Here is a 57464-nt window from a genome sequence, read left to right on the forward strand (position 1 = left end):
TCAGGCACGGTCTCTCCGCGTCCTTTGCTCTGCTTCAACCGGCGCACCGGTTGGGGCGCCTTTTTGTTGCGTCCGTTGAAGCAGAGCAAAGGACGCGCAACTGGCCCCCGACCCCCGGACGAACCGTGGGGTCTGTGCCGTATTTCACCTGTTCAGTGGGCCTGTGTGAAAACCGCGTCAAGAAAAGGTTCGCCGCCGTCATGGTCGCGTTATGACCCCTGCCGTCCGGCGGGTGGTGGGGCTTTGATTGCCCGGCGCGACCGGAAGGCGGTCGCGACGAACCTTTCCGGTAAGAGGAGTCAGCGTGTCTGACGTGGTGTTCGTGGTCCTCACGGTGGCGCTGTTCGCAGTGCTCGCCCTGGTGGTCCGGGCGGTGGAGAAGCTGTGAACGCGGTAAACGCCGTCGGTCTGGTGCTCGCGGTCGTCCTGGGCGCGTTCCTGGTGTTCGCCCTGCTGTTTCCGGAGCGCTTCTGATGACCATGACGACAGCGGGCGTCATCTTCATCGTGACGCTGGTGGCGGCCCTCGTCGCCGTCTACAGGCCGTTCGGCGACTACATGTTCCGGGCGGTCTCCGGAACGAAGCAGTCGCTGGCCGAGCGGGGGGTCTACCGGCTGGTCGGGGTCAATCCGGCCGCCGAGCAGACCTGGGGCGTGTACGCCCGCAGCGTGCTGGCGTTCTCCGCGGTCTCGATCCTGTTCCTGTACCTGTTCCAGCGGGTGCAGAACCACCTGTGGCTGTCGCTGGGCTTCGACCCGGTGGTGCCGCACGGCGCCTGGAACACGGCCGTGTCGTTCGTGACCAACACCAACTGGCAGTCGTACTCGGGTGAGTCGACGATGGGCCACCTGGTGCAGATGGCCGGCCTGGCCGTGCAGAACTTCGTCTCGGCGGCGGTCGGCATCGCGGTGGCGGTGGCGCTGGTCCGCGGGTTCGCCCGCAGCCGCACCGGGCAGCTCGGCAACTTCTGGGTCGACCTGACCCGGATCACGCTGCGGATCCTGCTGCCGATCGCGGTGCTCGGCGCCATCGCGCTGATGATCGGCGGGGTGGTGCAGAACCTCTCCGCCGGCACCGACGTGAGCACCCTTACCGGCGGCGCCCAGACCGTCACCGGCGGCCCGGTCGCCAGCCAGGAAGTGATCAAGGAGCTGGGCACCAACGGTGGCGGCTTCTACAACGTCAACAGCGCCCACCCGTTCGAGAACCCCACCACCTGGACGAACTGGCTGGAGATCTTCCTGATCCTGCTGATCCCGTTCAGCCTGCCCCGGGTCTTCGGCCGGATGGTCGGGCAGAACCGGCAGGGCTACGCCATCGCGGCGGTGATGGGCATCCTCGCGTTCGCGAGCGTCGCCCTCACCAACGTCTTCGAGCTGGCCGGCCACGGCACGGTGCCGCAGGCGGTCGGTGCGGCGATGGAGGGCAAGGAGGTGCGGTTCGACGTGTCGAACTCGGCCACCTTCGCCGCCGCCACCACGCTCACCTCGACCGGCGCGGTGAACTCGTTCCACGACTCGTTCACCTCGCTCGGCGGCATGATGACGATGGTCAACATGATGCTCGGCGAGGTGGCGCCCGGCGGCACCGGTTCCGGCCTCTACGGTCTGCTGATCCTCGCCGTGATCACGGTGTTCATCGCCGGGCTCATGGTCGGCCGCACCCCCGAGTACCTGGGCAAGAAGATTGGGTCACGGGAGATCAAGTTCGCCTCGCTGTACTTCCTGATCACACCGATCCTGGTGCTCGTCGGTACGGCGGCGGCGTTCGCCACCGGCAACAACTCCACAGCGCTAAACGTCGGCCCACACGGCCTCTCCGAGGTCCTGTACGCGTTCACCTCGGCCAGCAACAACAACGGCTCCGCCTTCGCCGGCATCACTGTCAACACCACCTGGTGGGACACCGCGCTCGGGCTGTGCATGCTGCTGGGCCGGTTCCTGCCGCTCATCTTCGTGCTCGCGCTCGCCGGCTCGCTGGCCCGCCAGGCACCCACCCCCGCCTCCGAGGGCACCCTGCCGACCCACCGACCGCTGTTCATCGGCATGGTCGTCGGCGTCACGGTGGTCCTCGTCGCGCTGACCTTCCTGCCCGCGCTCGCGCTCGGCCCGCTGGCAGAGGGGCTCTGACCACCATGAGGAACGAGGACATGTCCGTCACGTCCGCCCCGACAGAGCAGCTCCCCGGCACTCCGGCGACCCAGGGCAACCGGGTCGGCGGGGGCCTGCTCGACCCCCAGCAGCTCATCCGGTCCCTGCCGGACGCCGTACGCAAGCTCAACCCCACCACACTGTGGCGCAACCCGGTGATGCTGATCGTGGAGATCGGCGCCGCCTTCACCACGGTCCTGGCGGTGACCGACCCGTCGGTGTTCGCCTGGGCGATCACCATCTGGCTCTGGCTGACCGTGATCTTCGCCAACCTGGCCGAGGCGGTCGCCGAGGGCCGGGGCAAGGCGCAGGCCGCCGCCCTGCGGCAGGCCAAGCGGGACACCATCGCCACCCGGCTGGTCGACTGGAAGCCGGGCGCGCGGGCCAACACCTACCGCGACGAGGCGGTGCCCGCGCCGGAGCTGCGTCAGGGCGACGTCGTGCTGGTCGAGGCGGGCGGCATCATCCCCGGCGACGGCGACATCGTCGAGGGCATCGCCAGCGTCGACGAGTCGGCCATCACCGGCGAGTCGGCCCCGGTCATCCGCGAGTCCGGTGGGGACCGCAGCGCGGTCACCGGCGGCACGAAGGTGCTCTCCGACCGGATCATCGTGCAGATCACCCAGAAGCCGGGGGAGAGCTTCATCGACCGGATGATCGCCCTGGTCGAGGGCGCCAACCGGCAGAAGACGCCGAACGAGATCGCGCTGAACATCCTGCTCGCCGCGCTCACTGTCATCTTCCTGCTGGCCGTGGTCACCCTCCAGCCGCTGGCGATCTTCTCGAAGGCGTACCAGGCTGCCGCACCGGACAGCGGCGCGATCACCGGTTCCGGTGTCACGGGTGTCGTGCTGGTCTCGCTGCTGGTCTGCCTGATCCCCACCACCATCGGCGCGCTGCTCTCCGCCATCGGCATCGCCGGCATGGACCGGCTCGTGCAGCGCAACGTGCTCGCCATGAGCGGCCGGGCCGTCGAGGCGGCCGGTGACGTCAACACTCTGCTGCTGGACAAGACCGGCACCATCACGCTTGGCAACCGGCAGGCCGCCGAGTTCGTACCGGTCGAGGGGGTCGACACCGCGACGCTTGCCGACGCCGCGCAGCTGTCCAGCCTGGCCGACGAGACCCCGGAGGGGCGGTCGGTCGTCGTCCTGGCGAAGAACGAGTTCGGGCTGCGCGAGCGCGAGCCCGGCGTGATGCCGCACGCCACCTTCGTGCCGTTCACCGCGCAGACCCGCATGAGCGGCGTCGACCTGACCCCGGACGCCAGCGTCGACGGCGGCGCGGTGGGCACGGCCCGCCGGGTCCGCAAGGGCGCCGCCGCCGCGGTGATGAAGTGGGTACGCGAGAACGGCGGCCACCCGACCGAGCAGGTCGGCGAGATCGTGGACGCGATCAGCGGCACCGGCGGCACGCCGCTGGTGGTCGCCGAGCACGTCGACGGTGAGCCCGCCCGTGCCCTGGGCGTCATCCACCTCAAGGACGTCGTCAAGTCCGGCATGCGCGAGCGGTTCGACGAGATGCGCCGGATGGGCATCCGGACCGTGATGATCACCGGTGACAACCCGCGTACCGCGAAGGCGATCGCCGACGAGGCCGGGGTGGACGACTTCCTGGCCGAGGCGACGCCGGAGGACAAGCTCGCGCTGATCAAGCGGGAGCAGGAGGGCGGTCGGCTGGTCGCGATGACAGGTGACGGCACCAACGACGCGCCGGCGCTCGCCCAGGCCGACGTCGGGGTGGCCATGAACACCGGTACGTCGGCCGCCAAGGAGGCCGGCAACATGGTCGACCTCGACTCCGACCCGACCAAGCTGATCGAGATCGTGGAGATCGGCAAGCAGTTGCTGATCACCCGTGGCGCGCTGACCACCTTCAGCATCGCCAACGACATCGCGAAGTACTTCGCGATCATCCCGGCCATGTTCGCCGGCCTCTACCCCAGCCTGGACGCGCTGAACGTCATGCGGCTGGCCAGCCCGGAATCGGCGATCCTGTCCGCCGTCATCTTCAACGCCCTGGTGATCATCGCGCTGATCCCGCTCGCCCTGCGCGGCGTGCGGTACCGGCCGGCCGCCGCGTCGAAGCTGCTCAGCCGCAACCTGCTGGTCTACGGACTGGGCGGCATCATCGTGCCGTTCATCGGGATCAAGCTCATCGACCTGCTCATCCAGTTCATCCCGGGGATTTCGTGATGCGTCTACCCACCTGGATCGCCCAACACCTCGCCGCCCTGCGCGCCCTGCTCGTCTTCACGGTGCTGCTCGGGCTGGTCTACCCGCTGGCCCTGGTCGCAATCGGTCACCTGCCCGGCCTCCACCACCGGGCCGACGGCTCGCTGATCACCTCGGGCGGGACGACAGTCGGCAGCGCGCTCATCGGCCAGTCCTTCACCGACGCGGACGGCAACCCCGTCGCCCGCTACTTCCAGTCCCGACCGTCCGCCGCCGGCGACGGCTACGACCCGACGTCCACCTCGGCCAGCAACCTCGGCCCGGAGAGCGTCGTCGACACCCTGGCCACCGACCCGGAGGAGGCCAGCGAGAGCCTGCTGACCCAGGTCTGCGGGCGCAGCAAGGCCATCGGCGAACTCGACGGCGTCGACGGCCGGCGCCCCTTCTGCACCGACGACGGGGTGGGCGCCGTGCTCGCGGTCTTCCGCGCTGACGGTCTGACCGGCCGGGTCACCCGGGTGGTGAGCGTCAACCAGGTCGCCCCGGCCACCCCGTTCGTGTCCTCGTACCAGGGGGTGCCGGTGGAGCTGGCCCAGCCCGGCGAGGACTACGTGGCCGCCGGCGGGGTGGTCACCCCGATCCGGGGTGACGCGCCCGCCGAGCCGGCCGTGCCCGCCGACGCGGTCACCGCCAGCGGCAGCGGCCTCGACCCGCAGATCAGCCCGGCGTACGCCGAGTTGCAGGTGAACCGGGTCGCGCGCGAGCGCGGCGCGGACCCGGCGGCGGTCCGCAGGCTGGTCGAGGAGCACACCGACGGGCGGGGGCTCGGCTTCCTGGGTGCGCCCGGGGTCAACGTGCTGGAGCTCAATCTCGCGCTCGACAGGCAGTTCGCCGCACGCTGAGCGCACCCCGGGCGGGGCCGTGCCGACCGGGCGCGGCCCCGCCCGACGATCTGACCAGGGAGGATGGTCCCGTGCCACGCGGAGAACTGCGCATCTATCTCGGGGCCGCCCCCGGCGTCGGCAAGACGTACGCCATGTTGGAGGAGGCCCAGCGGCGGGCCGCGCGCGGCACCGACGTGGTGATCGGCTTCGTGGAGACCCACGGCCGCCCGCACACGGCAGCGATGCTCGGCGACCTGGAGCAGGTGCCCCGCCGCGCGATGACCTACCGGGGCGCCGAGTTCACCGAGATGGACGTGGACGCGGTGCTGGCCCGCCGGCCGGAGATCGCCGTGGTCGACGAGCTGGCACACACGAACGTGCCCGGCTCCCGCCACGACAAGCGTTGGCAGGACGTCCAGGAGCTGCTCGACGCGGGGATCGACGTGCTGTCCACGGTAAACGTGCAGCACCTGGAGTCGGTGAACGACGTCGTCGCGCAGATCACCGGCACCACCCAGCGGGAGACCGTGCCCGACGAGATCGTCCGTGCCGCCGAGCAGGTCGAGCTTGTCGACATGACCCCGGAGGCGCTGCGCCGCCGGATGGCGCACGGCAACATCTACCGACCCGACAAGATCGACGCGGCGCTGGGCAACTACTTCCGGGTCGGCAACCTCACCGCGCTGCGCGAACTGGCGCTGCTCTGGCTTGCCGACAAGGTCGACGAGCAGCTCGAGGTGTATCGCAGCCAGCAGGGCATCGCCGCCACCTGGGAGGCCCGGGAACGCGTCGTGGTGGCGTTGACCGGTGGCCCGGAGGGCGAGACGCTGATCCGCCGGGCGGCCCGGGTCGCGGCCCGCAGCAAGGGCGCCGACCTGCTCGCCGTGCACGTGGCCCGCAGCGACGGCCTGGCCGGCGCGGACCCGGCCCAACTGGCCCGCCAGCGGGTGCTCGTGGAGAGCCTGGGCGGCACGTACCACCAGGTGCTCGGCACCGACGTGCCGGCCGCGCTGCTCGACTTCGCGCAGGGCGTGAACGCCACCCAGTTGGTGCTCGGGGCGAGCCGGCGGGGCCGCCTCGCGCAGATCTTCGCCCGGGGCGTCGGGGTGACCACCACCGCGCTCTCCGGCTCGATCGACGTGCACCTCGTCAGCCACCGACAGGCCGGCAAGGGACGCCGGGCGGCGGCCGTGCCGGCGGCGCTGTCCCGACGTCGACGGCTGCTCGGCTTCGGCCTGGCGGTGCTGGGCATGCCGCTGCTCACGCTGCTGCTGAAGGCCCTGCCCGACCTGACGCTCACCAACGACATCCTGCTGTTCCTCGCCGGGGTCGTCGGGGTGGCGCTTGTCGGCGGCGTGTGGCCGGCGTTGCTCGCCGCGCTCGGCGGGTCGCTGCTGCTGAACTGGTTCTTCACCCCGCCGTACCGCACGCTTACCATCGCCGAGGGGGACAACCTGCTCGCCCTGGCCGTCTTCGTCGCGGTGGCGCTGGCGGTGAGCTGGATCGTCGACGTGGCCGCCCGGCGTACTCGGGAGGCCGCGCGGGCCGCCGCCGACGCGCAGACCCTCGCCGCCGTCGCCGGTGGCGTGCTGCGTGGCGAACGCCCGCTGCCCGCCCTGCTGGACCAGCTCCGGGAGACCTTCGGGCTGCGCGCCGTGAGCGTGCTGGAGCTGGCCGAGGAGGCCGGCGGCCGCCCCGAGCGCGCCCGCGAGGAGCACGCCTGGTGCGTCGTGGCAAGCGTCGGCGAGCAGCCGGCCTGCACGCCCGACGGCGGCGAGACGGCGGTACCCGTCGACGACCGGATCACCGTCGTGCTCAGCGGCCGGCGTCTGGAGGCGGCCGACCGGCGGATCGTCGAGGCGTTCGCCGCCCAGGCCGCCGTCGCCCTGCGCCAGGAACGGCTCGCCGAGGAGGCCGCCACCGCCCGGCCCCTCGCCGCCGCCGACCGGATGCGCACGGCGCTGCTCGCCGCGGTCAGCCACGACCTGCGTACGCCGCTGGCCTCGGCGAAGGCGGCGGTGACCAGCCTGCGCAGCCACGACATCGAGTTCGACGAGGCCGACCGGGAGGAGTTGCTGGAGACCGCCGAGGAGTCGCTGGACCGGCTCGCCCGGCTGGTCGGCAACCTGCTGGACATGAGCCGCCTCCAGGCGGGCGTCCTGGGCATCTCGGCGACGGCGATCGGCCTGGAGGACGCCGTACCCCTGGCGTTGGACGAACTTGGCCCGGCGGCCGCGACTGTCGGCACGGACATCCCGGCGGACCTGCCGGCCGCGACCGCCGACCCGGGGCTACTGGAGCGGGTGCTGGTGAACGTCATCGCCAACGCGCTGCGCTACAGCCCGCCCGACCAGCCGCCCACCGTCACCGCGAGCGCGCACGCCGGTCAGGTGGAGCTGCGGATCATCGACCGGGGGCCGGGCATCCCGGAGGACCAGTGGGAGCACGTCTTCCTGCCGTTCCAACGCCTCGGCGACCGGGACAACCAGACCGGCGTCGGTCTCGGGCTCGCCCTGTCCCGGGGGTTGGCCGAGGCGATGGGTGGCAGCATCACCCCCGAGACCACCCCCGGCGGTGGGCTCACCATGGTGCTGCGGTTGCCAGCCGCCGCGCAGACCAGCCCGGAGGAGCCGCAGGAATGACGCGCATCCTGGTCGTCGACGACGAACCGCAGATCCTGCGCGCCCTGCGGATCAACCTGCGCGCCCGCCGGTACGAGGTGGACGTCGCCGCCACCGGGGCCGCTGCGTTGAAGGCCGCCGCCAGCCACCCGCCCGACCTCGTGGTACTGGACCTCGGCCTGCCCGACATCGACGGCGTGGAGGTGATCCGTGGTCTGCGCGGGTGGACCGCCGTGCCGATCATCGTGCTCTCCGGCCGGGCCGGCAGCGAGGACAAGGTCGCGGCGCTCGATGCGGGTGCGGACGACTACGTCACCAAGCCGTTCGGGGTGGAGGAGCTGCTGGCCCGCATCCGCGCGGTGACCCGGCGGCTCGGCACGCCCAGCGAGGCCGTGCCGGCGCTGCGGATCGGCCGGCACACCGTCGACCTGGCCGACCACCGCGTGTGGCGCGACGACGAGACCGAGGTCAAGCTGACCCCCATCCAGTGGAGCGTGCTGGAGAAGCTGCTGCGGCACCCCGGCAAGCTGGTCAGCCAGCGCCAGCTCCTGCAGGACGTGTGGGGACCGGAGTACCAGAACGAGACGAACTACCTGCGGCAGTACCTGGCCCAGCTGCGACGCAAGCTGGAGGACGACCCGGCCCGCCCCCGCCACCTCATCACCGAGCCGGGAATGGGCTACCGCTACCGGCCCTGACCCCGTTGACACCCGCCTGTGTACATTGAAGAATTTCTTTAGCAGCGGCAGCGGCGTGCTTCTGTAACCGTCCCCCTCCGGTTACCACCTCGGGAGCCCCGCCGTGTCCCTGCCCCTGTCCCGTCGTCGGCTGCTGACCGCCGGCGGCGCCGGCCTCGTCCTGGCCGGTCTCACCGACCCGTTCCGCGCCGGTCCCGCCCGAGCCGCGGTCACCACCGCCGACCTGGTCGTCTACGGCGCCACCTCCGGCGGGCTGGCCGCCGCGATCACCATGCGCCGGCTCGGCCGCACCGCAGTCGTGGTCGAGCCCACCGGCCACGTCGGCGGGCTGAGCACCGCCGGGCTGGGCGCCACCGACACCGGCGTCCAGGCGTCCATCGGCGGGCTCGCCGCCGAGTTCTACCGCCGGGTGTACGTGAAGTACCACGGCGGAACCCGCACGCCGACCTCGCCGCTGCGGATGACCTTCGAACCGCACGTCGCCGCCGACGTCTTCGCGGAGATGCTTGCCGAGGCGGGCGTGCCGGTGATCGTCGGTGCCCGGCTGGCCGGTGTCGGCCGCAGTGGTGACCGGATCACCGAGTTGCGCACCGAGGACGGGTCGATCTACCGGGGCGGGGTGTTCGTCGACGCCACGTACGAGGGTGACCTGATGGCCCTGGCCGGGGTGAGTTGCACCGTCGGGCGGGAGTCCAACGACACGTACGGCGAGACGATCAACGGGGTGCAGTCCGGCAACACCCACCAGTTCGTCTACCCCGTCGACCCGTACGTGACGGCGGGCTCGCCCGCGAGCGGCCTGCTGCCGGGCATCTCCGCCACGCCGCTCGCCCCGCGCGGCAGCGCCGACGACCGGATCCAGGCGTACTGCTTCCGGATGTGCCTGACCCAGGCCGCCAACCGGATCCCGTTCGCCAAGCCGTCCGGCTACGACCCGATCCGGTACGAGCTGCTGCTACGGCACATCCAGGCCGGCTACACCGGGCCGTACTTCACCACGAACTCCATTGGCGGCGGCAAGACCGACTCCAACAACAACGGGGCCGTGTCGACCGACGACATCGGCTTCAACTACGCGTACCCGACGGCGAGCTGGGCGACGCGGGAGAGCATCATCGCCGAGCACCGCACCTACCAGCAGGGACTCATGTGGTTCCTGGCCAACGATCCCCGACTGCCGGCGTCGGTACGCGACTCGACCGCACGGTGGGGGCTGCCCGTGGACGAGTTCACAAGCACGGGCGGCTGGCCGCCGCTGCTGTACATCCGCGAGGCCCGTCGGATGGTCTCGGCGTACGTGATGACCGAGGCCGACTGCCGGGGGCGGGTGCGCGTCGCCGACTCGGTGGGTCTGGCCAGCTACACGATGGACTCGCACAACTGTCAGCGGGTGGTCGTCGACGGCCGGGTGCGCAACGAGGGGGACGTGCAGATCGGCGTGCCGCAGCCGTACCCGGTGAGCTACCGCGCGATCGTGCCGCACCAGGCGCAGTGCGCGAACCTGCTGGTGCCGGTCTGCCTGTCGGCGAGTCACATCGCGTACGGCTCGATCCGGATGGAACCGGTGTTCATGATCCTCGGGCAGGCGGCGGCCACCGCGGCGTCCCTGGCGCTCGCCGGCAACCTCGCCGTGCAGGCCGTGTCCGTGCCCACCCTCCAGGCCCGGCTGCGCCAGGACGGCGCCGTGCTGGACTGGGGCACGCCCGGCGAGGTGATCGTGGACAACGCCGCGTCGGCCGGGATCACCCGGGCCGGTACGTGGCTGCGCAGCACCGCCGTCGGCGGCTACGTCGGCCCGGACTACGAGCACGACGGCAACACCGCCAAGGGCGTCAACCGGCTGCGGTTCCGGCCGACGCTGCCCACCTCCGGGTCGTGGACCGTGCACCTGCGCTGGACCGCCGACCCGAACCGGGCGACGAACGTGCCGGTGGACATCACGTACTCCGGTGGGACGACCACCAGGACCGTCGACCAGCGGCAGTCCGGCGGCCAGTGGGTGCCGCTGGGCACGTACCCGTTCACGGCGGGCAGCGACGGGAGTGTGCTCATCCGTACGGAGAACACCGACGGCTACGTGGTCGCCGACGCGGTGCGCTTCGTGCCTGCCTGAGCGCGGGCACGACGCGTCCCCCGGTCAGTTGCCGGGGAACTTGACGCCCACCAGCTGCTCGGAGACGGCCCAGAGGCGGGCCGCGTCGTCCGCGCTGCGGGCCGAGCGGTAGACGGCCAACTCGGTCGGCGCCCCGGTGAACTGCCCCAGGCCGTCCGGGCCGTAGAACCGGCCGCCCTGCGCCTGCGGACTGGTCGCCGCGTAGAGCGCGGGAAGCAGGCCGGCGTCCACCGAGTGCACCAGGAGGCCCCAGCGGTTCAACCGCTCCATCACCGCGTGGTGCAGTGAGGGCTTCCTGCGGCCCAGGTTGGGGCCGGACGCGTAGAGGTTCGTCATTGTCGTCCCCGGGTGGGCGACGTTGCTGACGACGCTCCAGCCGCCGGCTCGACTGCGGCGGTCGAGTTCCAGCCCGAAGTGCAGGGTGGCGAGCTTGGAGGCGTTGTACGAGCGGACCGCGCCGTAGCGCTTGGTGCTCTGGAGGTCGTCCCAGTCCAGGCGACCGGAGCGGGCGGCGCTGCTCGACATGGTGGTGATCCGGGCCCGGCCGGCCCGCAACAGCGGCAGGAGCCGCCCGGTCATCGCGAAGTGGCCGAGATGGTTGGTGCCGAACTGCAGCTCGAAGCCGTCCGCCGTGGTGTGTCGGGTGGGCGGCGCCATGACGCCCGCGTTGTTGATCAAGAGGTGGATCGGCCGCCCCTCGCCGAGCAGCGTGTCGGCCAGCGCCGCCACCGAGTCCAGCGACGCGAGATCCAACTCCCGGGTCGACACGGTGGCGCCCGGTACGGCGGCCCGCACGGTGTCCAGCGCGGCGGCGCCCTTGGCCGGGTTGCGGACCGGCAGCACCACCTCCGCACCGGCTCGGGCCAGCCGGGTGGCCAGGCCGAGGCCCAGCCCGTCACTGCCGCCGGTCACCACGGCGAGCTTTCCGGTCAGGTCCCCAACGGTCAGGTCGAGCACGACGTACCTCCAGGTCGACGGTGTCCTTCATCGGTCACGCACAACCCTGGGCCGGCCGTCGCCCGGTACCCAGGGCGACCTTGTCCAGGGATCGGTGGTCCCTGGCTGGCGGTCCGGCGCCGGGCACGCCGGCGTGCCTGGCGGTCCGGCGCCGGGCACGCCGGCGTGGCGAGTAACGTTCCAGACGGACCAAGATCGGCGTACGAGGAGGCTCGATGCAGACGACGACGGTGGACATTCCGACCGGCGATGGGATCGCGGACGCAAGCCTCACCCGCCCGGACGGAGACGGCCCGTTTCCGGCGGTGCTGCTGTTCATGGACGCCTTCGGGCCTCGGCCCCGCCTCGTGGAGATGGCCGAGCGGATCGCCGAACGCGGCTACCTCGTGCTGACGCCCCACCTGTTCTACCGGGCCGGCCGGGCACCGCTGTTCGACCTGTCGGGTCTCGGCGACGCCGCCCAGCGCGGCGCGATCTTCGAGAAGATCATGCCGCTGATCGGCGCGTTGACCCCCGACGTGATCAGCCGGGACAGCGAGGCGTACCTCGACTTCCTGGCCGCCCGCGACGACGTCCGGCCGGGTCCGGTCGCGATCACCGGCTACTGCATGGGCGGCACCAACGCGCTGCGGGCCATCGAGGCGCACCCGGACCGGATCGCCGCGATGGCGAGCTTCCACGGCGGGCGGATCGTCACCGACGCGCCGGACAGCCCGCACCTGGGCGTCGACTCGATCACCGGCGAGGTGTACTTCGGCCACGCCGACGCCGACCAGTCGATGACGCCCGAGCAGATCGCCACGCTGGAGAAGGCGCTCGACAGCGCCGGTGTGCGCTACCGCTCCGAGGTGTACGCGGGCGCGCACCACGGCTACACGATGGCCGACACCCCGGCGTACGACGAGCAGGCCACCGAACGCCACTGGGCAGCCCTGTTCGACCTGCTCGACCGCGCCCTCCCCACAACCTGACGGTCGGCCGAACCGTCAGCCGAGGCCGCCTCTCGCGTTCCGGTCGTTGCGGGGCCGGCCGGGCGTACGCGTCGTCACGCTGAACCGCCCGTCGGCCTCCATCCGCACCTCGCGGACCTGGTCGAGGTCGACGACGCCCTGCTCACGCAGCAGGGTGTGCAACTCCTCGTTGGTGATCAGCTCGCGGCGCATGTTGCCCCGGACGACCTGCCCGTCCCGCACCAGCACCAGCGACCCGGGCCGGATCAACCGGGCGGCGGCCTGCCAGCGGTACGCGACGGCGTTCAGCAGGTACGACCAACCGATGATCACCCCGACCAGCAGCACCCCGTCGGTGACCGAGTTGTAGCCACCGGACATGCCGTTCTGGGCGGCGTCCGCGAGCAGCACGATGACCAGCAGGTCGGTGACGCCTGTGGTGCCGCTCTCCCGCTTGAGGATGACCCGCAGGAGGGTGAACAGCGCGAGGTACATGACGCTGCCCCGGACCACGATCTCCAACAGCGGGGTGTCCGGGACGAACACCTCATGCCAGTCGGCCACCCGACGGGCTACCCGCCGCCCGACCAGCCATGCCTAGCCGCGACGGAGCAGCACCGGGCCGGCGTCGATGCGGGTGCGGAACAGCGCGTACGGCTTGCGTCGCAGGTCCTGACCCCGCTGGTACTGCGGCTGCCGGTGCAACTGGTTGGCGGTCACGTAGAGATGCCCGTCGGTGGCGACCGACATGGTGTCCGGCCAGAGCAGCCGCGGATCGTGGACGAGCGTCTCGTACTGGCCGTCCGGGTGCCGCCGCAGCACCGCGTTGTGCTCGTACGAGGTGAGGTAGATCCGCCCGGCGTCGTCGGACTCCAACCCGTCCGACCCGGTGGCCTTGTCCCCCTCGTCCACGACCGTGGCCGCCACCGCCTCCTGGGTGACCGACGGGTCGGCCAGCGCCTCGGCGGACACGCTGTACAGGCGTCGGGAGATCAGCGGCGCGTAGTACAGCCGGCTGCCGTCGGCCGAGATGGCGATGCTGTCCGAGCCCATGCTCATCGGCGTCGGCGGCCCGTCCTTCGGGCGCGACATGAGTGGCCGGCCCTCGACGAAGGGGCGGTAGTTCTTCAGCGGCTCCGCCTTCGTGGACGGGTGGTCGTGCAGCCGCCGCCAGGAGGCGCCACTGGCCAGGTCGACCACGATGATCCCGTTCGGCCCGGAGTCCGCCGAGTCGGTGATGTACGCGACCCCCGCCTCGCCCCGGCGCAGGTCGAAGCGGACGTCGTTGAGGTACGTCGTCGGCAGCGCCACGTCCTGCGGAAAGGTGATCACCTGGGCCACCGTGTCGGTGTCCAGGTCGATCCGCACCAGCTTCGGCCCACCCGGCTTGGTGGGCTGGAACATCGGGCTCCCGGTGTCCACCACCCAGAGCCGGTCCGCCGGGTCCACCACGATGCTCTGCACCGACACGAACGCGCCCGCGTCGTCGTCGCCGGACGGGGTGTTCCACGCCTGGTCGGGGTAGGGCACCTCCCGACCGTCGCGCAGCTCGACGACTGTGGCCGGCACCTCGTCGCCCCACTTCGGGAAGTTGACGAAGATCCGGCCCCGGTGCGAGACGCTCACCCCGGTCGGCATCGGGCCGGTGAAGGTGTGCACCAGCTCCAGCTCGCCTACCGGTTCGTCGCCGACCGGCCCGTTCATGACGTCCACCCCGTGCTGCTCATCGGCTCGCTCCCCACCGGTCGGCTGTTACGGCGCTTCGGTGCGGTTGTTCCCGCCCTGGCGTCCGATATGCCTCCGGTCAGCTGCCCGGTGCGCCGGCCCCTGCGGCGGGCAGACCGGGCACCGGGACGTCCACCGCGAGCAGCGCGCCGTCCTGCGGGCCCGGCGCGTCCAGGCCCACGCGGGCGGTGCCGATGAAGAGTCGGCGCCTGTCGGGGCCGCCCAGGCAGATGCCGGCCGGCTGCGTGGCCGGCAGTCGGATCTCCCGGTCGAGGGTGCCGTCGGGCCGGTAGCGGCGGACCGCGGAGCCGCCCCACAGGGCGATCCAGAGGTGGCCGGCCGCGTCGAGCGTCATGCCGTCCGGGCCGCCGTCGGCGGGCGACAGCCGCACGAACGGCTCCCGCCCGTGCAGGGCGCCGGTGGCGGGGTCGACGGTGAACCGGTCGATCTCGCCGCGTGGCGTGTCGGCCAGGTACATCGTGGTGCCGGCCGCGTCGAACGCCGGCCCGTTCGGGATGGTCAGCCCGGTCACCGCGGCGACCGGCTCGGCACCCGGGGTGAGGCGGAACAACGTGCCCCCGCCGGGCACCGCGGCGTACGTCATGCTGCCGGCCCAGAAGCGGCCGTGCGGGTCGGCGACCGCGTCGTTCATCCGGGTCGGCTCGGGCGCGTCGCCGACCAGGTCGGCGACCGGTCGGGGATCGCCGGTCGCGGGCAGCACTGTGACGCCGGTTCCGGCGGCGGCCAGCCACTCGCCCGGACGGCCGGTCACCGGGGCGACCGCGCCGAGCGGCACGTCGAGGCGGCGCAGCTCGCGTAGCGGGGTCGGGGCGTCGCCCTCGGTCTCCAACAGCCGCCCGGCCAGCAGGTCGACCAGGACCAGCCGGTCGTCGACCCAGCGCAGGCCCTCACCCAGGTCCAGCCGGTCGGTGCTCCAGACGGTCGGCTCGGTCAGCTCCATGGTGCTCCTCCAATGATCACCGGTGGCGGTGGCCACCGCGCCGTGCGAGGCCGGCCGGCGACCATGCGGTCAGTGTCGGCCGGGCGGCCTCGCCGGTCAGTGTCGGCCGGGCGGCCCCGCCGGTCAGTGTCGGCCGGGCGGCCTTGCCGGTCAGTGTCGGCCGCGCGACCTCGCCGGTCAGTGTCGGCCGGGCCGCCTCGCCGCGCCCGTCAGCGGACCGTACCGCCGGGGCCGTGGTCGAGCAGCGTCAGCTCCGCCCGGTCGGGCAGGCCCTCCCAGTCGCCGGTGGTGGCGACGGCGAACGCGCCGGTGGTGACCGCCCGGTCCAGCCGGGCCGAGACGTCGGCGCCGTCCAGCCAGCCGGAGAGCAGGCCGGCCACGAAGGCGTCGCCCGCGCCGACGGTGTCCACCACCGGTACCGTCCGGGCCGGCCGGTGCACGGCGCCTGTCGCGCGGTGACTGGTGGCCCCGTCGCCGCCGTGCTTCACGACGACCTCGGTCACGCCGGCCGCGAGCAGCGCCGCGACCGGGTCGGAGGCGTCGGTCAGCACCGCCAACTCGTCGTCGGAGGCGACCACCAGGTCGATCGACGGCAGCAGCGGTCGCAGGGCCGCCGCGGCGTCGGTGACCGACCAGAGCCGACTGCGGTGGTTGACGTCGAGGCAGACGGTGCTGCCCGCGCCGTGAGCCCGGCGTACGGCCTCCACCACCGCCTGGTACGGCCCGGCGCCCAGCGCGCAGGTGATGCCTGTGACGTGCAGCAGTCGGGGCGGCGGCCCGGGCGCGTCGAAGGCGCCTGTGACGTCGGCCGGGCCCAGCCGGGAGCCGGCCGAGCCGGCGCGGTGGTAGGTGACCCGGTTGATGTCGGCGACCCGGTTCTCGAAGAGGATCAGCCCGGTGGGCGCGCCCGGGTCGACCCGGGACCAGGTCAGGTCGACGCCCTCGGCGCGCAGCGTACGGCGGACCAGCTCGCCGGGCTCGTCCGCGCCGGTGACACCTACCCAGGCGGCGTGGTGACCGAGCCGGGCCAGCCCGATGGCCACCGTCGACTCGGACCCGGCGACGGAGATCCCGGCGGTGCCGCCCAGCCGCAGCGGGCCGGCGGTGCGGAAGGCGGCCATCGTCTCGCCGAGCGTGAGCAGGTCGGTCACTGCCGTACCGCCGCGAGGAAGGCGGCCGCGCGCTCGCGCAAGGCGACCGGGTCGCCGCCGCGGACGGCGTCGCCGAGCAGCGGCGAGCCGACGCCTACCGCCACCGCTCCCCGGTCGAGGTAGCGTCGTGCGCCGTCCGCGTCGACCCCGCCGACCGGCACGAACGCGGTGCCGGGGAACGGGTCGCGCAGCGCGCCCAGGTAGTCGGGCCCACCGAACGAGGCGGGGAAGAGCTTGACGGCCGCGGCGCCGGCGCTGCTGGCCAGCACCACTTCGGTGGGGGTGAGCGCACCGGCGAGCACCGGCAGATCGAGCCGGGCGGCCTCGGTGACGCTCGGCGCCAGCGCCGGGGTGACGAGGAAGCCGGCGCCGGCCTCGGCGGCCGCCCGGGCGTCCTCGACGCTGAGCACGGTGCCCGCGCCCAGGGCGTACCCGGGTCCGAGGGCGGCACGCGCGCGGCGGATGATGCCGAGCGCGTCGGTGCTGGTCAGCGAGACCTCGACCAGGGCGACGCCGCTGTCGGCCAGGGTGAGCACCGCGGCCAGCGCCGCGGCCGGGTCCGGGCCGCGCACGATGGCCAGCAACCGGTGGGTACGCAACTCGTCGAGCAGCTTCATCGCGGATGTCCTCAGTGGATGCGGTGGGCGGAGATGGTGAGTCGCCAAGTGACCTCACCGGTGGCCGGGACGACCGCCGCGTCGGCCGGACCGGCGTCGGCCAGGTCAAAGGCGCTACCGAGCATCGGTTCGACGCCGATGCTGCGGTAGGGGCAGTCCTCCGGCCAGCCGCCCAGGTTGCGCCAGAGCGCGGTGCTGCGGGGCTGGCCGGCACACTCCAGCTCCAGGGTCAGCCGGTCGTCGCCGTCGTACACCTGGACGCGGGGGCAGTCGAGAAGCACCGCGCCGAGGGCGGTGCCGTCGTCGGGGCCGAGAGTGTCAAGCGTGAGCCCGGCCGGGGTGGGCCACGACCCGGTGAGCCACGGGTCGCCGTCGCGCCAGGCACCCGGCGGGAGGAGCGCGGCGGCCTCCGGGTGCAGCCGGGTCGGGGTGCCGGCGGGCGCGTCGAGGCGGGCGGTGGGGGAGAGGTCGAGCAGGGCGTGCGCCGCCCAGACGAACCGGTGGCCGGGGTCGGCGGCCAGGCGGTAGTCGGCCACCACCACGCCACAGTCGTCGGTGATCCGGCGGCTCAGCGTGAACGTCGGCCGCTCGATCACCACGGTGCCGGGGCCGGCGCTCCGCCACGGCCGCGACCACACCTCGCCGTGGTCGGGTAACCCGCGCACGGTGGGCAGGCACTCCTCCAGGCCGCCGGCGTCGACGAACGCGCCGTCGGGGCGTACGTCGCGTCGGCCGGAGGCCGGGCCCCGCCACAGCCACTCCCGGCCGCCGCCGCGCAGGCTGGTCCACCGGCCGCCGTGCGCGGCGTCGTACGCCACCCGCAGCGGCACCGGCGTGGTCACCATTCGGCGAACGACCCGTCGGCGTGCTGCCAGACCGGGTTGCGCCAGGTGTGCGGGGTCTGCGCGGCCTTGCGGACCGCCGCCTCGTCCACGGTGATGCCCAGGCCGGGCCGGTCGAAGCGGGCGATGTGCCCGTCCACGAACCGGAACGGCTCCGGGTCGAGCACGTAGTCCAGCAGCTCCGAGCCGACGTTGTAGTGGATGCCGATGCTCTGCTCCTGGATCAGGAAGTTCGGCGTCGCGAAGGCCACCTGGAGGCTGGCCGCCAGGGAGATCGGGCCGAGCGGGCAGTGCGGGGCGAGCAGCGCGCCGTACGTCTCGGCCAGCGCGGCGATCCGGCGGACCTCGGAGATGCCACCGGCGTGCGACAGGTCCGGCTGGACGACGGCGACCCCGGCCTGCAACGGGGTGAGGAACTCGGAGCGGGCGTAGAGGCGTTCACCGGTGGCCACCGGGATCGGGGTGCCGGCGACGATGTCGCGCAGGTGGTGGGCCTGGTCGGGCAGGACCGGCTCCTCCACGAAGAACGGGCGCAGCGGCGTCAGCTCGGGCAGGATGCGGCGTACGGCGGCCAGCCCGGCGCGGCCGTGGAAGTCCAGCGCGATGTCCCGGTCCGGGCCGAGCACCTCCCGGGCGGCGGCGACCCGGTTGACGATGGCGTCCACCTCGGCGGAGGTGGGGATGGCGGAGAGCCGGCCGCAGGCGTTCATCTTGACCCCGGTGAGGCCGGCGGCGACCTGCGCGGCCGCGGCGTCGGCGACCTCGTCGGGCTCGTCCCCGCCGATCCAGGAGTAGATCCGCACCTTCTCGCGGACGGGCCCGCCGAGCAGGGCGTGCACCGGAGCGCCGTACGCCTGCCCGGCGATGTCCCACAGTGCCTGGTCGAGGCCCGCGACGGCGCTGGAGAGGATCGGGCCGCCCCGGTAGAAGCCGCCCTTGGTGAGCACCTGCCAGTGCTGCTCGATGCGCAGGGGATCCTGACCGATCAGGTATTCGGAGAGCACCTCGACCGCGCTGCGCACCACCTCGGCGCGGCCCTCGACGACCGGTTCACCCCACCCGACGAGCCCGTCGTCGGTCTCCACCCGGCAGAACAACCACCGTGGCGCGACCAGGAACGTCTCGATCCGCTCGATCTTCACTGACTGCCCCTTCGTCCCCGTGCCTTCTCGACGTCGCGGACGGCCTTGTCCAGCAACTCACGCATGGCGGTCTCGGCCGCCGACTCGTCCCGCTCGCGCAGCGCGTCGACCACCGCGCGGTGGCTCGGCACCGGGTCGTCGTGCGCGGCGCCGCCGTGCACGAGGCGGTCGCGTTCGGCGAGCCCGGTCTCCATCACCACCTCCATCCGTTCGATCAGCTCGTTGTGGGTGGCGGCGAGCAGCGCGCGGTGGAAGGCGAGGTCGGCGGCGACGGCGGCGGCGGGGTCACCGTCGGCCTCGGCCATCTCGGTGAGTGCCTGGTCGAGGGCCGCCAGGTCGTCCTCGGTCGCCCGGGTGGCGGCCAGCCGCGCGGCGGCCGGCTCGATGATGGCGCGCACCTCGTGCAGCTTTTCGAGCAGGCGCTCGTCGGGGCCCTCGGCGAACTGCCAGCGGATCACGTCGCCGTCGAGCAGGTTCCAGTCGGCGCGGGGCCGGACGAAGGTGCCGCGCTTCTGCCGGGCGTCGACGATGCCCTTGGCGGAGAGGACCTTCAGCGCCTCGCGCAGGGCCGTCAGGCTGACGTCGAACTCCTCCTGGAGCGCGACGATGTTCAGGGTCGCGCCGGCGGCGATCTCGCCGGTGAGGATGCGACGGGCGATTGCTTCGACGGTCTGCCCGTGGATGCCGCGGCGTGCGTACTGTGCCAATGCTCCTGGCCTTTTCGCTTGTCGGATCGATCTCTCTCAGGCCGAGGCTTTCACCGCTGTCCAGCCACCGTCCACCACGAGGCTCGCGCCGGTGACGTACGCGGCGTCCGGCGACGCGAGGAAGGCGACTGTCGCGGCCACCTCGTCCGGGGTGCCGAAGCGTTTCGCCACGGTCTCGGCGACGCTGCGTCGACGGTCCTCTTCGGACACGTCGGCCCAGGCGGCGGTGAGGATGGGACCGGGCAGCACGGTGTTGACCCGCACCTGCGGCCCGTACTCGACGGCGAGTTGCCGGCCGAGTGCGACCAGGCCGCCCTTGGCCGCCGCGTACGCGGGCCGGCCGGGCAGCCCGACAAGCGCGTGCACCGAGGAGATCAGCACGACCGCGCCCGCGCGTGCCCGCAGGTCGTCCAGGCAGGCGCGGACGCCGAGGAACGAGCCGGTGAGGCTGACGCCGAGCTGGTGGTCCCAGGACTGCCGGCTGGTCTCGTGGGCCGGGGCGACCCGCACGGCGTACGCGGTGCTGACGAGGATGTCGATCGGACCGAGATCCGCCCGTACGGCTGTCACGGCGGCCGTCCAGTCGGCCTCCTCGCTGACATCGCCCACTACGGACAGTGCGTGGTCGCCGCGAGCGGCCAGTTCTTCGGCCAGCGGCGTCGTGTCGGCCACGTCGAGCAGTGCGACAGCCGCGCCCTCGGCGGCGAGTCGCCGGGCGATGGCCGCGCCGATCCCACCCATCGCGCCGGTGACCAGCGCGTTCTTGCCTTCAAGCCGGCGCATAGGCTGATCCACCTGACCTCGCCTTGGTCTCATCTAATCATTAATTACGAAGATATCTTGACAGTCGGCGACGGCCGATGCAACCTTCTGGTCACACACATTCACCTGGCCGACACATCGCGTCGTGACGCTGCGTGTCGTAGAGGAAGGACACCACCGTGAGCGACTTCGACCCCGGTCGCCGGCGATTCCTTGGCCACCTCGGGCTCGCCGGCCTGGGTGCGCTCGGCGCGAGCTCGTTCCTCAGCGCATGCGCCAGCTCCGCCAGCGGGCCGGCCACGGGCAGCGGCTCGGGCGCGGTCACCATCCAGTCCAACCTCTCCTCGCCGCAGGCCAAGGCGGCGATGGAGAAGCTGATCGAGACGTTCAACAAGCAGGGCAAGGGCACGGCGAGCCTCAACACGATCGCCTCGGAGACCTTCCGGACCCAGCTCCCGACGTACCTCACCTCGGCGAACCCGCCGGACCTCTACACCTGGTACGCGGGTTCGGTAGCCAACGACTACGCGAGCCGCGATCTGCTGCTGGACGTCTCCGACGTCTGGAAGTCGCTTGGCGACTACCCCCAGTCGCTGCGCACCCTCTCCACCGACGCCAGCGGCAAGCAGATCTTCGTGCCGATGAACAACTACTGGTGGGGCTTCTTCTACCGCAAGTCCAACTTCGCCAAGTGGGGCGTGCAGGAGCCGAAGACCTGGACCGAGTTCCTGGCGGTCTGCGAGACGCTGAAGAGCAAGGGCGTCCCGCCGATCGGCATCGGCCTCGGCGACACCCCGTGGGTCGCCTCGGCGTGGTTCGACTACCTCAACATCCGCATCAACGGCGCGCAGTTCCACCGCGAGCTGCTCGCCGGCAAGCAGCGCTTCGACGACCCGAAGGTCAAGGCGGTGTTCACCCGCTGGCGGGAGGCCCTGCCCTACTTCGACCCCAAGGGCAAGGCGTACCCGTTCCAGGAGGCGACCACCGCGCTGCTGGCCGGCAAGACGGGGATGTTCCTGATCGGCACGTTCTTCGCCGACGCCGCGCCCAAGGACGCCCTCGGCGACCTGGACTTCTTCCGCTTCCCGATCATCGACCCGGCGGTGCCGCTGGCCGAGGAGGCGCCGACGGACGGCTTCTTCGCCAGCGCGAAGACCGCCAACCCGACCGGCACCCGGGCCCTGCTCACCTACCTGGCCTCGACCGAGGCGCAGGAGGCGTACGTCAAGGCCAGCTCCGGCATCGTCCTGCCGGCCAACCCGAAGGCCAAGGCGTCCGACTCGCCGCTCGTGGCCAAGGGCAAGGCGATGCTCGACGAGGCCAAGGAGCTGACCCAGTTCTTCAACCGCGACTCCAGCGACGCACTCCAGCCGACCGCCGACACCGCGCTCACCAAGTTCATCGACAAGCCGGACCAGATCGACGCGATCCTGCGGGAGTGGCAGGCCGGCGCCGAGAAGGTCTTCAAGGGCTGACGTGACAGCAACGATCTCCACGACTTCGGTCACCCCCGTCCGGCGGCGGCGACGGTCGGCGCGACTGTCGCCGCTGCTGGTGGCGTTCGTCCTGGTGCCGTTCGCGGTCGAGAGCGTCTGGGTGTTCTGGCCGGCGCTCCAGGGCTTCTGGTTCTCGCTCACCCGCTGGGACGGGATGTCGTCGCCGGCCTTCGTCGGTACCGACAACTACGTCGAGCTGGCCGGCGACGCCACCTTCCGGGGCGCGCTTGTCAACACGGTCATCTGGCTGGTGCTCTTCGGCGGGCTCTCCGTGCTGGGCGGCTTCGGCATGGCGCTGGTCCTGCAGAAGGAGCGGCGCGGGGTCGGCTTCTACCGGGCCGCACTGTTCACCCCCGTGGTGTTCTCGCTCGTGGTGACCGCGCTGGTCTGGCGGGTGTTCTACCAACCCGACGGCATCGCCGACACGCTGCTGCGGGCCGTCGGGCTGGAGAGCCTGATCCGGCCCTGGCTCGCCGACCCGCAGACCGCCCTGTACGCGGTGATCCTGCCCGCCCTGTGGCGGCAGATCGGGTACGTCATGGTGCTGTTCCTGGCCGGCCTGAAGGCCATCGACCCGGCGCTGCACGAGGCGGCCCGGATGGACGGCGCCAACTCCTGGCAGCGGCTGCGGCACGTGACAATTCCCCAGCTCAAGGGGGTCAACGCGGTGGTGCTCTCGGTCATCGTGATCGACTCGCTGCGCTCCTTCGACATCGTCTGGTCGCTCACCAAGGGCGGCCCGTACCACTCGTCGGAGCTGCTGAGCACCTACATGTACTCGACCGCGTTCCAGAGCCTGCGGCTGGGCTACGCCTCCGCCATCGCCGTCGTGATCTTCGTGCTCGCGCTGGCGGTCATCCTCGGCTACCTGGTCCGCGCGTTCCGGGAGGAAGCGTGATGAACAAGCTCCGTACCGGGGCCTTCCACACCGGCATGATCCTGCTGTCGCTGCTCTGGCTGGGCCCGGTGCTCTGGGTCGTGGTGATGTCCACCCGGTCGTTCGACGACATCGCCGCGCACGGGGTGGGCAGCCTGCCCCGGTCGTTCACCCTGGACACGTACCGGCAGGCGTGGACCGACGGCGGCGAGCTGCGGGCGCTGATCAACAGCATGGTGGTGACAGTCCCGTCGGTGGTGCTGAGTCTCGGGCTCGCGGCGATGGCCGCGTTCGCGCTGAGTCGGTTCCGGATCCCCGGCCGGCGGACGATCCTGCTCTTGATGCTCGCCGGCAACCTGCTGCCACCGCAGATCCTGCTGATCCCGGTGGCCAAGTTCAGCGAGTTGACCGGCCTGTACGACACGCTCTGGGCGCTGATCGCGGTGCAGGTCGGCTTCGGGCTCGGCTTCTACACGTTCGTCCTGCACGGGTTCATGCGGGACCTGCCGGGTGAGATCCAGGAGGCGGCCACCATCGACGGGGCCGGCACGGCGCAGATCTTCACGCGAGTGATGCTGCCGCTGACCCGCCCCGCGCTGGCCGCCCTCGGCGCGCTCTCCTTCACCTGGATCTTCAACGACCTGCTGTGGGCGATCACCGTGCTGCGTACCGACGACAACATGCCTGTCACCCCGGCGCTGCTCGGCCTCCAGGGGCAGTTCGTCTCGTCCTGGAACGTCATCGCCGCCGGCACTGTCATCGCGGCCGTTCCCACAGTCGCGGTGTTCCTGCGCTTCCAGCGGCACTTCGTCTCCGGCCTGGCGCTCGGAGCGGTCAAGTGACCGCCGAGGCCGGGCAGCGCTGGACGCTGCGCGGCGCGCACACCGAGTACACGGTCACCGTGCCCGCGCACGGGCGCTGGCTGGAACTTGTCGCGTGGGGGCCGCACGGCGTCTCCGACGGGCCGTCGCCGGTCGCCTACGACGGCCCGGTGCCGTTCCTCACCGCCGGGGACGCCGCCCCCATCGAGTACGCCACCGACGCCGACCGCCCGTTCACGGGCGCCGACCTGGTGATCGAGACCGTGGACGGGAAGCGCCGGGTGGGCTTCGTGCACACCGACGCGCGGATCGACGCCGGCCAGCGGGAGCTGGCCGTCGACTTCGCCGACCCGGTGACGGGACTGCGCGCCACGGTGCACTACCTGGTGCCCGACGGCACCGACGTGGTGCAGCGCTGGGTCGAGCTGACCAACGACGGCACCGCCCCGCTGCGGGTGGTCCGGGCCGGATCGGGCGGGTTCTGCGTACCGACGCCGCACGGCGCGCTGCTCAGCCACCAGTGGGGGCAGTGGTCGCAGGAGTTCCAGCTCTCGCATGTCGAGCTGGGCCACGGCACGTTCGGCATCGGCAGCTCCCAGGGCGTACCCGGGCACCTGCACGTGCCCTGGCTGGCCGTCCGCGACACCGCCGACCCGGCCGGCCCGGCCTGGGGGATGGCGCTGGCCTGGACCGGCTCGTGGGAGATCAGCGCCGAGCGGGACACCGGCGGCCTGACCCGGGTGCGGGCCGGCCGCCAACTGGTCGACGGCCCACTGGAGCTGGCCGTCGGCGAGCGGCTGAGCCTGCCGGTGGTCACCGGCGCGTACAGCCCGGACGGCCTGGACGGGCTGGCCCAGGTCTGGCACACCCACCAGCGGCTGCTGGCCGGAGACCGGCTCACCCCGCGCCCGGTGCTCTACAACTCCTGGGAGGCCACCTACTTCGCCGTCGAGGCGGAGAGTCAGTTGGCGCTCGCCCGGATCGCCGCCGAGCTGGGTGTGGAGACGTTCGTGGTGGACGACGGCTGGTTCGTCGGCCGGAACGACGACACGGCCGGTCTGGGCGACTGGACTCCCGACCCGGCCAAGTTCCCCGCCGGTTTCGACACGTTCATCGCCGAGGTCCGCGCGCTCGGGCTGAACTTCGGGCTCTGGGTGGAGCCGGAGTGCGTCAACCCGAAGTCGACCCTGTACGCCGAGCACCCCGACTGGGTGTACGTCGTCGACGGCCGGCCGCTCACCCCGGTCCGCAACCAGTACCTGCTCGACCTGGGCCGGCCCGAGGTAGCCGAGTTCGTTCATTCCACAGTGGATGGTCTGCTGCGTCGGTACGACATCGACTACCTGAAGTGGGACTTCAACCGGCCGCGTACCGAGCCCGGTCGCCCCGGCGGGGTCGGCCCGCTCGACCTGGACGGCGCGCACGTCGCCAACCTGCACCGGATCTACGAGCGGCTGCGCCGGGACCACCCTGACGTGCTGATCGAGGCGTGTGCCGGCGGCGGCGGGCGGACCGACCTGGCGATGGCCGCCCGCGCCGACGTCTTCTGGCCCAGCGACAACACCGGCCCGCTGGACCGGCTGGCCATCCAGTACGGCTTCCTGCACGCCAACGCGCCGCACCTGCTCAGCTCCTGGGTCACCGACGCGCCCGGCCTGTTCGACCCGCGACCGCGAACGCTTGCGTTCCGGTTCGTGCTGGCGATGGCCGGTGTGCTCGGCATCGGCGCGGACATCCGTGCGTGGACTCCCGCCGAGCGGGCCGAGGCGGCCGACTGGATCGCCCGCTACAAGGAGATCCGGGACGTCGTCACCCGCGGCGAGGTGCACCTGATCGGTGGCCCCGACCAGGCCCGCTGCGCCGTGCAGTACACCGCGCCGGACGAGCGTCGGGTGGTCGTACTGGCCTGGCACACCGGCCGGCTCGACGGCGCCGGCCTGCTTCCGTCGCGCCCGGTCCGGCTGCCGCTGCGCGGCCTCGACCCGGCCGCCCGCTACTCCGACGGCGACCGGCACTACTCGGGCAGCCACCTCGCCGCGGTAGGCCTGCCCGTGCGGTGGAGCGCGACCCACGACGCCGACCTCATCGTGCTGACCCGCGACTGAGGCCGGAGCACCACCACCCCCACCCCCGAGGGACAGGAGTACCTCCATGCGCCTGAACCGACCGCTGACCGCCGCCCTGGCCGTGCTCGGCCTGGGCCTGGTCAGCCCCACGCCGGCCATGGCCGGCCCTCCGCAGGCCGGCCTCCCGCAGGCCGGCCCTCCGCAGGCCGGCCCTCCGCAGGCTGGTCACGGGTTCGGCCGTCCCGGCCACACGCCGGCTGGCGCCGGAGCCGAGGACCAGGGCGCGCCCACGTTCTTCGACAGTGGACTCGCCCCGACGCCCTACCAGGGCTGGAACACCTACTTCGGCCTCGGTGGCGATCCCACCGAGGCCGAAGTCAGGTCGGTCGCCGACCACATGGTCCGCAGTGGCCTGCGCGATGCCGGCTACACGTACGTCTGGATCGACGGCAACTGGGCCGCGCCCACCCCGCGCAACGTGGCCGGTCAGCTCGTCGCCGACCCCGCCCGCTTCCCGGGTGGGATGGCCGCGCTGGCCGCGTACATCCACAGCCTGGGGATGAAGGCCGGCATCTACACCGACGCCGGCCCGTACCTGCCGGGGCAGTGTGGGCTCGGCAGCAACGGCCACTACCAGGCCGACATCGCGCAGTTCGCCGGCTGGGGCTTCGACGCCCTCAAGGCCGACTGGCTGTGCGGCCGGGCCGCCGGCCTCGACCCGGAGGCCACGTTCCGCGAGCTGGCGCAGGCGGTACGCCAGTCGCCACGGCCGATGCTGCTCAACATCTGCAACCCGGTCAGCTCGGACTGGGGTGGCGGCCCGTACACCCCGGAGCAGCTCTCCACCTGGAGCTACACGTACGCGCCGACAATCGCCGACTCCTGGCGGACGTACACCGACGTGGGGCTCACCGACCCGAGCCCGCAGTGGGCGTACCCGTGGGTGCTGCGCAACATGGACGTCAACGCGTACCACCCGGCGGCCACCGGGCCGGGGCACTACAACGACCCGGACTACCTGCTGCCGATGCGCCCGCTGCCCGACGGCGGGTACGAGCTGAGCCTGGAGGAGTCCAAGACGCAGCTCGGCATGTGGGCCATCATGGCCGCGCCGCTGGTGATCGGCTCCGACCCGCGCGGCCTGCCGAGCGAGATGATCTCGGCGCTGACCAACCCGGAGATCGTCGCAGTGGACCAGGACCCGCTGGTCCGACAGGGCGTCAAGGTCGCCGACACCGGCACCGACGCGCAGGTGTGGAGCAAGGTGCTCACCGGGCCCGGCAAGCGGGCTGTCGCGCTGCTCAACAGGTACGACAGCGCCCAGCAGATCACCGTGACCTTCGCGGACGTCGCGCTCGGCGGGTCGGTCCGTGTTCGTGACCTGTGGGCCCGCGCCGACGTGGACGCCCAGCCGGGCACGCCGGGTGTGCAGCCGTTCAGCGGCTCGTACACCGTCGAGGTCCCGGCGCACGGCGTGGCCATGCTCGGCCTCACCGGCACCGACCAGGTCGCCGGCGCCAGCCTCGGCGGCACCGCCAGCGCCAGCCCCGCGCTGGTCCGGGTGGACGACACGCACGCCACGGCCTTCGTCCGCGACGCGCAGGGCGCGCTGGCGGTCAACACCCGCTCCGGTACGACGTGGGGGACCGGGTGGACCTCGCTCGGCGGCCCGGTCGGCGGTCGGATCCTCGGCCAGCCGGCCGCGTACGCCTCGGCGAACGGGCGGATCGACGTGTTCGTCCGTGGCACCGACAACGCCGCCTGGCAGCGCAGTTACGTCGCCGGCACGTGGGGTCCGTGGCAGAGCCTCGGCGGCACGCTCACCGACGGCCCGACTGTGGCGTGGACCGGCCCCACACAGTGGACGCTCATCGTCCGTGGCGCCGACGGCAAGCTCTGGTCGCGTACCCCGACCAGCGGTTGGAGCGGCATCGGCGCTCCCGACGACCGGCCGGTCTACGGCCGGCCGAGCGCTGTCGTCGACGACGCCGGCGTGTTGCAGGTGGCCGTGCGCAGCCGCACCGACGAGGTGTGGTGGCGCAGCCGGACCGGCACCACCTGGTCGGCCTGGACCAACCTGGGCGGCACCACAAGCGGCAGCCCGACGCTGCTCGCCACGGCCGGACGGGTCTACCTGTTCGCGCTTGCCGCCGACAACCGGCTGTGGCAGCGCAACCTGACCGACGGGGCGTGGGGCGGCTGGTTCCGTCGCGGCGAGTTCGCCACCGACGCGTTCCGGGGCGCCCCGGGGGCCGCCGCGGGCGCCAACGGCAGCGCCTGGCTGGCCGTGCGCGGCGCGGACGACCGCGTACACCAGATCGTCTTGTGATCCGAGGGTGGCGGGCCGCCGGTCGGCGGCCCGCCACCCGCACCCACCCACGGCCCGGCCTGCGCCGGCTCGGTTCTCCTGGTCGCCGCGATCCCGCAACCCCGCCGGTGTACGTCGCCAACGACTCCTCGGCGAGCTGAACCAGGTACCGGGCGGTCGGGCCGCTGCTGGTCGGGGCGGCGGCGCTGCTGGGCAGGCTGGTCAGGCCGGACGTCCGCGTGCCGGCTGAACAGCCAAGGCACAGATCCTCGGCGTAGGGCCGGCCGCGGTCAGTGCCACGGCGGCCAGCATGCTGACCCCGCGCCCCGCCCCTGTGGCCCGACCACGGCCCCGCCCGACGCTCGGCCAGTGGCCACAGCCACGGATTAGAGTTCCGCCATGGACGACACCACCCGCGGCATACGGATCAGACGCGGTGGCCCGGCTGACGCACCCGCCGTACTGAACATGCTCGACTCGGCGGTGATCTGGATGAACGCTCGTGGCAACACCGAGCAGTGGGGCACGACGCCGTTCTCGGAGAAGCCCGGCGGGGTCGAGATGGTCGATCGGTACCTGACCGAGAACCTCCCGTACATCGCGGAGCTGGACGGCACGCCGGCCGCCGCTCTGGTGTTGGACTCCGGGCCTGCTCCGCAGGCGCCGATTGCGGCCGCGGGAGAGCCGGAGCGGTACGTCCGTCTGCTGGTCTCCGACCGACGGTTCGCCGGTCGACATCTCGGGTCGGCCCTGCTGGCACACGCCGTGGAGGAGACCCGGCGAGCGGGCGTGCAGTTGCTGCGGGTCGACTGCTGGGCGGGCGGCGACGGCGAGTTGGTGGCCTTCTACGAGCGCCACGGGTTCACGGCCACCGAAACCTTCCTGTCGGGCACCTGGCCGGGGCAGGTGCTGGCCCAGCGGATCGGCTGACCGGCACGCCCCCGACGCACCCTCGGGCCTCCCCGACGATCAACTGCACGGCGTGCACCCGGCACACGGGCTGCGGTCGTGCTGGATCCGGACCTGCCGGCGGCCGGCGCCCTGGCCCGGCACACCGTGGGTGGGTCTGGGTCTGGGTCTGGGTCTGGGTCTGGGTCGGTGGTCCGGTCGTGCTCGGTGGGACTGGGCCTGCGCTCGGTGGTCCGGTCGCGTTCGGTGGGTCTGGGCCTGGGCTTGGTGCTCCGGTCGCGTTCGGTGGGTCTGGGCCTGGGCTTGGTGCTCCGGTCGTGCTCGGTGGGTCTGGGCCTGGGCTTGGTGGTCCGGTCGCGCTTGACGGGGTTCCGGGGGTCTGGGCGCGACGGGTCAGCGGTCTGCGCTTGGTGGCGCTTTCGGGGTCTGGGCGTGGTGGTTCTGCGGTCTGCGCTCGGTGGTCCCGGTCGTGTCTCTGCCGATACCTCGTGAGCGCGCACCGGGAACGCCGCGAGCAGCAGGAAGGTGGCGGGCCGGTGGGCCTACGTGCGTCGGTGGTACTGGTTGCGGCGGGGGAGTTGGTCCGGGTCGAGCCAGGCGGGTGGGGTGAACTCGGGGCGGCCGTCGCCGGCCAACCGTACGGTCCAGTCGCCGTGGTGGATGTGCCGGTGGTGATGGCCGCAGAGCAGGACGGCGTTCGCGAGGCTGGTGTCGCCGCCGTCGGCCCAGTGGTGGATGTGGTGGGCGTCGCACCAGCGTGGCGGGCGGTCGCAGCCGGGGAAGGCGCAGCCACGGTCACGGAGGACGAGTGCCCGGCGGAGTGCGCCGGTGATGAGCCGACGTTGGCGGCCGACGTCGAGGACCTGGCCGCCGCCGCCGAGGACGGCGGGCAGGATGGCGGCGTCGCAGGCGAGCCGACGGACCGTTTCCGGGGTCAACCCGAGGCCGGTGTCCAGTGTGCCCGCGTCGAGCTGGCCCACGAGGCCGTCGAAGCTGGTGGTGACGACGAGCTGAGCGACCTCGCCGCCGTGTTCGGGCAGTTCGCCGGTGCGCAGAGTGAGCCGGCACAGGTCGGCGAGCGCATCGTGTCGGCGTTGCCCGGGAGAGCGTTGATCGTCGGGACCTGACGGCGCGGTCAGGGGATCGATGGCTGCGCGCAGCAGACCGGCGGTTTCGGTGTCGAGGGTGCCGGTGAGTCGGAGACGGCCGTCGGTGAGCGTCGACAGAGTGACGTGGCGGTCGCGGACGGCTCGACGCGCCTCAGCCTCCAGCGCGGTCTTCGCGGCGGCATCGGCGAGCTCCGGTGCGACGTGGTCGAGGATCCGCATGCTCAGCTTGCGGAGCAGGGTCGGGTCGAACTGCCCGGCCCATTCCACGAGCACACCCACCGCCTTGTCGGCGACCGCCGCGCCGGCGGTGCTCCCCACGGTGTCGACGGTGTCGGCGATGACTCGAGCCTGATCGAGCGTGATGTTGGCATCGGCCAGCGCCTGTCGTACTCCCGGGTTGCCGCTGTCGAGCGCGGCGGCGAGGTCGACGAGGCGACGGGCGGTGGGAACGGTGAGGTGCAGTCGTTCGCGGAGCCACACCGCCGTGGAGGACGCGCCCTGCGCGACGGGCGTGCCCCGGCCGTCCAGCTCGCGGATCAGCGAGAGCTTGACGGCGGCGAGGCGTTGCTCGATGCGGTGCGTCGCGTCGAGCGCGGCGACGAGATCGTCCGCGGGGAGGGCCCACGCGGCGGTGTCGGCGCAGGCCACCACCGCACTCTCGGCCTGCGTCAACTCCTCCACCATGACCCGAGACTAGAACAGGTGTACGACAATTCCAGTCGCCAAGATCGATCGATTTTCAGCCGCTGGCCCGCTCGCAGTGCCCGGCCCGCCAGCAGTGCCCGGCCCTGTCGTAGCGTCCGATCCGCTCGTAGCGTCCGGCCTGCTCGCAGCGTCCGATCCGGTCGTAGCGTCCGGCCCGCTCGCAGTGCCCGGCTCGCCAGCAGTGCCCGGCCCGGTCGTAGCGTCCGATCCGGTCGTAGCGTCTGGCCTGCCCGCAGTGCGGCCCGCCAGCCACGCCCGGCCCGCCAGCCGCCCGGCCTGCATCAGTGGCGCCCGGCCTGCTCGCTGGCCGCCCGCCTGCCCGCGGCACTGGGCCGCTAGGCCTACTGAGGCCGCTGGGCCTACTGAGGCCGCTGGACCGCTGGACCGCTGGACCGCAGGGCCGCTGGGCCGCTGGGAGTCGCTGGCCCGCGTGCGTCCGCTGGACCGCCCGGAGCCGCCGGCCCGCCCGCAACCGTCAGACCATCATGAGCTGCGGACCGCCAGGGCGTGGCAGCACCGTTGGTGGTCGGTCGGGCCTGGGTGTCAGTTGCGGCGGATCAGGCCCGGCCCGGCGGTGATGTCGATGTCGCCGCTCTCGATGTCGTGTCCGGCTGCGCAGCGGAGCACCGCGCGCACCGGTTCGCCGCAGTGGTGGTGGGTGGCGAGGATGCCGGGGCCGGCTTCGTCGGCGCTCCAGGTGTCGCCCCAGTTGCGCAGTGCGGTGATGACCGGCAGCAGTTCGTGGCCCTTGCGGGTGAGTTGGTACTCGTGGCGGGTGCGCTGTCCCGGTTCCCGGTACGGGATTCGTTCGAGCAGGCCGGCGGCGACCATGTCCTTGAGGCGGGCCGCCATGGCCGGCTCGCCGACGCCTACCCGGTGGACGAAGTCGTCGAAACGACGCGTGCCGAGCAGTGCCTCGCGCAGGATCAGGATCGTCGAACGGCTGCCCACGATGTCCATCGCCCGTGCGACGGAGCAGTTCTCCATCGACCAGGAGTCGCGGTCGTCCCGTAGGTCCTCCATGTGTCCCAGCCTACCTGACTTGCGCCGAAGCTAGCCAGGTGATTCACTGGGGAACTGCTGACTTTTGCATAGGCAAGCCAGCAGGACTCCAACCCGAGGACGCCTTGTGACCACCAGCAGCGCGGCCCCGACCGGGCCGGCCAATGCCGCCCCGACCGGGCCGGCGAGCGCGGCCCCGACCGGGCCGGCCAATGCCGCCCCGACCGGGCCGGCCGTCACCACCCGTACGTCCGTTCGCGGCTCCCGGCCGGTGACCCTGATCGCCATGTGTCTGGGCGCGATGATCACCTTCCTGCAGATCACCGCGACGGTCTCCGCCCTGACCACGATCCAGGCCGACCTTCGGGTCGACCCGACCACCGTGATCTGGATCCCCAGTGCCTACACCCTGGTCGTGGCGAGCCTGGTGCTGTCCGCCGCCACCCTGGGCAACCGTTACGGGCGCAGGCGCATGTTCGGCGCCGGCGTCGTCGCGATGATCGTCGGCGGCGCCGTCGTGGCCAGCGCCCCCACGGTGGCCTGGGTGATCGTCGGTCAGCTGGTCGCGGGCCTCGGCGGCGCCCTGATCCTGCCGAACAGTTTGGCGATCCTCGGTGCCACGTTCACCGACCCGCACCGCCGTACCGAGGTCATCACCGCCTGGTCGGCCGCCTCCGGCATCGGGCTGGCGATCGGCCCGCTCATCGCCGGAACGCTGCTGCGTCACCATTCGTGGCACAGCGTCTACCTGTCGGTGATCGTGCTGGGCGTCGTCACCCTCGTCGTCGCCGCGATCGGGGTGGCCGAGTCACGGCCCAGCGCCGGACGACTCGACCTGCCCGGTCTGCTGCTCGGCACCGTCGCCATCGCCGCTGCCGTCTACGCCATGATCCAGGGCGGACGCGACGGCTACGCCAGCCCCGTGGTGGGGACCGCCTGGGTCGTCTCGGCCGTCGCGCTGGTCACGTTCGTGCTGGTCGAGCTGCGGAGCAGCACACCGATGCTGGACGTACGGCTGTTCCGCTCGGCGTCGTTCAGCGCCGTCATGGTCGTCGCCGCGGTGTCGCTGTTCGGCTTCACCGGCGTGGCGATCCTGCTCGTCCTCTTCCACGAGCGTGCCCAGGGGCTCAGCCCGCTGGACACCGGCTGGCGGATGCTGGTGCTCTTCGGTGCGTACGTGCTCGTGGCCTTCGCCGCCGGTCGGACCATCCGGCGCACCGGGTTCAAGGCGCCACTCACTCTGGGTCTGGTGCTTGGCGCGGTGGCCAGCTTCGGGCTGGCGGCGCAGGGGCCGACCACGACGTTCGACCACCGCTGGGCGTTGTTCGTGCTGTTCGGCGCCGCCAGCGGGCTGGTGGTGGCCCCGGCCACGGCGGCGGCGCTGGCCAGCGTGGCGCCCGCACAGGCCGGCATGGCCTCCGGCGCGGTAAACGCCTCCCGTCAGGTCGGCTCGGTGCTGGGCTCGTCCCTGCTGGGCACGCTGCTCACCACCACGATGGTGGCGGACCTGCCCGACCGTCTTGCCGCCCACCAGGTAGGCGAGCCGACCCGTACCGCCGTGGAGGCGGCGGTGGCCGCCGGCGCGACAGGCGACCAGCCGCTGCCCGATCCGGTCCGGGCGGCGCTCGCCGAGGCCATGACCTCCGGAGTCCAGGCCGGTCTGCGGATCAGCGGCATCGTCTTCCTGGTCACCGCCGTGCTCGCGCTCACCCTCATCCGCAACCGCCCACACCAGCACTAGGTCCGGCCCCGGCAACGGCCCCAGGACCCGGGCCACGCCAGCACCGGGCCCAGGGCCGAGCCGCCGACGGCCCCAGGACCCGGGCCACGCCAGCACCGGGCCCAGGGCCGAGCCGCCGACGGCCCCAGGACCCGGGCCACGCCAGCACCGGGATCCGGCCCGCGCCTGCGCGAGGTGACATCGGCGTCCGGCCCGGCCCGGCCCCAGCGGGCTGCGGTCAGCCGCCGATGGTGTCCAAGTCCGCGATCGCGTCGGCCGGCAGCGTCAGGTCGGCCGCGGCGAGGTTCTCCCGCAGGTGTGCCAGCGTCGACGTGCCCGGGATCAGCGCGGTGGTGGGGGAGCGCTGCAGCAACCAGGCCAGGGCTACCTGCTGTGGCGAGGCGCCCACCCGGGTGGCCACGTCATTGAGGATGTCGGACTGCAACGGCGTGAATCCGCCGAGCGGGAAGAACGCCGCGAACGCGATGTTCTCCGCCGCGCACCTGTCCACCAGGGCGTCGTCCTGTCGGTTCGCGAGGTTGTAGAGGTTCTGCACAGTGACCACGGGGGCGATTGCCTGGGCCTCGGTGAGCTGGTCGAGCGTGACGTTGCTGAGCCCGAGGTGCCGGATCAGCCCCTCCTGCCGCAACTCGGCGAGGGCGCCGAACTGCTCGGACAGGGGGTCGTCGCCGGTGCCCTCCGCCACGCCGACCCGCAGGTTGACCACGTCGAGGACGTCCAGGCCGAGGTGTTGCAGGTTGTCCCGGACCTGGGCCTTCAGCTCGTGCGGCTCCAGCGCGGGGATCCAGGAACGGTCGGCGCCGCGTCGCGCGCCGACCTTGGTGACCAGGTGCAGATCCTCGGGGTACGGGTGCAGGGCCTCGCGGATCAGCTCGTTCACCACCACCGGGCCGTAGAAGTCGCTCGTGTCGATGTGTCGGACGCCCCGATCGACGGCCTCGCGCAGCACGGCGAGGGCCTGCGCACGGTCGCGCGGCGGGCCGTAGACACCGGGGCCGGCCAGCTGCATCGCCCCGTAGCCCATCCGGCTCAGGGTGAGGCCGTCGGCGGGGGTCAGGGAGCCGCCGGGAAGGTTGTCGCTCATGTCGTACCTCTAACCGTTGTCGTCGTGGATATGCGGACGGTCCGAAGATCGGCCTACGACGACTGTCCGTCGGCATCCGGCCGGGCGGCAGGGCGGGGTGTTCCTGGTAGTGACACGGCCAGTCACCGGGCCGTGGGGCGATCTACCGTCAAGGGCATGGACGTCACCAACCAGCTCGGCGACTTTCTGCGTGCCCGGCGGGAACAGGTCCGGCCCGAGGACGTCGGTCTCGGCCCGGGCGTCGGCCTGCGCCGGGTGCCTGGCCTGCGCCGCGAGGAGGTGGCGATGCTGGCCGGCATCAGCGCCGACTACTACCTGCGGTTGGAGCAGGGCCGTGAGCGGCACCCCTCGGTGCAGGTCCTCGACGCGCTCGCCGGGGTGCTGCGACTGGACCCGGAGGCCACCGCGTACATGATCGGGTTGACGCGTCCGCGGTCGCGTCGGGCGGTCCGGCCGGCCGTCGAACGGGTGCCGGCCAGTGTCCTGCACCTGGTGCGGGAGCTTCCCATGCCGGCCTTCGTGCAGAACCGCTATCTCGACATCCTGGCGTCTAACCGGATGGCGAGGGCGCTGTCGCCGAATCTCGCGCCGGGCGCCAACCGGCTGCGCGCGGTGTTTCTGGACGCGGCGGAGCGGGAGTTGTTCCGGGACTGGCGGCAGGCGATGCAGAGCGTCGTGGGGCAGATGCGCGCCGACTCGGCCGGGGACGCCGACGACCCGCGACTGACGGCGCTGGTGGGGGAGTTGTCGCTCAAGAGCGACTGCTTCCGCCAGTTGTGGGCCCGGCACGAGGTGCGGCGGCGCGAGGGTGTGGTGAGCCGGCTGCACCACCCCGAGGTGGGTGATCTCGACCTGTACTGCGACAAGCTCGCGGTCGCCGGCGCCGAGGGACAGCTCCTGGTGATCTACCACGCCGAGCCCGGTACGGAGTCGGCACGTTCGTTGGCGCTGCTCGGCTCGATCGCGGCCAGCACGCCGGACGGCGACGCGGACAGCCTCCGGGCCGGCGATCCGGCACGCCTGTATCCCCTGGAGTGAGAGCCGCGCCTGCGGGCTTGACGGCAGATGTTTGTGAGTGCACACTTACAAACATGCGATCCACCGCCGAGGCCCGCCGGGCCACCGTTCTGAACGCCGCCGTCTCGGCGTTCGCGCGCACCGGCTTCCACGCCACCCCGGTCACCGCCGTGGCGGCCGCCGCCGGCATCTCCGAGGCGTACGTCTTCCGGCTCTTCGCCGGAAAGCTCGGGCTGTTCGTGGCGGCGGCCGGGGCGTGCTTCGAGCGGATCGTCGTGGTGCTCGAAGCCGGGGCGGAGCGGGCCGGCGACGCGGGGCCGGAGGAGGTCCTGGAGGCGATGGGCGACGCGTACGCCGAGCTGATCGCCGACCGGGATCTCCTGCTGTTCCAGGTGCAGGCGCAGGCCGTCACGGACGTCCCCGAGGTCGCCGAGGCGGTGCGGGCCGGTTACAAGCGGGTCGCCACCTTCGTGCGGAGTCGGTCGGGCGCCAGCGACGCGCAGGTGCAGCAGTTCTTCGCGTACGGCCAGCTCTGCCACCTGATCGTGACCGCCGGCCTGGAGCAGGTGCCCGAGCCGTGGGCTCGTGCGCTGACCGCAGGCATCCGCCACCCCTGATCCCGACGTCCGCACCAACGGGCCGCTCCCGGGCGGCCCACTTTTTCCGGCCAAGATGTGTGTGAGTGCACACTTACAAACAGAAGGAGAACGACGATGACGACCGACAGGATGATCACCGAAGTGGTGCTGCCCGGCGTGGTCGAGCCGGACGGACTCCAGGTCAACCGACGTGCCATGCCCGTTCCCGCCGCAGGGCAGGCGCTCGTCGAGGTCGAGGCCACCGGCATCTCGTTCGCCGAGCAGCAGATGCGCCACGCTCTCTACCCCGGCCAGCCGAAGTTTCCGTTCGTGCCCGGCTACGACCTCGTCGGCACGGTGCGGGCGGTGGGCCCGGGCGGCGACGACGCGCTGATCGGCACCCGGGTCGCGGCGGTCACCAAGACTGGTGCCTGGGCCACCTACGCGCTTGTCGACATTGACGCCCTGGCCCCCGTACCCGCGGATCTGGACCCCGCCGCGGCCGAGACCGTCGTCGTCAACGGGGTGACCGCCTGGCAGATGCTGCGGGACGCCGACCTGAAGGCCGGCCAGACCATCCTCGTGCACGGCGCCAACGGCGGCGTCGGGACCGTGCTCGTCCAACTCGGCCGACACCTCGGCCTGCGAGTCATCGGCACCGCCGCCGCACGGCACCACGCCGGGTTGCGCGAACTCGGCGTCGAACCGCTCGACTACCGTGACCCCGAAATGGCCGACCGCATCCGCGAGCTGTCGCCGGGTGGCGTCGACGCCGTCTTCGACCCGGTCGCCGGCCCGGGCGTACGCACCTCGTACCGGCTGCTCGCCCCCGGCGGAAAGCTGGTCGTCTACGGCAACGCCGCCGCCGTGGGCACCGGGCAGTCGGTCGTCTGGGTCTTCGTGAAGCTGCTCGCTCGCCTCTACACCTGGAACGCCCTGCCCAACGGTCACCGGGTCGGCTTCTACAAATTCTGGTCCGGCCGCCGCACCCGCCCCACGGCGTTCTGGCGTCGGCTGCGTACCGACCTCGGCATCGTGCTCGATCTGCTCCGCCAGGGAGTGATCGTGCCGCAGATCGCCGCCCGTTACCCGCTCACCGAGGTCTCCGCCGCGCTGGTCTTCGCCGAGGCGCGCAGCCGGCCGGGCAAGGTCGTGCTGGAGCCCTGACCCCGGCGCGTCGGGGGCGCGGATGCCGTGCGCGTGCAGCCGCACCGGACGGGGCGTACGCTGGGCATGTCGCCCGGGGCCCCCGGTGGCCGCCGGATGTCGCCGCCACCAGCCCGTCTGGGCATTACCGATCGTCCTTTCCCGTCGCGCGGCGTGCCTGCCATGGTGGTCTGTCACCGGCCACGTCCCGCCGGTCGGGTTTCACCCAGGACGGCACGTTCGGGTTCGCGGCACTGCCCGGAGACGGCATCCCACCCGCGCTTTCACACCGCCGTCCAGGCGCATCACCGGTCCGGACGGCTCAACAAGGGAGCACCAGATGAGGATCGCCAGGCACAGGATCGTCAGCGCGCTACGCGATCGAGGCCAGCAGGCCCGCGCCGACTGGGTCGAGCGTGAGCTGCCGGAGCGCGTGGACCCGGCCAAGCACTCCGGGCTGCTCGCCACCCTGCACCTCGACCCGGCCGACCTCGCCGACGCGCCGTCGGTGTGAGGGTTGCGCTACTGGGCCCGGTCGCCTGGCGTACGCCCCCGCACCACTACGGCCCCTGGGAGCAGGTGACCGGCCTGCTCGCCGAGGGGCTGGTCAGCCGAGGCGTGGACGTGACGCTCTTCGCGACGCTGGACTCCGTCACCTCCGCCCGGCTCGACGGCGTCATCCCGAAGGGGTACGCGGACGACCCGGCCCTGGACGGCCGGGTGTGGGAGGCGATGCACGTCTCCCACGCGTTCGCCCGCTCGGCGGAGTTCGACCTGGTGCACAGCCACCTCGACTGGCTGCCGCTGGCGTTCGCGGAGCACTGCCACGCTCCCCTGCTCACCACCGTGCACGGGTTCTCCGGTGCCGGGATCCTGCCCGCCTACGCCCGAGCCCGCTCGTCGTACGTGTCGATCTCCGACGCCGACCGGGCGCCGGAACTCGACTACGTCGCCACGGTCCACCACGGCGTCGACATCGGCGGGCTGCCGTTCACCCGCGACGCCGGGCCGGGACTGGCCGCGTTCGGCCGCATCCACCCCGACAAGGGCACCCACACCGCGATCGAGATCGCCCGTCGCGCCGGCCGACCCCTGATCATCTGCGGCATCGTGCAGGACGAGCGGTACTTCGCCGAGCAGGTGGCCCCGCACATCGACGGGGACCGGGTCGTCTTCCTCGGGTCGGTAGGCCCGCGCCGGCGCGCCGAGGTGCTGGGCGCCAGCGCCGCCCTGCTGCACCCGATCGCGTTCGACGAACCGTTCGGCCTGTCGGTGGTGGAGTCGATGGTCTGCGGCACGCCTGTCGTCGCGTACGCGCGGGGGTCCATGCCGGAAGTCGTCGACGACGGTGTCACCGGATGCCTCGTCCACACCGTCGAGCAGGCCGTCGACGCGGTGACAGTGGTCGCCGGCCTCGACCGGGCCGCCTGCCGGGGACGGGCCCTGCAACGCTTCGGCGCGGACCGGATGGTCACCGACTACCTCGCCGTCTACGAGCGCCTCGTCGGTCGCGTCGCCGCGCCCGTCGACCGGCAGGTCGTCCCCGACCAGGCGACAGCGGTCTGACACCCACCCGTAGCTGATCACCCCCGAACACGTTCCGCCGGTCACACACGCTGACCGGCGTACGCCGTCACCGCGTGAGGCGTGCCCCCGTACCACGGTGGCGGCCGACAACCGGAAGGCCCGACGTTCATGCCCAGCTACGGATTTCTCAGCACCCACCCGCCGACGCGGTGTGGACTGGCCACCTTCAACTCCGCCCTCGCCGCCCAGCTCACCGCCGACGGCACGCGCGGTGGAATCGTGCGGGTCACCGACCACGGCGACGACCAGCGGCCCTCCCCCGGGGTGGTGCACACCTGGTCGGCGCGGACGCCGGCCGGGTGGCGGGACGCCGCCGCCGCCCTGAACACCTTCGACGTGGCAATCGTCCAGCACGAGTACGGCATCTACCCGGGCGCCGACGGCGAGGACGTCCTGCCGTTGCTGCGCCGGCTCACCGTGCCGAGCATCGTGGTCCTGCACACCGTGCTGCGCGAGCCCTCCGCCCGGCAGAAGTCCCTGCTGGAGCGGATCGTCGCCGCCGCCGGGGCGGTCGTCACGATGACCGACACCGCCCGGGACCGACTGCTCATCGGCTACGACGTGCCGGTGGAGAAGGTGACTGTCATCCCGCACGGCGCCGCCGAGCTCGCCGGTGTGCCGGTCGACAGGCGTACCCGCCCGCACCTGCTCACCTGGGGACTGATCGGCCCCGGGAAGGGCATCGAGTGGTCGCTGCGCGCCCTCGCCCGGTTGCAGGACCTCGAACCGACGCCCACCTACACCGTCGCGGGACGGACCCACCCGAAGGTGGTCGAGCACCACGGCGAGACGTACCGGTCGGGTCTGCACCGGCTCGGCGCCCAGCTCGGGATCGCGCACGCCGTGGACTACCAGGACGTCTACCACGACCAGGATGCCCTGGGCCGCCTGATCCGCTCGGCCGACGTGGTCGTGCTGCCGTACGACTCCCATGAACAGGTCACCTCAGGCGTGCTCATCGAGGCGGTGGCCGCCGGAGTGCCAGTCGTGGCCACGGCGTTCCCACACGCCGTCGAGCTGCTCACCGGCGGGCCCGGTCTGGTCGTACCCCATCAGAACCCGGCGGCGCTGGCCCTGGCGGTCCGGCGGATCCTGACCGAGCCGGGCCTCGCGACCCGGCTGGCCGGCCGGGTCCGGCCGCTGGCCGCGGATCTGCGCTGGCCGGCGGTGGCGGCCCGCTACGGCATGCTCGCCGAGCGGCTCACCGACGTACGCCCGGCCGTGGTCAGTGTGGTGTCGGCGTGACCGCGACCGTCGGCCGCTCCCGGACGACCTCCAGCAGGCGGTGGGCGACAGCACCCGCGCCGAGTTTCGCGCACCTGGCCCGGCTGAGCGACGACACAGGCCTGTTCGAGCACGCCCGCCACGCCATCGTCCGGCGCGAGCACGGCTACTGCACCGACGACGTGGCCCGTGGCCTGGTCGTTCTCTGCCGCGAGCCCGAGCCGACCGCAGAACTCCTGCGGCTCGCGGAGCGCTACCTCGCGTTCCTGACCCACGCGCAGGACGCCGCCGGCGCCTTCCACAACCGGCTCGGGCACGACCGGCGCTGGACCGACGAGCCGGGCCTCGGCGACTGGTGGGGTCGAGCGCTGTGGGGGCTGGGCACGGCCGTCGCCCGCAGTCCCGCCGCCTGGGTACGGGAGGAGGGGCTTGTCGCCTTCAGTCGCGGGGCGACGCGACGATCCCCCGCACCGCACGCGATGGCCTTCGCCGGGCTCGGCGCGGCCGAGGTGCTGCGTCGCCATCCGGGCCACGTGGCCGCGGCGGCGTTACTTGCGGACGCGGCCAGCGCCGTCGGCGCACCGGACACCGACGCGCGGTGGCCGTGGCCGCAACAACGGTTGACCTACGCCAACGCGGCCCTCGCCGAGGTCGTCATCGTCGCCAGCCAGCTACGCCACGGTGGTCCGCCCCTCGACGAGGGTCTGCGGATGCTGGCCTGGTTGCGGGACGTTCAACTGCGCGACGGACGGCTGTCAGTCGTACCCGCCGCCGGGTGGCGACGCGGCGCCGTGCGCTTCCACCACGACCAGCAGCCGATCGAGGTCGCGGCCCTGGCGGACGCCTGCGCCACGGCCGCCACGGTCAGCGGCGACCCGGCCTGGGACGACGGGGTGCGGCAGGCGATCGGCTGGTTCCTCGGTGACAACGACCTCGGCACGCCGATGTGGGATCCGGGCACCGGCGGCGGTTACGACGGGCTGACCGCGCACGGCCCCAACCTCAACCAGGGCGCCGAATCCACCCTCGCGCTCATCGCCACGCTCCAGCACGCCCGGCGGTGGTCGTGACCGACGTCCTGGCCGTCCGCCAGGACGTCACCCTCACCCCCGACCCCCGCCGGGTCGTCGTCAAGCTCTTCGTCCCGGGCGAGGACGCGGCGGTGGTACGCACCCGCGCGCGGGCGCTGATCGAGCGTGTCGCGGGCCTCGACGACGAGGAGACCGACCGGCTGCTGCGGGACACGCTCGACCGCTTCGGCACCCGGCACCGCGACCTCGCCGCGACGTTCCAGCACCACTACGACCTCGTGCGGCACCGCGCCGCCCGGGCCCCGGACCTCTCGCCCGCCAGTCGGCTCCTGGTCGGCGCCTACTTCAGCCACGAGTACGCGGTCGAGGCCGCCGCCCTGTGCAACCCGTCGATGGTCGCCCACCCGGACCAGAGCCGGTTGAGCGCCGGGCAGTTGCGCGTCGCGGTCAGCCTCCGCCAGATCGGCGAGGGTCACCTGTCGTCCATCGGGTTCGCCAGCGCGGTTCTCGGGCCGGGGCACCAGCTCACCGTCACCGACCGGTCCGGCCCCCTGGTCGTCGGACAGCGGACGGGAGTGCGGCACCGCCGGGATCTGCTCGTGGCCGGTCTGGCCGAGAAGGACTGCGACAACGAGGTCACGGCCACGGTGCTGGACGCGCTGCCCGACAGGTACGACGAGGCGGCCTTCGAGCGGGTGCTCGGTGGTCTGCCGCCGGATCTGCTCTCCCGCAGCACCGGGCTGGACACGCTGGAGCACCTGCGCCGTACCAATGCCGGCAGCTACGCCACCGCCTTTCCCGCGGAGACGGTCCTGCACGAACGCGTGCTCTGGCCGGCCACCCCGGCGGAGAGCAACGGCATGGAGGACGCCCGGTTCGTCCTCTTCACCGACGGGTCGGATCCGGTGTACCGGGCCACCTACACGGCCTACGACGGCCGCAGCATCGCCACCCGGGCACTTGTCAGCCCCGATCTGCGCCACTTCGAGATGACCCCGATGCGCGGGCCGGGAGTCCGCAACAAGGGGGTCGCGCTGTTTCCGCGTACCGTCGGCGGCCGGCATCTGGCGCTCTGCCGCGCCGACGGCGAGACCATCGGTCTGACCGAGCTGAACGCGGACAACCGCTGGCAGCCACCGGTTCCGCTGCACGCTCCCCGGGACAGCTGGGAGCTGATCCAGGTCGGCAACTGCGGATCTCCCATCGAGACCGAGGCGGGCTGGCTCGTGCTCACCCACGGCGTCGGCCCGATGCGTCGGTACGCGATCGGTGCGCTGCTGCTCGACCTGCGTCGACCGGATCGGGTGGTCGCGCGCCTCCCCGGCGTGCTCCTGGCCCCCGAGCGGTCCGACCGGGACGGCTACGTGCCGAACGTCGTCTACTCCTGCGGCGGGCTCGTCCACGACGGTGAGCTGTGGATGCCGTACGGCGCCAGCGACGCCCGGGTCGGCTTCGCCACCGTGCCGATGGCCGCGCTGCTCGCCGCGATGGTGGACGACCGGCGAGACTGAGCACCGACGGGCCGACGGCCGAGGCGGCGGTCGGCCTTTGCACCGGCCGGGCTGCGGGGCCGCGGCGGTCGGGTGGATCAGGCGAAGTCCGCGGAGAGGTGTCCGCGCAGCGTGGCCAGCGCCCGGGTGATCAGCCGGGAGACGTGCATCTGGGAGACGCCGATCTGCTCGGCGATCTGGGCCTGGGTCAGGTTGCCGTGGAACCGCAGACTGAGGATCCGTCGTTCGCGCTCCGGCAGCGTGGCGAGCGCCGGGCCGAGGGCGACGCGGAGGTCGACGAGGTCGAACTCGTGGTCGTGCTCTCCGAGGGTGTCGCCCAGCTCCATGCCACCGTCGATGCCCATCGGGGTGGACAGCGAGGTCGCCCGGTACGCGCGGGCCCCCTCCAGCCCCTCCAGCACGGTCTCCTCGGAGACGTCGAGGTAGGCCGCGATGTCGGCCACCGTGGGCGAGCGGCCCAGGGTGTGCGTCAGTGTGCTGTTGGCGGCGGTGATCGAGAGCCGGAGTTCCTGGAGGCGGCGCGGCACCCGCACCGCCCAGGTGCGGTCCCGGAAGTACCGCTTGATCTCGCCGACGATGGTCGGGATGGCGTACCCGCTGAAGTCGACACCCCGCGTGGCGTCGAAGTGGTCGACGGCCTTGATGAGGCCGACCATGGCGGTCTGCGTCAGATCCTCGTCGGGGGCGCCGCGCCCCGAGTAGCGGCGGGCAAGGTGGCGGGCGAGCGGCAACCACGCCTCGATGGCGCGCTCGCGCAGTGCCGGTCGGCGCGGGTCGTCGGCGGGGGTGGTGGCCAGCTCGACTATCAGTTCGTCGGTGGTGGCGGTGGTGCTCCGTCGGCCGAAGGCGGTGCCGGTGGTGGTTTCGACAGTCGTGACCATGGGCTGGTCCTCTCCGCGCATGCCCGTCGACCAGGGCGACCGGAGGAATCCGATGCGCTGTCGGCAGGACCACAACCACGGGCCTTGCCGCCGCGTCATGTCGTTCAGGTGTTGGCGTGCACGTTACCCGAAAGTGTGAAGTATTACTAGCCGAAAGTATGAGATTGGGCAGCTCGGTGCGCTGCGCGGTGGGTTTGGGAGTGCCCCGGCGGCCGGTCACCCGGCCGCCGGGACGCTTCGTCAGGACTCGAGCTGTCGACGTCGGCGCACAAGCAGCAGCAGGGCTGCGCCGCTGGCGACGGCGATGCTGCCGACCGCGCTCAGGGCGGGCAGCAGGCCGCCGCCACCCCTACCGCCGGTGACGGGCAGCTCGGTGCGGGTGGGGGCCACCGTGGGCTGCCCGGTCGGCGTCCCGGTGGGCTGGCCCGTCGGTGTCCCGGTGGGCTGGCCCGTCGGTGTCCCGGTGGGCTGCCCGGTCGGGGTGCCCGTCGGGGTTCCGGTCGGAGTGCTGGTGGGCGTGCCCGTCGGCGTACCGGTCGGCGTCGACGTGGGGGTTCCCGTCGGCTGGAGGCAGGCGGGCGCGTTGATGGTGTTGGTGTCGAGAGTGACCTCGCCGGTCCGTGCGAGGGCGCGGCCCTGGAGGGTGGCGCCGGTGTTCATGGCGATCGAGGTCTGGGCCAGGATGTTGCCCATGAAGCGGCTGCCGGTGCCAATCGTGGCCGAGCTGCCCACCTGCCAGTAGACGTTGCAGGGTGAGGCGCCGTTGATGAACACCACGCTGCTGCCGGAGGCGGTGACGAGGGTGGATGCGATCTGGAAGATGAACACCGCCGCCGGATCGTTCTGGCTGTCGAGCGTCAGCGTCCCGGTCAGCTGTGCGGCGCCGATCCGGTAGACCCCCGGAGTCAGCGTGGTGCCGCCCAGTTCGGCGGGCAGGTTGGTGAACGGCGTCCGACCGGCGGCGTCGTTGTACGCGGTGGTCAGGTCGTTCTTGGCCTGCAGCGCCACGGCGTCGGCCAGGTGGATCTCCCCGGCGACGACGCCTGGTGGGAAGCCGGTTGCGGCGCTGCCCGGGCTGACGCCCAGGCTCTGCGCCAGGAAGCTCGGCCCCGTGTTGGTGACCCTCTCGCCGGCCAGCACGGAGAAGTTCGCGGCCGTCCCGAGGTTTACCGGCGCCTCGGCTGCGCTCGCGCCGGTGCCGCTGAAGACGAGTACGGCGACGGCCGCGCCAGCGGCGGCGACGGCCGTCAACGCGGACATGACCGCGCGAGGTCGGCGCAATAATGTGCTTGTCACGATGTGCCCTTTCACGAATGCGTCGCACCGGACACCGGTCGGGTCGGCAGTGGGGCGGCCGGACCAGACCGCAGATGGACGTAATCGGACTTTTGCATAACAATGCCGCAAAGTTTCTATAACGCCCAAGATCCCTTCAAATAGCCCACCTTTACCGTTCGGCGGCGGCTCAGCCTGAGCGACGGCAGGGAGTCCCTCGTCTCGCCGGGCCTCCGCGTATTGGTCAGTTGGCCGCCGGGCTTCTACGGTGGTCAGGACACGGGAGGTGGAGCTTGGTCGACGCCGGCGACGCGGTGCGTTGGTTGCAGCTCAACGCACCCCGGGGCGGGCCGGACGAATTGGCGCTCCTGGTCAGCCGGGCCGCGGGGGCAGTCGGTGCCACCGAGATCGTGATCTATCTGGCCGACTACAACCAGTCCTGTCTCGTGCCCCTGCTGGGCGCCGGTCTCGACCGGGACGAGCTGACGATCGAGACGACCCTGGCCGGTCGGGCGTTCACCACCCTCGATGTGCAGCGTGCCGCCGACAACCCGGACCGGCTCTGGGTGCCCCTGCTGCTCGGCTGCGAGCGGCTGGGCGTGCTGGAGGTCGTGTCGCCGGCCGCCGCCGACACGGCGTTGGACGGGCCGGCCTGGGAATTGGCGGTCAACGTCGCCCAGGTCCTGGTGAACCGCAGGCTCTACGGCGATGTCGTCGAGCGGATGCGGCGGCGGCTGCCGATGCAGGTCGCCGCCGAGATCGTGTGGGGGCTGTTGCCGCCGCTGACCTTTGCGACCGACGATCTGGTGATCACCGCGATCCTCGAACCGTGCTACGACGTCGGCGGCGACATCTTCGACTACGCGCTGAACGGCGACGTGCTCAGTCTCGGGCTCTTCGACACCTGCGGGCACGGCATCAAGGCGAGCACCCTGGCCTCCCTGGTGGTCAGCGCGTACCGCAACGCCCGCCGGTCCGGCCTCGACCTCGTCGACACGGCCATCAGCATCGACAGGTGGGTGCGCTCGGAGCACCCGAGCTACTTCGCGACCGCGCTGCTCGCCGAGCTGGACCGGCGCACCGGTCGGCTCCGGATCATCAACGCGGGGCACCCCGGCGCCATGCTGCTGCGCGACGGCAAGGCCATCCGGGAGCTGCCGGGGCCGACCGCGCTGCCGCTCGGCCTGGGCCACCTGTCAAAGGCGCGACCCCAGGTGCACGAGGAGGAGCTGCACCCCGGCGACCGCATCCTCGCCTACACCGACGGCATCACCGATGCGAAGAGCATCGACGGGGACCGGTTCGGGGTGGACCGGCTCGTCGACTTCGTCAACCGTGCCCTCAACGACGGGCTGCCCAGCCCGGAGACGATGCGCCGCCTGGTGCGTGCCGTCCTCGCGTACCAGGACGAGCAGCTCGACGACGACGCCACGGCCCTGTTCCTGGAGTGGCAGCCCCCGCACCTGCCGTTGGGCCACCTGCGGCACGTCACCGCGCCCCAGCCCTGACCGTCGAGTGGGATTTTGCACTCCCAGTGCACTTGTCTCTCAATTCGAGGCTGTCTAGCGTCAGGCCATGGCTGACTCGTGGACCTTCGCCGTGGCCCGTGAAGACCTGCACCACACCACGCTCGCCGACGCCGAGGCGCCCGCGCTGCCCGCCGGCGCGGCGCTGCTGCGCGTCGACCGCGTCGGCCTCACCGCCAACAACGTGACCTACGCGGTGCTCGGCGACGCCATGCGCTACTGGGAGTTCTTTCCGCCCGGTCCGCGCGGGCTCGGGCCGCAGTGGGGGCTTCCGCCGCTGTGGGGCTTCGCCGACGTGGTCGCCTCGACGGTTGCCGGGGTCGAGGCCGGTCAACGGGTCTACGGTTACCTGCCTCCCGCCGGCCACCTGGTGGTCCGGCCGGACCGGGTGGACGCGTCCGGGTTCCGCGACGTGAGCCCGCACCGGGCCGAGCTGCCCTCGCCGTACAACGCGTACCGTTCGACCGCTTCAGACCCGGCGTACCAGGCCGGTCAGGAGGATCTGCTGATCCTGTTCCGGCCGCTGTTCTTCACCTCGTTCATGCTCGCCGACCAGGTCGTCGACAACGACTTCTACGGCGCGCGCTCGATCGTGCTGTCGTCGGCGTCGAGCAAGACGGCGTACGCCGCCGCGTCCGAACTGCACGGTCGCGGCCCGCGCCTGGTCGGGCTCACCTCGCCCGGCAACGTCGCGTTCACGCGGTCCCTCGGCTGCTACGACGACGTCGTCACGTACGACGACATCGACGCCCTCGACGCGGTCCCGACCGTGTACCTCGACCTGTCCGGCGCCCCCGCGACCCGGGCCGCGCTGCGCGGTCACCTCGGCGACCGGCTCGTCCGGGACATCGCGGTCGGGCTCACCAACCAGACGCCCAACGCGGACGCCGCCGGGGAGGTCTTCTTCGCGCCGGTGCAGATGCGCAAGCGCAGCCGGGACTGGGGCCGCGACGGGCTCGACAGGCGGTTCACCGACGCCTGGCAGCGGTTCGTCCCGGCGGCGAGCGCATGGATCGACGTGCGGGTCGGCAACGGTCCCGAGGCCCTGCGGCACGCGTGGCTCGACGTCCTCGCCGGTCGTACGCCGCCGCGCGTGGGCCACGTCGTCCAGTTCTGAGCCGACCGTCACGGGACGATCGCGTCCACGTAGCCGCCGTCGACCCGGACCGCCGCGCCAGTCGTCGCGGAGGCGAGCGGCGAGGCGAGGTACGTGACCATGTTGGCGATCTCCTCGGGCTCGATGAGGCGCTGGAGCAGCGACTGCGGACGGTGCTGCCGCATGAACTCCCGCTGCGCCTCCTCCCACGGCAGACTGTCGCCGACGAGCTCGGCCACGAAGTCCTCCACGCCCCCGGTGTGGGTCGGTCCGGCCAGCACCGAGTTGACTGTCACGCCGGTGCCGGCGGCGGCCTTCGCGAACCCGCGCGAGACGCCGAGCAGGGCCGTCTTCGAGACGCCATAGTGGATCATCTCGGCGGGGATGGCGACCGCCGAGTCACTGGCGATGTACTGCACCCGACCCCAGCCGCGTTCCATCATCCCGGGCAGGTAGGCGCGGGTCAGCCGGACGCCGGCCAGCACGTTCACCTCGAAGTAGCGACGCCACTCGTCGTCCGTGATCTCCAGAGCCGGAGTGGGGCCGAAGACGCCGAGGTTGTTGACCAGGATGTCGACGCTGGGCAGGAGGTCGAGCACGCGAGCCGTACCGTCGTCGGTCGACACGTCGGCGTCCACCTCGACGACCTCGGCGCCGGGGACCTCGCCGCGCAGCGCCGTGGCCGCGCGCTCGACCGAGGCGGCGGTACGGCCGTTCACGGCGACCCGAGCCCCGGCGCGGGCGAGCGCGGCCGTGATGGCGGCGCCGATTCCCTGGGTCGAGCCGGTCACCAGGGCGGTCCTGCCAGCAAGATCGATCTGAACCGTCATGTCTGTCCTGTCCGTTCGCACCACACCGAACCCGGGTCGGGGGCCGGCTTCCGCAGTCTCGACCGTAGCCGTGCCGACTCGACCCGGCAGGGTGAGTCGGACAGATCACGCCCCGACCTGGGCCGGCGCGAGAACGCCCGCGATCGGCTGGTGGCGTCGGTCCCGTACCCGCCGGTTGCCCCCGGCCGCTAGGCTGTGGGTGCGGGCACCGATGGCCCATCGCCGGGCCCGCCCCTCCGCCTCTCCACGGCTTCGAAGCTGCCGACGACTGAGTCGAGCGCTGCCGTGCACATCTCCTGGAGCACCTCGTGCCCGATATGACGTCCGCCCGGAACCCCTTCACCATCGAGGGGGGCAGGGTCGTCGACGACGAGCGCAGTCCGGCCGCGGACGTCAGTGCCGCGTCCATGACCCGACTGCGTACCCCCTTCGCGGCCGAGGCCGAGGCCGAAGCCGGCGCCCCGGCCGACCGGCCCGACCGCCCGGAGGAGAAAACCGTAATCTGACCCGCTGCCGCTCGTCTCCGATCACGAGGCGGACAGCGCGCACGCGCGCTGTCCGGACCGAGCGCAGGAGGAGTGGGATCCATGTCGTCAGCCGGTCGGGCAGCACCCGATCCCGGGCTGGTCGTCGCGGCTCGACAGGGCGACCGGCGCGCTCTCGACGACGTCGTGGCGGCCTCGCTTCCGCTGGTCTACAACATCGTCGGGCGCGCGCTCCGCGGCCACGCCGACGTCGACGACGTCGTCCAGGAGACCCTGGTACGGGTGATCCGGCACCTGCCCGCGCTCAACGACCCGGCGGCCTACCGGTCCTGGCTCGTGGCGATCACCATCCGTCAGGTGCGCGACTGGGACCAGCGTCGCCGTGTCGCGCTCAACCGGGACGCCGGGCTCGACGCGATCCACAACGTGCCCGATCCGGCCTCCGACTTCGCCGGGATGACGATCCTCCGGCTCGGCCTCACCGACCAGCGACGTGAGGTCGCCGAGGCGACCCGCTGGCTCGATCCGGACGACCAGGAACTGCTCTCGCTCTGGTGGCTGGAGGAGACCGGCGAGCTGACGCGTGCCGAGATCGCCGAGGCCGCGAGTCTGTCGCCGGGGCACCTCGCGGTGCGCATCCACCGGATGAAGGAGCAGATCCAGAGTGCCCGGGGCGTCGTCCGCGCCCTGCATGCCCGTCCCGGCTGCCCGGACCTGGGCGCGGTGGCGGCCGAGTGGGACGGCACTCCCAGCCCGCTGTGGCGCAAGCGGCTGGCCCGACACGTCCGTGACTGCGCGTTCTGCGGGCGCCTGGGCGCCGCGTTCCTGCCGATCGACCGGCTGCTCGCCGGCATGTCGCTGCTGCCGCTGCCGGCCGGCCTCAGCGCCCACGTCCCGAGCGCGACCGTGCCCCCGGCCGCCGCGCCGGCCGTCGTACCGCATCCCCCGGGTGTCGCCGAGCTTGCGGTGCACGCGCCCCGCGGCCTGATTCCCTACCTGGCCGGGGGAGTGGTTGCGGCGGTCCTCACGATCACCACGTTGGTGGTGGCGCTGCCGGACGATCCGGCCGCCGCGCCCTCCTGGGCCGCCCCGACACCATCCGCGGCGCCCGTCGCCGTCGCCTCCGCCTCCGCCTCCCCGAGCAGCGCGCCGTCACCGAGCCCGCGCCCCTCGTCGAAGGCCGCGGTCGCACCGGCGGTCAGCTCCGCGCGCAAGGGCGTCGGGGTGTGGAACTTCGCCGGAGCGAGCCAGGCGTTGGCCAGCTCGAAGGCCGGCTGGTACTACACCTGGGGCACCCAGCACCCGGGGATCAGCACTCCGCGCGGCGCGACGTTCGTACCCATGATCCGCAGCGCCGAGAACGTCACCGCCGCGGAGCTGACCCGGGCCAAGGCCGCAGGGCCCCACCTGCTCACCTTCAACGAGCCGGACCTGCCCGAGCAGGCGAACATGACAGTCGCGCAGGCCCTGGACCTGTGGCCGCAACTGATGGCGACGGGCAGCCGGCTGGGCAGCCCAGCGGTCGCCTTCGGCGGCGCCGACCCGCAGGGTTGGCTGGACCGGTTCATGACCGGCGCCGAGGCCCGGGGTCACCGGGTGGACTTCATCACCCTGCACTGGTACGGCGCCGACTTCACCACCGCGGCGGCGGTGAACCAGCTTCGGCAGTACCTGCAGGCCGTCTACCAGCGGTACCACAAGCCCATCTGGCTGACCGAGTTCGCGCTGATCCGCTACGACGGCGGGCGTCAGCAGTTTCCCGGCCAGGAGCAGCAGGCGGCCTTCCTCACCGCGGCCACCGGCATGCTCGGCCAACTCTCCTACGTGCAGCGCTACGCCTGGTTCGGCCTGCCCGCCACCGACAAGGACCGGTCCGGGTTGTTCAGCGACGGCACCCGGGCGACAGTGATCGGCCGCGCGTTCCAGGCGGCACGTTGACCAGCCGGGCCGAGTGGGCAGGGCGGGCCGGCCGGGTCGGGCGGATCGTCGGCGTCGTCGTCACCCTTGCCGCGACGGCGCTTGCCGTCGGTCTGACCCGGGACGCCGGCCGGGTCGACCGGACCGCCGCGCCGGCGTCGGTGGCTCCCGCCCCGACCTCGCCGGTGCTGCTCAACGGCACCGATGACGCCTTCATCCAACTGCTGCTCCCGATGAACGACGGCGCGCTCGCGTTGATCGACGACCTGGACGCCCGTCCGTCGGCCGGTGATCCCGCGCTGCGCGCCGTCCTCGGTGACATCCGGGCGGCGCACCGGGCCGAGTCGGTGGAACTGCGAAGGCTGCTGGCCGCCGGCAACAGGCCGGAACAGAACATCCATGCGGGGCACCAGATGCCCGGCATGGTCACCGACGTCGCTCTCGCCGAGCTGCGCGCGGCTCCTGCTGCCGAGGTGCCCACCCGGGCGGTCGGTCTGCTCCGGGCGCACCTCGCGCAGACCGTCGTGCTGTGCCGGGGCGAGCAGACCGCCGGGGGCAGCCCGGAGGTGCGGACCCTCGCCGGCCGGATCCAGGAGGCGCGGGCCGCCGAGCTGAACGCCCTGGCACGTCAGCCCGGCGGGACCGGGGCCCCGCCGGCCGACTGAGCCGGCGCGGGGCCGGTCAGCCAGGCGTCGGGTGGTCCGACTCGAACCGGGAGCGGGTGAGGAACGCCAGTTGCGCGCGCTTGTCCGGCATGTCGATCTCGGCGTCGAAGGTGAAGCCCTCGATCTCCAGTCGGCGCAGCGCGAGATGGTTGCGGACGTCCGGCTCGACGACGATCCGCTGGGCGGCCGGATCGAGGAACAGGAAACGGGCCAGGGCGGGGCCGACGGCGTTGGTCAGGCCGCGGGCGAGGTGGCGTGCGGGGCAGAGCAGCAGGTGCATCCCGATGTCCCCGGGCCGTACGGCGTACCGCTCGCCGACCGGGTCCGCCTCGGGCTGGTAGCTCTGGAACAGGCCGACCGGCTCGCCGTCGATCCTGATCAGGTACGCGTGGTGGGTGGGCAGACCGTCGACGAAGGTGTAGATCTCGTGGACCTGGTCGACGGTGTGTGACCCCATGCCCCAGAACGAGTTGCGGGGCAGGGTGACCCAGCCGTGCAGGAGCGCGGCGTCCCGGTCGGGTACGACGGGCGTCAACGTCAGCTCGCCGAGTTCGGTGATCTTCTCCTGGTATGTCATGTCGCGGGGTCCTCTGCTGGTCGGGGTGATCGCGCCCGGGATGACGTGAGGGGGACACGCGTTCCACGCGCGGCGGAGTTAGGTTACCCTCCCCTAACAAAGGCTCGCCTTACCTGGAGGGGTGCGTGAAACGGAACTGGGAAGCCCTGGTCCTCAAGGCCATGGGAGGCCGGGACTTTCAGTTGACGGTGCGGGCGAGCGAGTCGGTGGACGGGCACTACCAGCGGCTGCTCCTGGACGACGGCGGCCTGTTGGAGACGTGCGGGGTCCACCCGACGATGTGGGTCCGGCTGTGGTTCGACAACGACGGCCGGGCACACCAGCGGGCGTACACGATCGTCGACCCCGACCCGGCCAACGGCAGGTTCAGCCTCGAATTCGCCATCCACGACGGCTGCGCGGCCCGCTGGGCCACCACGGCGCAGGTCGGCGACACCATCGTCGCCACCGTCCAGGGCAGCGCTTTCCAACTGCCCGATCCGGCACCCGAGCACCTCTACCTCGTCGGGGACGCGGCGTCCCTGCCGGCGGTCAACAGCCTGCTCGACGCGGGCGCCGACATCCCGGCGACGGTCTGGCTGGAGTACGCCCACGAGGGCGAGAAGGCCCTCACGCCGCGTGCCCGGGCACACCACGCCATCACCTGGGTCCCCCGGGACACGGACGGTCGACACCTCGTCGAACGGGTCCGCTCCGACCTGCCCGCCAACGACGCCGCCCACTACTGGGTGGCCTGCGAGGCGGCCACCACCCGGGGCATCACCCGACACATCCGCCGGACGCTCGGCGTCGACAAGGACCGGTTGACCTCGCTCGGCTACTGGAGAGCCCCGTGAGAGGCCGACTCGGCACCCTGACCGCGCTGTACGTCACCCAGTACCTCGGCATCGGCTTCATCACCGTCGGGCTGACCGCCATCCTGCGCGACGGCGGCACCTCACTGGACACCCTCGCGCTGTTGCAGGTCGTCGGCCTGATCTGGCCCGTCAAGTTCCTCTGGGCGCCGATCCTCGACCGGTACGGCTCCCAGCGCCGCGGCCACTACCGGTCCTGGCTCCTCGTCCTGCAGAGCGCCCTGGTGCTGGCACTGCTGGCGCTGCTGCCGTTCTCCCGCCCGGCCGACGCGCTCGGCCCGGTCATCGCCATCTGCGCCGCGTACGTCTTCTTCTCCGCCACCCAGGACATCGCGGTGGACGCCGTCGCCGTGCGGATGCTCGGCGAGGCGGACCGGGGGACGGGCAACGGCATCCAGGTGGCGGCGAGCTACCTCGGCAACCTGCTCGGCGGCGGCGCCTGCGTGCTGGTCTACGACCGGTTCGGCTGGGCGTGGGCGGTCGGCCTGCTGGCCGCGTTGACCGCGCTCGGACTGCTTGTGGTGTGGCGGTTCTCCGAGCCCGCCCGGACCGATCGGGTGGACCACGTCGGCACGGCCTACCGGGCGCTGCTGTCGGTGTTCGGCCAGCCCGGCTGCCGGTGGTGGACGTTCGGCGTCGTGCCGCTGGTCTACGTCGGCGCGGGCATGGCGTACGCCCTGGTGACGCCCGCCCTGGTGGACGCCGGGTGGTCGCTGGGCCGGATCGGCGTGGTGACCGGTGTGGTGACAAGCGCGCCGGCCATCGTGGCCGGTCTGGTCGCCGGGGTGGGCATCGGGCGGTTCGGGCGGGGCAGGATGCTCGTGGCCGGCGGCGTGACCCTCGCGGTGTCGACGGCGATGCTGCTGCCGCTGTTGAACGGCCGCGCGCCGCTGGGCGGGACGATCGCCGCGCTCTGCTTCTTCATGGTGGCCTACACGATCGCCAACGTCGTGCTCTACACGGTCAACATGGACTACTCACGACCGGGCACCGGCGGCACGGACTTCACGGTCCTGTCGTCGTTCGGCCTGGTCTGCTCGTTCGTGGCCGCCTCGGTGGGCCTGGCGGCGGCCGACCGGATCGGCTACCCGCCGGTCGCGATCGCCGCCGTCGTGCTGGTGGCCGCCGGGGTCGCGCTCGGCCTGGCGCACCAGCGGCGTTTCCCCCGCCCGTCCGGCGCCGCGCCCGAGCCGGCCCCCGAGCCCGCCACCGAGCGCGCCCCCGAGCCGGCCCCCGAGCCGGCCTCCGAGCCGGCCACCGAGCCCGCCCCCGAGCGCCCGTCGGCCGACAGCGCGCGGGCAGCGGTGTGACACTCGTCCAGCCGGTCGCCGTTCCCACGGCGGGGGCCCGAACGCCGCACCGCTGGCTCATCCTGGCCGTCCTCTGTGTCGCGCAGCTCGTCGTGGTGCTGGACAACACGGTGCTGACCGTGGCGGTGCCGGTGCTCACCACCGAGTTGGACGCCAGCACCGCCGACGTGCAGTGGATGATCAACGCGTACGCCCTGGTGCTGTCCGGGTTGCTGCTCACGGCGGGCGCCGCCGCCGACCGGTACGGCCGGCGGCGGATGCTGCTCGCCGGGCTCGTCCTGTTCGGACTGGGCTCGCTGGTGGCCGGTCTCGCGAGCACCAGCGGTCAACTGATCGCCGCCCGGGCGGGTATGGGCGTCGGCGGGGCTCTGCTGGTCACCTCGACGCTCGCGGTGGCGATGCAGGTCTTCGACGGCCCCGAACGGTCGCGGGCGATCGGCATCTGGGCGGCCACCAGCGCGTTGGGCTTCGCGGTCGGGCCGCCGATCGGCGGCACCATCCTGGCCCACCTGCCGTGGGGCGCCATCTTCCTGCTGAACGTCCCCATCGTGCTGGCCTGCCTGCTCGTCGGGCGGGCGCTGGTGCCGGAGTCCCGTGGTCCGGCCGGTGGCCGACTCGACGTCTGGGGCGCCACGCTCTCCACCGCCGGGCTCACCGCCGTCGTCTTCTCGATCATCGCCGGACCGGAGCGGGGCTGGGCGTCGGCCGAGGTGGTCGGCGCGGCTGTCGTCGGAGTGGTCCTGCTCGGGTTGTTCGTCAGTTGGGAGCGGCGGATCACCCACCCCATGCTGGACATGCACTTCTTCCGGGACCGCCGGTTCGTCGGCGCGGTCTCCGGCGTCGTCCTGATCACGTTCGGGGCCACCGGAGCGCTGTTCCTGCTGACCCAGCACCTCCAGTTCGTCAGCGGTTACCCGGCCTGGGAGGCGGGCCTGCGCATGGCGCCGTTCGCCCTGTCCATCGTGCTGCTCAACGTCAGCGGCGTCGCCGCCGCCGTCATCCGCCGTCTCGGCCTGGCCGCCGCCATCGCCGTCGGCATGGCGTTGCTCGCGGCCGGCCTCGCGACGGTGACCCTCGTGTCCTCCGACGGGTACGCGGTGCTGCTCGGCGGCCTGCTCGTCATGGGCGTCGGCTGCTCCCTGGCGAACCCCGCGATCGTGGAGGCGGTGATGAGCGCGATCCCGGCCGAGAAGGCCGGCGCCGGCGCCGGGGTGGACGGGACCATGACCGAGGTCGGCAGCAGTCTCGGCATCGCCGTCCTCGGCGCGGTGTTGAACGCCCGGTTCGCGGCGCTGCTGCCCGCCGGGCTGGCCGGAGCGCAGTCGTTTCCGGCAGCGCTCGCCGCCGCCGACGAGGGGCCGCAGCGGCAGGCCGTGACCAGCGCCTTCGCCTCCGCGCTGGAGACCGGGCAGTTGGTGGGCGCCGCGGCGGTCCTGGCCGGCGGTCTGCTCGCCGCCGCGCTGCTGCGTCGCGCCTCCGGCCCACGGCCCTAGGCCGGCGGCTCGATCGCCTCGACGAGCACCTCGAGCACGTGTCGGTACGAGTGCCCGGTGGCCCGGCTCATGCCCATCTCGCAGGTGCGGTTGCAGGAGGCGTACGCGTCGTGGTCGCGCTTGTTGACCTCGGCGGCCTGCGCGGCGGTGGCGCCGGCGGTGACCTCGGGGTGCAGCAGCCCCCGGTCCCCGGCGAACGCGCAGCACCCCCAGCTGTCCGGCACGGTCACGGTGTCGGCGACCGCCCGGGCCACGGTGTGCAGGTCGTCGATGCCGCCCAGGTGCACTGTGGAGCAGGTGGGGTGCAGGGCAAGAGAGCCCAGGCGTCGGGGTTCGGGCAGCGCCGGAAGGAGGTGCTCGGCGGTGAAGGTCACGCTGTCGACGAAGCGCAGAGCGGCGTACCGGCCCCGGTCCTCCTCGGCCAGCGCGGCGGTCAACTGGGACAGCCCGTGGGTGCACGACGACGCGTCGCAGACGATGGGCAGGCGACCCTTGTCGCTTGCCGTCCACAACGCGGCAAGGGTCCGCTCGGCCATCTCGCGGTGGCCGGCCGGGTAGCCCTTGGACTGCCAGGGCGTTCCGCAGCACAGGCCCGCCGTCTCGGCCGGCACGACGACCGGCACGCGCGCCAGCTCGCACAGGCGCAGGAACGCCGCCGCCGAGCCGCCGGACGCGCCGTCCTCGGCCGCGAAGACGCTGCCGATGCACGCCGCGAAGAACACCGCCCGGGCGTCCGGCGCGCTGCGCGGCTCGGGGCGGGGCCCACCGGCGCGCGGCATGTCGGCGCTCCACTGTGGTACGAGTTCGGTCGCGCCGAGGGAACGGATCACCCCGGTGGCGGCGCGGGTCAGCGGTGTCGGCACGGCGTGCGCGGCGTTCAGCCCGACCCGGACGCCTGCCACGGCGCCCTTCCAGTGCCGGGCGACGCCACGGGCGGTGCGCTGGGCCCGTGGGCTGTGCCGCTCGGCGCGCAGCCGCTTCATCGCCGCGCCGGTGTCGATGCCGACCGGGCAGGCGGTGACGCAGAGGCTGTCGGCGGCGCAACTGTCCACCGCCGCGTACTCGTAGTCGGTGGTCAGCTCCCGGCGGCGCTCCTCGTCCCCGGCGGCGGTGGCGAGGGCGATCTGCCGTTGCAGGACGATGCGCTGCCGGGGCGTGGTGGTGACGTCGGCGGTGGGGCAGACCGGCTCGCAGTAGCCGCACTCCACGCAGGCGTCCAGCTCCGGATCGACTGTCGGGACGGCCTTGAGCTGCCGCAGGTGCACCGTCGGGTCTTCGTTGAGCAGCACACCGGGGTTGAGCAGGCCGCTCGGGTCGCACAACCGCTTCAGCTCGCGCATCACGTCGTACAGCTCGTCGCCGTACTGCCGGCGGACGAAGGGTGCCATGGCCCGGCCGGTGCCGTGCTCGGCCTTGAGGGTGCCCCCCTCGGCGAGCACGAGGTCGACCATGTCGTCGGTGAACCGGGCGTACCGGTCGATCTCGGCCGGTGTGTCGAAGGACTGGGTCAGCATGAAGTGCAGGTTGCCGTCGCGGGCGTGCCCGAAGATCACCGCGTCGGGATAGCCGTGCCTCTCGAACAGGCGGATCAGCCCGTCGCAGGTGCCGGTCAGACGCGGCATCGGCACCGCGACGTCCTCCAGCAGGGCCGTGGTGCCGGGCGGGCGAGCGCCGGCGACCGCCGTGTAGAGGCCCTTGCGCAGGTGCCAGAGCTTGGCCCGTTCGCGCGGGTCGCGGGTCAGCTCGGTGCCGGTGACGGCGGGCAGCCGGTCGAGCACCGGCTGGGCGTCGGCAAGCGTCGCGGCCAGCCGCTCCGCGCTGTCCTCGGCGAACTCCACGAGCAGCGCGGCGTGCCCGGCGACCGCCAGGCCGCGCAGGGCCGGGCTCGC

Annotated in this window: 50 protein-coding genes (1 of these 50 only partly in view); 31 read left to right on the forward strand and 19 right to left on the reverse strand. The window is 72.5% G+C overall.

All coding sequences use genetic code 11. The annotated features are described in order from the left end of the window. Nucleotides 1-384: 384 nt before the first annotated feature. The 7 genes from kdpF (at nt 385) to MILUP08_RS04115 (ending at nt 10640) form a co-directional block, all read left to right on the forward strand. On the forward strand, nt 385-474 hold the full coding sequence (gene kdpF, locus MILUP08_RS04085) for a K(+)-transporting ATPase subunit F (RefSeq protein WP_036410889.1): 90 nt from the start codon (nt 385-387) through the stop codon (nt 472-474). Beyond that, complete coding sequence (gene kdpA / locus MILUP08_RS04090) at nt 474-2129, forward strand: potassium-transporting ATPase subunit KdpA (protein ID WP_007454983.1); 1656 nt, start codon at nt 474-476, stop codon at nt 2127-2129. The genes kdpF and kdpA overlap by 1 nt, the downstream gene beginning before the upstream one ends. Before the next feature lie 20 nt (nt 2130-2149). Next, complete coding sequence (gene kdpB / locus MILUP08_RS04095; protein WP_007454984.1) at nt 2150-4345, forward strand: potassium-transporting ATPase subunit KdpB; 2196 nt, start codon at nt 2150-2152, stop codon at nt 4343-4345. Beyond that, on the forward strand, nt 4345-5226 hold the full coding sequence (locus tag MILUP08_RS04100; RefSeq protein ID WP_007454985.1) for a potassium-transporting ATPase subunit C: 882 nt from the start codon (nt 4345-4347) through the stop codon (nt 5224-5226). The genes kdpB and MILUP08_RS04100 overlap by 1 nt, the downstream gene beginning before the upstream one ends. 71 nt (nt 5227-5297) lie before the next feature. Then, nucleotides 5298-7850, forward strand: coding sequence for a sensor histidine kinase (locus MILUP08_RS04105; RefSeq protein WP_007454986.1), 2553 nt, complete (start codon nt 5298-5300; stop codon nt 7848-7850). Next, complete coding sequence (locus tag MILUP08_RS04110; protein WP_007454987.1) at nt 7847-8527, forward strand: response regulator; 681 nt, start codon at nt 7847-7849, stop codon at nt 8525-8527. The genes MILUP08_RS04105 and MILUP08_RS04110 overlap by 4 nt, the downstream gene beginning before the upstream one ends. A gap of 103 nt (nt 8528-8630) precedes the next feature. Continuing rightward, nucleotides 8631-10640: an FAD-dependent oxidoreductase gene (locus MILUP08_RS04115; protein ID WP_007454989.1), complete on the forward strand. Its 2010-nt coding sequence runs from the start codon at nt 8631-8633 to the stop codon at nt 10638-10640. Nucleotides 10641-10664: 24 nt separating this feature from the next. Here the strand turns inward: MILUP08_RS04115 and MILUP08_RS04120 are convergent, their stop codons facing one another. Next, entirely contained in the window at nt 10665-11597 is a 933-nt protein-coding gene (locus MILUP08_RS04120; protein ID WP_007454991.1) for an SDR family oxidoreductase, read from the reverse strand. Between the two features lie 215 nt (nt 11598-11812). On the opposite strand from MILUP08_RS04120, the gene MILUP08_RS04125 reads away from it, so the two are divergent. Further along, the gene (locus tag MILUP08_RS04125; RefSeq protein WP_007454993.1) at nt 11813-12568 is read left to right on the forward strand and encodes a dienelactone hydrolase family protein; all 756 of its coding nucleotides are present in this window, start codon (nt 11813-11815) and stop codon (nt 12566-12568) included. 15 nt (nt 12569-12583) lie between these two features. Here MILUP08_RS04125 and MILUP08_RS04130 read toward each other — a convergent pair whose 3' ends face one another. The 9 genes from MILUP08_RS04130 to MILUP08_RS04170 all read right to left on the reverse strand — a co-directional run bounded on the left by MILUP08_RS04130 (nt 12584) and on the right by MILUP08_RS04170 (nt 20475). Further along, the gene (locus MILUP08_RS04130) at nt 12584-13111 is read right to left on the reverse strand and encodes a DUF421 domain-containing protein (RefSeq protein WP_007454995.1); all 528 of its coding nucleotides are present in this window, start codon (nt 13109-13111) and stop codon (nt 12584-12586) included. 33 nt (nt 13112-13144) lie between these two features. Beyond that, nucleotides 13145-14251 (reverse strand): L-dopachrome tautomerase-related protein, encoded by a 1107-nt coding sequence (locus MILUP08_RS04135; protein WP_007454997.1) that lies wholly within the window; start codon nt 14249-14251, stop codon nt 13145-13147. A gap of 100 nt (nt 14252-14351) precedes the next feature. Further along, nucleotides 14352-15233 carry an SMP-30/gluconolactonase/LRE family protein gene (locus MILUP08_RS04140; protein ID WP_007454999.1) on the reverse strand — a complete coding sequence of 294 codons (882 nt, stop codon included), beginning with the start codon at nt 15231-15233 and terminating at the stop codon, nt 14352-14354. 209 nt (nt 15234-15442) lie between these two features. Then, nucleotides 15443-16384 carry a sugar kinase gene (locus MILUP08_RS04145; protein WP_007455001.1) on the reverse strand — a complete coding sequence of 314 codons (942 nt, stop codon included), beginning with the start codon at nt 16382-16384 and terminating at the stop codon, nt 15443-15445. After that, on the reverse strand, nt 16381-17001 hold the full coding sequence (locus tag MILUP08_RS04150; RefSeq protein ID WP_007455002.1) for a bifunctional 4-hydroxy-2-oxoglutarate aldolase/2-dehydro-3-deoxy-phosphogluconate aldolase: 621 nt from the start codon (nt 16999-17001) through the stop codon (nt 16381-16383). Before MILUP08_RS04150 ends, MILUP08_RS04145 begins: the two co-directional genes overlap by 4 nt. Before the next feature lie 11 nt (nt 17002-17012). After that, a complete protein-coding gene (locus MILUP08_RS04155; RefSeq protein WP_007455004.1) occupies nt 17013-17846 on the reverse strand; it encodes a hypothetical protein in 834 nt (277 codons plus the stop codon). Then, the gene (gene dgoD / locus MILUP08_RS04160; RefSeq protein WP_007455006.1) at nt 17840-18985 is read right to left on the reverse strand and encodes a galactonate dehydratase; all 1146 of its coding nucleotides are present in this window, start codon (nt 18983-18985) and stop codon (nt 17840-17842) included. Before dgoD ends, MILUP08_RS04155 begins: the two co-directional genes overlap by 7 nt. Next, nucleotides 18982-19692: a FadR/GntR family transcriptional regulator gene (locus tag MILUP08_RS04165; RefSeq protein ID WP_007455008.1), complete on the reverse strand. Its 711-nt coding sequence runs from the start codon at nt 19690-19692 to the stop codon at nt 18982-18984. The genes dgoD and MILUP08_RS04165 overlap by 4 nt, the downstream gene beginning before the upstream one ends. 36 nt (nt 19693-19728) lie before the next feature. Then, the gene (locus MILUP08_RS04170; protein ID WP_007455009.1) at nt 19729-20475 is read right to left on the reverse strand and encodes an SDR family NAD(P)-dependent oxidoreductase; all 747 of its coding nucleotides are present in this window, start codon (nt 20473-20475) and stop codon (nt 19729-19731) included. A gap of 158 nt (nt 20476-20633) precedes the next feature. Here MILUP08_RS04170 and MILUP08_RS04175 point away from each other — a divergent pair, with 158 nt between their 5' ends. The 6 genes from MILUP08_RS04175 to MILUP08_RS04200 all read left to right on the forward strand — a co-directional run bounded on the left by MILUP08_RS04175 (nt 20634) and on the right by MILUP08_RS04200 (nt 28952). Continuing rightward, the gene (locus MILUP08_RS04175) at nt 20634-21929 is read left to right on the forward strand and encodes an ABC transporter substrate-binding protein (RefSeq protein ID WP_007455010.1); all 1296 of its coding nucleotides are present in this window, start codon (nt 20634-20636) and stop codon (nt 21927-21929) included. A 1-nt stretch (nt 21930) separates the two neighbouring features. Continuing rightward, nucleotides 21931-22848, forward strand: a complete 918-nt coding sequence (locus MILUP08_RS04180) for a carbohydrate ABC transporter permease (RefSeq protein WP_007455011.1) — start codon at nt 21931-21933, stop codon at nt 22846-22848. Continuing rightward, nucleotides 22848-23669, forward strand: a complete 822-nt coding sequence (locus tag MILUP08_RS04185) for a carbohydrate ABC transporter permease (RefSeq protein WP_007455012.1) — start codon at nt 22848-22850, stop codon at nt 23667-23669. Before MILUP08_RS04180 ends, MILUP08_RS04185 begins: the two co-directional genes overlap by 1 nt. Continuing rightward, nucleotides 23666-25753 carry an alpha-galactosidase gene (locus MILUP08_RS04190; RefSeq protein ID WP_007455013.1) on the forward strand — a complete coding sequence of 696 codons (2088 nt, stop codon included), beginning with the start codon at nt 23666-23668 and terminating at the stop codon, nt 25751-25753. The genes MILUP08_RS04185 and MILUP08_RS04190 overlap by 4 nt, the downstream gene beginning before the upstream one ends. 46 nt (nt 25754-25799) lie before the next feature. Then, nucleotides 25800-28043 carry a DUF8189 domain-containing protein gene (locus MILUP08_RS04195; protein ID WP_007455014.1) on the forward strand — a complete coding sequence of 748 codons (2244 nt, stop codon included), beginning with the start codon at nt 25800-25802 and terminating at the stop codon, nt 28041-28043. 378 nt (nt 28044-28421) lie between these two features. After that, complete coding sequence (locus MILUP08_RS04200) at nt 28422-28952, forward strand: GNAT family N-acetyltransferase (protein ID WP_007455015.1); 531 nt, start codon at nt 28422-28424, stop codon at nt 28950-28952. 521 nt (nt 28953-29473) lie between these two features. On the opposite strand, the gene MILUP08_RS04205 is transcribed toward MILUP08_RS04200, so the two are convergent. From MILUP08_RS04205 to MILUP08_RS04215, 3 genes are all read right to left on the reverse strand, one after another. After that, nucleotides 29474-30724 (reverse strand): HNH endonuclease signature motif containing protein, encoded by a 1251-nt coding sequence (locus MILUP08_RS04205; protein ID WP_007455016.1) that lies wholly within the window; start codon nt 30722-30724, stop codon nt 29474-29476. Between the two features lie 55 nt (nt 30725-30779). Further along, complete coding sequence (locus MILUP08_RS04210) at nt 30780-30998, reverse strand: hypothetical protein (protein ID WP_007455018.1); 219 nt, start codon at nt 30996-30998, stop codon at nt 30780-30782. A gap of 290 nt (nt 30999-31288) precedes the next feature. Then, nucleotides 31289-31768, reverse strand: coding sequence for a winged helix-turn-helix transcriptional regulator (locus MILUP08_RS04215; RefSeq protein WP_007455020.1), 480 nt, complete (start codon nt 31766-31768; stop codon nt 31289-31291). Between the two features lie 106 nt (nt 31769-31874). Here MILUP08_RS04215 and MILUP08_RS04220 point away from each other — a divergent pair, with 106 nt between their 5' ends. Continuing rightward, nucleotides 31875-33488: an MFS transporter gene (locus MILUP08_RS04220; RefSeq protein WP_007455025.1), complete on the forward strand. Its 1614-nt coding sequence runs from the start codon at nt 31875-31877 to the stop codon at nt 33486-33488. Nucleotides 33489-33705: 217 nt separating this feature from the next. Here the strand turns inward: MILUP08_RS04220 and MILUP08_RS04225 are convergent, their stop codons facing one another. Next, entirely contained in the window at nt 33706-34572 is an 867-nt protein-coding gene (locus tag MILUP08_RS04225; RefSeq protein ID WP_007455027.1) for an oxidoreductase, read from the reverse strand. Between the two features lie 156 nt (nt 34573-34728). Here MILUP08_RS04225 and MILUP08_RS04230 point away from each other — a divergent pair, with 156 nt between their 5' ends. The 8 genes from MILUP08_RS04230 to MILUP08_RS04260 all read left to right on the forward strand — a co-directional run bounded on the left by MILUP08_RS04230 (nt 34729) and on the right by MILUP08_RS04260 (nt 42666). Then, nucleotides 34729-35610 (forward strand): helix-turn-helix domain-containing protein, encoded by an 882-nt coding sequence (locus tag MILUP08_RS04230; RefSeq protein ID WP_007455028.1) that lies wholly within the window; start codon nt 34729-34731, stop codon nt 35608-35610. Nucleotides 35611-35663: 53 nt separating this feature from the next. Beyond that, the gene (locus MILUP08_RS04235) at nt 35664-36206 is read left to right on the forward strand and encodes a TetR/AcrR family transcriptional regulator (RefSeq protein ID WP_007455030.1); all 543 of its coding nucleotides are present in this window, start codon (nt 35664-35666) and stop codon (nt 36204-36206) included. Nucleotides 36207-36302: 96 nt separating this feature from the next. After that, entirely contained in the window at nt 36303-37334 is a 1032-nt protein-coding gene (locus MILUP08_RS04240; protein ID WP_007455032.1) for a medium chain dehydrogenase/reductase family protein, read from the forward strand. Nucleotides 37335-37653: 319 nt separating this feature from the next. Continuing rightward, nucleotides 37654-37827 (forward strand): hypothetical protein, encoded by a 174-nt coding sequence (locus tag MILUP08_RS35770; protein WP_007455033.1) that lies wholly within the window; start codon nt 37654-37656, stop codon nt 37825-37827. After that, the gene (locus MILUP08_RS04245) at nt 37824-38879 is read left to right on the forward strand and encodes a glycosyltransferase family 4 protein (protein ID WP_007455035.1); all 1056 of its coding nucleotides are present in this window, start codon (nt 37824-37826) and stop codon (nt 38877-38879) included. The genes MILUP08_RS35770 and MILUP08_RS04245 overlap by 4 nt, the downstream gene beginning before the upstream one ends. A 129-nt stretch (nt 38880-39008) precedes the next feature. Beyond that, nucleotides 39009-40145, forward strand: a complete 1137-nt coding sequence (locus MILUP08_RS04250) for a glycosyltransferase (protein WP_007455038.1) — start codon at nt 39009-39011, stop codon at nt 40143-40145. Then, nucleotides 40142-41194 (forward strand): hypothetical protein, encoded by a 1053-nt coding sequence (locus tag MILUP08_RS04255; RefSeq protein ID WP_007455039.1) that lies wholly within the window; start codon nt 40142-40144, stop codon nt 41192-41194. The genes MILUP08_RS04250 and MILUP08_RS04255 overlap by 4 nt, the downstream gene beginning before the upstream one ends. Next, nucleotides 41191-42666 (forward strand): glycoside hydrolase family 130 protein, encoded by a 1476-nt coding sequence (locus MILUP08_RS04260; protein ID WP_007455040.1) that lies wholly within the window; start codon nt 41191-41193, stop codon nt 42664-42666. Before MILUP08_RS04255 ends, MILUP08_RS04260 begins: the two co-directional genes overlap by 4 nt. 77 nt (nt 42667-42743) lie before the next feature. On the opposite strand, the gene MILUP08_RS04265 is transcribed toward MILUP08_RS04260, so the two are convergent. Together MILUP08_RS04265 and MILUP08_RS04270 are read right to left on the reverse strand one after the other, a co-directional pair. Then, a complete protein-coding gene (locus tag MILUP08_RS04265) occupies nt 42744-43547 on the reverse strand; it encodes an RNA polymerase sigma factor SigF (RefSeq protein ID WP_007455041.1) in 804 nt (267 codons plus the stop codon). A 240-nt stretch (nt 43548-43787) separates the two neighbouring features. Beyond that, nucleotides 43788-44843: an ice-binding family protein gene (locus MILUP08_RS04270; protein WP_039907259.1), complete on the reverse strand. Its 1056-nt coding sequence runs from the start codon at nt 44841-44843 to the stop codon at nt 43788-43790. Nucleotides 44844-45115: 272 nt separating this feature from the next. On the opposite strand from MILUP08_RS04270, the gene MILUP08_RS04275 reads away from it, so the two are divergent. Together MILUP08_RS04275 and MILUP08_RS04280 are read left to right on the forward strand one after the other, a co-directional pair. After that, nucleotides 45116-46330 (forward strand): PP2C family protein-serine/threonine phosphatase, encoded by a 1215-nt coding sequence (locus MILUP08_RS04275; RefSeq protein ID WP_007455044.1) that lies wholly within the window; start codon nt 45116-45118, stop codon nt 46328-46330. A 67-nt stretch (nt 46331-46397) separates the two neighbouring features. Then, nucleotides 46398-47465 carry a DUF2855 family protein gene (locus MILUP08_RS04280; RefSeq protein WP_007455045.1) on the forward strand — a complete coding sequence of 356 codons (1068 nt, stop codon included), beginning with the start codon at nt 46398-46400 and terminating at the stop codon, nt 47463-47465. 8 nt (nt 47466-47473) lie between these two features. Here MILUP08_RS04280 and MILUP08_RS04285 read toward each other — a convergent pair whose 3' ends face one another. Further along, a complete protein-coding gene (locus MILUP08_RS04285; RefSeq protein WP_007455046.1) occupies nt 47474-48274 on the reverse strand; it encodes an SDR family NAD(P)-dependent oxidoreductase in 801 nt (266 codons plus the stop codon). 317 nt (nt 48275-48591) lie between these two features. Between MILUP08_RS04285 and MILUP08_RS04290 the strand changes: the two genes are divergently transcribed. The 3 genes from MILUP08_RS04290 to MILUP08_RS04300 all read left to right on the forward strand — a co-directional run bounded on the left by MILUP08_RS04290 (nt 48592) and on the right by MILUP08_RS04300 (nt 51341). Further along, entirely contained in the window at nt 48592-48780 is a 189-nt protein-coding gene (locus MILUP08_RS04290) for a hypothetical protein (RefSeq protein ID WP_039905345.1), read from the forward strand. A gap of 81 nt (nt 48781-48861) precedes the next feature. Continuing rightward, nucleotides 48862-50697 carry a sigma-70 family RNA polymerase sigma factor gene (locus tag MILUP08_RS04295; RefSeq protein WP_007455049.1) on the forward strand — a complete coding sequence of 612 codons (1836 nt, stop codon included), beginning with the start codon at nt 48862-48864 and terminating at the stop codon, nt 50695-50697. Further along, nucleotides 50694-51341, forward strand: coding sequence for a DUF305 domain-containing protein (locus MILUP08_RS04300; RefSeq protein WP_007455051.1), 648 nt, complete (start codon nt 50694-50696; stop codon nt 51339-51341). The genes MILUP08_RS04295 and MILUP08_RS04300 overlap by 4 nt, the downstream gene beginning before the upstream one ends. Nucleotides 51342-51357: 16 nt before the next feature. Here the strand turns inward: MILUP08_RS04300 and MILUP08_RS04305 are convergent, their stop codons facing one another. Beyond that, nucleotides 51358-51918, reverse strand: a complete 561-nt coding sequence (locus MILUP08_RS04305) for a GNAT family N-acetyltransferase (RefSeq protein ID WP_007455053.1) — start codon at nt 51916-51918, stop codon at nt 51358-51360. Between the two features lie 125 nt (nt 51919-52043). On the opposite strand from MILUP08_RS04305, the gene MILUP08_RS04310 reads away from it, so the two are divergent. The 3 genes from MILUP08_RS04310 to MILUP08_RS04320 are packed head-to-tail and all read left to right on the forward strand — an operon-like array spanning nt 52044 to nt 55575. Continuing rightward, nucleotides 52044-52754: a siderophore-interacting protein gene (locus MILUP08_RS04310; RefSeq protein ID WP_007455055.1), complete on the forward strand. Its 711-nt coding sequence runs from the start codon at nt 52044-52046 to the stop codon at nt 52752-52754. Further along, on the forward strand, nt 52751-54082 hold the full coding sequence (locus MILUP08_RS04315) for an MFS transporter (RefSeq protein WP_007455057.1): 1332 nt from the start codon (nt 52751-52753) through the stop codon (nt 54080-54082). Before MILUP08_RS04310 ends, MILUP08_RS04315 begins: the two co-directional genes overlap by 4 nt. After that, a complete protein-coding gene (locus tag MILUP08_RS04320) occupies nt 54079-55575 on the forward strand; it encodes an MFS transporter (RefSeq protein ID WP_007455059.1) in 1497 nt (498 codons plus the stop codon). The genes MILUP08_RS04315 and MILUP08_RS04320 overlap by 4 nt, the downstream gene beginning before the upstream one ends. Here the strand turns inward: MILUP08_RS04320 and MILUP08_RS04325 are convergent. Then, nucleotides 55572-57464, reverse strand: the 3' portion of a protein-coding gene (locus MILUP08_RS04325; RefSeq protein WP_007455062.1) for an FAD-binding and (Fe-S)-binding domain-containing protein. 975 nt of this gene lie beyond the right edge of the window; 1893 of the gene's 2868 nt are visible here — the last part of the coding sequence; its start codon lies beyond the right edge, outside the window; it ends in the stop codon at nt 55572-55574. The genes MILUP08_RS04320 and MILUP08_RS04325 overlap by 4 nt on opposite strands.

Source organism: Micromonospora lupini str. Lupac 08 (genome assembly GCF_000297395.2).
Lineage (GTDB): Bacteria > Actinomycetota > Actinomycetes > Mycobacteriales > Micromonosporaceae > Micromonospora > Micromonospora lupini.

Bases quoted from the DNA above. Each gene is read 5' to 3' on its own strand.
- MILUP08_RS04265 (WP_007455041.1), bottom strand. From the start codon at position 43,547: ATGGTCACGACTGTCGAAACCACCACCGGCACCGCCTTCGGCCGACGG.
- MILUP08_RS04170 (WP_007455009.1), bottom strand. From the start codon at position 20,475: ATGCGCCGGCTTGAAGGCAAGAACGCGCTGGTCACCGGCGCGATGGGT.
- MILUP08_RS04295 (WP_007455049.1), top strand. From the start codon at position 48,862: ATGTCGTCAGCCGGTCGGGCAGCACCCGATCCCGGGCTGGTCGTCGCG.
- MILUP08_RS04125 (WP_007454993.1), top strand. From the start codon at position 11,813: ATGCAGACGACGACGGTGGACATTCCGACCGGCGATGGGATCGCGGAC.
- kdpA (WP_007454983.1), top strand. From the start codon at position 474: ATGACCATGACGACAGCGGGCGTCATCTTCATCGTGACGCTGGTGGCG.
- kdpB (WP_007454984.1), top strand. From the start codon at position 2,150: ATGTCCGTCACGTCCGCCCCGACAGAGCAGCTCCCCGGCACTCCGGCG.
- MILUP08_RS04290 (WP_039905345.1), top strand. From the start codon at position 48,592: ATGACGTCCGCCCGGAACCCCTTCACCATCGAGGGGGGCAGGGTCGTC.
- MILUP08_RS04205 (WP_007455016.1), bottom strand. From the start codon at position 30,724: ATGGTGGAGGAGTTGACGCAGGCCGAGAGTGCGGTGGTGGCCTGCGCC.
- MILUP08_RS04225 (WP_007455027.1), bottom strand. From the start codon at position 34,572: ATGAGCGACAACCTTCCCGGCGGCTCCCTGACCCCCGCCGACGGCCTC.
- MILUP08_RS04200 (WP_007455015.1), top strand. From the start codon at position 28,422: ATGGACGACACCACCCGCGGCATACGGATCAGACGCGGTGGCCCGGCT.
- MILUP08_RS04215 (WP_007455020.1), bottom strand. From the start codon at position 31,768: ATGGAGGACCTACGGGACGACCGCGACTCCTGGTCGATGGAGAACTGC.
- MILUP08_RS04155 (WP_007455004.1), bottom strand. From the start codon at position 17,846: ATGGTGACCACGCCGGTGCCGCTGCGGGTGGCGTACGACGCCGCGCAC.
- MILUP08_RS04305 (WP_007455053.1), bottom strand. From the start codon at position 51,918: ATGACATACCAGGAGAAGATCACCGAACTCGGCGAGCTGACGTTGACG.
- MILUP08_RS04195 (WP_007455014.1), top strand. From the start codon at position 25,800: ATGCGCCTGAACCGACCGCTGACCGCCGCCCTGGCCGTGCTCGGCCTG.
- MILUP08_RS04250 (WP_007455038.1), top strand. From the start codon at position 39,009: ATGCCCAGCTACGGATTTCTCAGCACCCACCCGCCGACGCGGTGTGGA.
- MILUP08_RS04135 (WP_007454997.1), bottom strand. From the start codon at position 14,251: ATGAACGGGCCGGTCGGCGACGAACCGGTAGGCGAGCTGGAGCTGGTG.
- MILUP08_RS04150 (WP_007455002.1), bottom strand. From the start codon at position 17,001: ATGAAGCTGCTCGACGAGTTGCGTACCCACCGGTTGCTGGCCATCGTG.
- MILUP08_RS35770 (WP_007455033.1), top strand. From the start codon at position 37,654: ATGAGGATCGCCAGGCACAGGATCGTCAGCGCGCTACGCGATCGAGGC.
- MILUP08_RS04280 (WP_007455045.1), top strand. From the start codon at position 46,398: ATGGCTGACTCGTGGACCTTCGCCGTGGCCCGTGAAGACCTGCACCAC.
- MILUP08_RS04285 (WP_007455046.1), bottom strand. From the start codon at position 48,274: ATGACGGTTCAGATCGATCTTGCTGGCAGGACCGCCCTGGTGACCGGC.
- MILUP08_RS04100 (WP_007454985.1), top strand. From the start codon at position 4,345: ATGCGTCTACCCACCTGGATCGCCCAACACCTCGCCGCCCTGCGCGCC.
- MILUP08_RS04185 (WP_007455012.1), top strand. From the start codon at position 22,848: ATGAACAAGCTCCGTACCGGGGCCTTCCACACCGGCATGATCCTGCTG.
- MILUP08_RS04240 (WP_007455032.1), top strand. From the start codon at position 36,303: ATGACGACCGACAGGATGATCACCGAAGTGGTGCTGCCCGGCGTGGTC.
- MILUP08_RS04140 (WP_007454999.1), bottom strand. From the start codon at position 15,233: ATGGAGCTGACCGAGCCGACCGTCTGGAGCACCGACCGGCTGGACCTG.
- MILUP08_RS04230 (WP_007455028.1), top strand. From the start codon at position 34,729: ATGGACGTCACCAACCAGCTCGGCGACTTTCTGCGTGCCCGGCGGGAA.
- MILUP08_RS04235 (WP_007455030.1), top strand. From the start codon at position 35,664: ATGCGATCCACCGCCGAGGCCCGCCGGGCCACCGTTCTGAACGCCGCC.
- MILUP08_RS04110 (WP_007454987.1), top strand. From the start codon at position 7,847: ATGACGCGCATCCTGGTCGTCGACGACGAACCGCAGATCCTGCGCGCC.